Genomic DNA, 50738 nt, shown 5'->3' with positions numbered 1-50738 from the left:
TTACCCGGCCTACAAAACCCTCGAACGTAGGCCGGGTAAGCGTTAGCGCCACTCGGCGAACATACGTTACACCGTCACAACCGGCACCCTCGGTGCCAGGGCACACATCAGTTCATATCCCACCGTGCCCGCCGCGGCCGCCACGTCATCAATTTTGATTTCGTTACCCCACAGCTCGACCGGGGAACCGATACCCGCCTGCGGGCAGGGCGTCAGGTCAACGGCCAGCATATCCATTGATACGGTGCCTACCGTTCCCGTGCGGACTCCATCTACCCACACAGGCGTACCGGTCGGCGCAATGCGCGGGTAGCCGTCGGCATAGCCGCCCGCCACGATACCAATCCGCTGCTCGCCCTTTGCCCGATAGCGGCTACCGTAGCCCACCGTGTCGCCAGCTTTCAGGGTCTGCACGCCAATGATTTCGCTGCGCAGGGTCATAACCGGCTTCAGGCCGCTGTTGGCGATATCCTGCCACTGGCCCGAGGGCGACGCGCCGTACAGAACGATCCCCGGACGCACCCAGTTGTAATGCGCCTCGGGATGCCACAGCGTGGCCGCCGAGTTGGACAGCGAGCGCGGGCAGTCCAGCCCTTCTGCCGCCTGCTCAATGCGGACCATGGCATCGGCGATACCGTCCGGTTTTTCCGCGTCGGCAAAGTGCGCCATCAGCGTCATTTCACCCACGTTCTTCAGGGCGCGTAGCTGCTGCCAGACCGTATGCACCCGCTCAGGCTGGAAGCCCAGGCGGTTCATGCCGCTGTTGACCTTGAGATAGATATCCAGCGGCGCGTGGAGCTTCGCATCCTGAATCGCTTTGATCTGCCAGTTGCTATGAACGCTGGTGGTCAGCCGGTACTTATCCAGCAGCGGCAGATCGTCGGCGTGGAAGAAGCCCTCCAGCAGCAGTATGGGCCCTTTCCAGCCGCGCTCGCGCAGCAGAATGGCCTCTTCAAGATTGAGTAACGCAAAGCCATCGGTGGCGCTCAGCGCGCTCCAGATACGGTCAATGCCGTGGCCGTAGGCATTCGCTTTCACCACCGACCACACGCGTGCGCCAGGTGCTGCCCGACGAACAATCTGCAGGTTATCCTTCAGGGCCTGCAGGTTCAGCTGAGCGAGAACAGGACGGGACATGACAGCTCCTTAGTTATGCGCGCCGTGCAGGTGCTGTGGACGCGACGGCGTAAACCCCGATTGATAGCGCGCGACACTGAGATCGTCAAACGGAATGGCCGGCGTGCGTCCGGAAATCAGGTCGCTCAGCAGCTGTCCGGAGCCGCAGGCCATCGTCCAGCCAAGCGTACCGTGTCCGGTATTGGTCCACAGGTTTTTGAACGGCGTGCGCCCCACAATCGGCGTGCCGTCCGGCGTCATCGGACGCAGGCCGGTCCAGAAGGTCGCCTGCTCGACAAAACCACCGCGCGGGAAGAGGTCCCCCACCACCATCTCCAGCGTTTCACGACGCGGTTTCAGCAGTTCGGTGTTGAAGCCGACGATCTCCGCCATGCCGCCTACGCGGATGCGGTTATCGAAGCGGGTAATGGCGATTTTGTAGGTTTCATCCAGAATGGTAGAAACCGGTGCGCCGCTCTCCTCTTTTACCGGAATGGTCAGCGAGTAGCCTTTTAGCGGGTAGACCGGAATGTCGAGAATGCCTTTCAGCATGGCGGTGGAGTACGAACCAAACGCCATGACGTAGGCATCCGCTTTGATCACCTCTTCGCCACACTTCACGCCGTAAATTTTTTCCCCTTCCGACAGCAGCTTGTCGACAGAGGTGTTGTACCGGAATTTCACCCCTGCCTGCTCGCACATCTGCGCCAGACGCTGCGTAAAGAGCTGGCAGTCACCGGTTTCGTCATTCGGCAGGCGCAGGCCGCCCGTCAGCTTATGCGCCACTTCCGCCAGCGCAGGTTCAACCTGACCAAGCTGGCTGGCTTCCAGCAGCTGATACGGTACGCCAGCATCTTCCAGCACAGCGATATCGCGGGTGGCGTTTTCATACTGTTGTTCGGTGCGGAACAGTTGGAGCGTTCCGCCCTGACGGCCTTCGTACTCAATCCCGGTTGAGGCGCGCAGCGCTTTCAGGCAGTCGCGGCTGTATTCCGCCAGGCGCACCATGCGCCCTTTGTTCTCCATGTAGTGGCGTGTATCGCAGTTGCGCAGCATCTGCCACATCCACTTCAGCTGGAACTGCGTGCCGTCAAGGCTGATGGCCAGCGGCGCGTGGCGCTGGAACATCCATTTAATCGCTTTCAGCGGAACGCCCGGTGCTGCCCACGGTGCCGCATAGCCCGGAGAGATTTGCCCGGCGTTCGCCGCGCTGGTTTCCAGCGCGGGGCCTGACTCACGATCGATAACGGTGACGTCATGTCCCGCCTGACTTAAATACCAGGCGCTGGTTACCCCAACGACACCACTTCCCAGTATGACAACACGCATAGCCACTCCATTATGTGCAAAAGAACAATCTTCTAATTACAGATTGATAACCTAGTTGAAAATATTATTCAACATACGACTTTTTTATGGTGACTTATCTCACACATCCCCCAGCATCAGGGGATAGTGCTAATTTGGGATCTCCTGCTGCGCGTTATTTTTAACCAGCATAAAATGCTGAGAGACACCGTTTATTTGCCGTATCAAAAACGCGAAATCGCAAAGAAAAAATTTCTGCCCCAGCACGCTTTTTAACACGTTGATCTATGCTTGAAAGGAGGCTCTCCAGACAGAGAGAGCACCCACAACGAGGGCGCGCTAATGGCTACTATTGATTCCCTGAACAAGGACAACACACGTCTGAGCGATGGACCCGACTGGACCTTCGAGCTGCTGGATGTTTACCTCGCCGAGATCGACCGGGTCGCAAAACTGTATCGCCTGGATACCTATCCCCATCAGATTGAAGTCATTACGTCCGAACAGATGATGGACGCCTACTCCAGCGTCGGGATGCCGATTAACTATCCGCACTGGTCGTTTGGTAAGAAATTTATCGAAACGGAGCGGCTGTATAAGCACGGGCAGCAGGGTCTGGCGTATGAGATCGTCATTAACTCCAATCCGTGTATCGCCTATTTAATGGAAGAGAACACCATTACCATGCAGGCGCTGGTGATGGCGCACGCCTGCTACGGGCATAACTCCTTTTTCAAGAATAACTACCTGTTCCGCAGCTGGACGGATGCCAGCTCGATCGTCGATTACCTGATCTTCGCCCGTAAATACATTACCGACTGCGAAGAACGCTACGGCGTGGACGAAGTGGAAAAACTGCTCGACTCCTGTCACGCGCTGATGAACTACGGCGTTGACCGCTACAAACGTCCGCAGAAAATCTCCCTGCAGGAGGAGAAGGCCCGGCAGAAAAGCCGCGAAGAGTATCTGCAAAGCCAGGTGAACATGCTGTGGCGCACCCTGCCGAAGCGTGAGGAAGAAAAAACGATCGCCGAAGCGCGGCGCTATCCGTCCGAGCCACAGGAAAACCTGCTCTATTTTATGGAGAAGAACGCCCCGCTGCTGGAGCCGTGGCAGCGTGAGATCCTGCGCATCGTGCGCAAGGTGAGCCAGTATTTCTACCCGCAAAAACAGACGCAGGTGATGAACGAAGGCTGGGCGACCTTCTGGCACTACACCATCCTCAACCACCTGTACGACGAGGGGAAAGTCACCGAGCGGTTCATGATGGAGTTCCTCCACAGCCATACCAACGTGGTGTTCCAGCCGCCCTATAACAGCCCGTGGTACAGTGGGATTAACCCGTATGCCCTTGGCTTCGCCATGTTACAGGACATTAAGCGTATCTGTCAGTCGCCGACGGAAGAAGACAAGTACTGGTTCCCGGATATCGCCGGATCTGACTGGCTGGAAACGCTGCACTTTGCGATGCGCGACTTTAAGGATGAGAGCTTCATCAGCCAGTTTATGTCGCCGAAGATCATGCGTGATTTCCGCTTCTTCACCGTGCTGGACGACGACCGCAACAACTATCTGGAGATCTCCGCAATCCACAACGAGGAGGGATACCGTGAGATCCGCTCTCGCCTCTCTTCCCAGTACAACCTGAGCAACCTTGAACCAAATATCCAGGTCTGGAACGTGGATTTACGCGGTGACCGCTCCCTGACGCTGCGCTATATCCCGCACAATCGCGCGCCGCTGGATAAAGGGCGTAAAGAGGTGCTGAAGCACGTGCATCGCCTGTGGGGCTTTGACGTGCAGCTGGAGCAGCAGAATGAAGACGGGAGCGTCGAGCTGCTTGAACGCTGCCCGGCGCGGTTGAATACGCTTTAGTTTTTTGCCGGGTGGCGGCTACGCCTTACCCGGCCTACGGGTTTTGTAGGCCCGGTAAGCGAAGCGCCACCGGGCGAAAAAAAACCTCTCACACGAGAGGTTTTTTATTTCAGCGGCTCTGAATCGCCAAATCACCCGGCAGCGTTTTCTGCATACGGTGCCAGATTTCACCGGAATCGTGACCGTAGCGGCGCACCGTCTCATACACCTGATCGTGCAGACCTTCGGAGCACAGCTTGCTCAGCTTATGGTAAAAGCCCAGCGCCAGGCTGCGGGCTTCGGGATTGGCAAAGTAGTGACGGCCAATGCGGGTGTAGAGTCCCTTCATACCGTTGAGGATCAGACCGTACACCGGGTTGCCGGAGGCAAACGCCAGGCCACGGAAGACGTTGTAATCGAGGGTGGCGAACGCGTCGGCGTGATCTTCCACCTCGTTGGCACTGGCCAGCACCGCAAGCGCATCTTCCGGATGCTGGCGGAAAGCCGTACGAATAAAGATCGTCGCGATGTTGGTGCGAACGGAGAGCAGATTATCAATGAGCTGCGGCACGCTTTCATGATCGAGACGCGCCAGCGTTTCAAGAATGTTCAGCCCGGAGGTTTCCCAGAAGTTGTTCACTTTTGTTGGCTTGCCGTGCTGGATCGTCAACCAGCCATCGCGCGCCAGTCGCTGAAGCACTTCACGCAGCGTGGTGCGAGTGACGCCAATCAGTTCAGAGAGTTCGCGTTCAGCCGGAAGAATGGACCCCGCAGGGAAACGATTATTCCAGATGCTTTCAATGATGTACTCTTCCGCGAAACCCGCCGGGCTCTGCGCCTTAATGACCATAGTGAGATTTCCATTACACAGCTTTAGCAAATTGGACTCATCATACCAGAGGCGTGCAGTGGCAGGTAGCGCGGCAAAGAGAGAAAAGAGGGATCGCCGTTTCATTTTTATGAAATTTACAATGCAGTCTTATCCGCGTCTGGACCGTGAATTTTGCGTATACTGATGTTTTGTCTTACTTGACGGGGAAGGACGTCTGTCGTGGAAATTTCTTTTGGGCGCGCTCTGTGGCGCAATTTTTTAGGCCAGTCTCCTGACTGGTACAAACTGATACTGCTGGTGTTCCTGGTCGTTAACCCTCTCCTCTTTTACGTGAACCCGTTCGTTGCCGGGTGGCTGCTGGTCGCGGAGTTTATCTTCACCCTGGCGATGGCGCTGAAATGCTATCCCCTGTTGCCGGGCGGATTGCTGGCGTTTGAAGCGGTAGTGATTGGGATGACCTCTGCCGAGCATGTCAAAGCAGAGCTGGCATCCAATCTTGAAGTGCTTCTGCTGTTGATGTTTATGGTGGCGGGCATCTTCTTTATGAAACAGTTGCTGCTGTTTATCTTTACGCGCCTGCTGCTCAGCATTCCGTCGAAAATGGTTCTCTCGCTAGCGTTTTGCCTTGCGGCGGCCTTCCTGTCAGCCTTCCTGGACGCGCTGACGGTCGTCGCGGTGGTGATAAGCGTCGCGGTGGGGTTTTACGGTATTTATCACCGCGTGGCCTCCTCTCGTCCGGGTGAGGATCTGCAGGATGACAGCCATGTCGATGCGCATAACCGTGAGGTACTTGAGCAGTTTCGCGCCTTCCTGCGCAGCCTGATGATGCATGCCGGCGTCGGTACCGCACTGGGGGGCGTGATGACGATGGTGGGCGAGCCGCAAAACCTGATCATTGCGAAAGCGGCGGGCTGGCACTTCGGTGATTTTTTCCTGAGAATGGCCCCGGTGAGCGTGCCGGTGCTGATCTGCGGTCTGGCGACCTGTTTGCTGGTGGAGAAGTTTCGCCTCTTTGGTTACGGGGCACAACTCCCGGAGCCGGTACGTCAGGAGCTGCATAAATTCGATCTGCAGAGCCGACGCCAGCGGACGCGCCAGGAGACGCTGCGCCTGATTGCACAGGGGATCATCGGCGTCTGGCTTATCGCCGCGCTGGCGTTCCATCTGGCTGAAGTGGGGCTGATTGGTCTGTCCGTGATTATTCTCGCCACCACCTTTACCGGCGTGACGGATGAGCATGCCATCGGCAAAGCATTTACCGAAGCGCTGCCGTTTACCGCCCTGCTGGCGGTGTTCTTTGCGGTCGTGGCGGTGATAATCGACCAGCACCTGTTCGCGCCGATTATTGCCTTTGTCTTACGGGCATCGCCGGATGCTCAGCTGTCGCTGTTTTACCTGTTTAACGGCCTGCTCTCGTCAATCTCAGATAACGTCTTTGTCGGGACGGTTTACATTAACGAGGCTAAGACCGCGATGGAGCAAGGCGTGATCAGCGCCGGACAGTTTGAACTGCTGGCCGTGGCGATCAACACCGGTACCAACCTGCCGTCGGTGGCGACACCCAATGGCCAGGCCGCCTTCCTGTTCCTGCTGACCTCCGCTCTTGCGCCACTCATACGTCTTTCTTATGGAAGAATGGTCTGGATGGCCCTGCCCTATACGCTGGTGCTTACGATCGTGGGATTGCTTTGCGTCAAAATTACCCTTATTCCCTGTACGCAATGGTTGATACAAGCGGGTATACTTGCGGCGCAGTAAACACTGCAACTCGGGCAGTTCGCTGCCCGTTTGCCTTTTCGCACGATAAACATCCAATTACGTTTTATTTCGCCAGGTACAGGTGGCGCGAAAAACGAATTCGTTTACACTGCGCTTTCTAAGCATGTTCCAGGGAAATGATTATGTTGAGATTTTTAAACCAGTGCTCCCGCGGTCGCGGAGCATGGTTGTTAATGGCCCTGACCGCCTTTGCGCTGGAAATGGTCGCGCTGTGGTTCCAGCACGTAATGGGACTCAAACCTTGCGTGCTCTGTATTTACGAACGCTGCGCGCTGTTCGGCATTATGGGGGCTGGCCTGGTCGGCGCGATTGCGCCGAAGTCGCCGCTTCGCTATGCCGGGATCGCGATCTGGCTGTACAGCGCCTGGAAAGGCATTGAACTCTCATGGCAGCACACGATGATGCAGCTGCATCCGTCACCTTTTATGACCTGCGATTTTGCCGCCCGCTTCCCGAGCTGGCTGCCGCTGGACAAATGGCTGCCGCAGGTGTTCGTTGCCTCCGGTGACTGCTCCGTTCGCCAGTGGGAATTCCTGACGCTGGAGATGCCGCAGTGGCTGGTGGGCATTTTTGCCGCCTACTTCGTCGTGGCGCTGCTGGTGTTGATCGCTCAGCCGTTCAAACCGAAGAAGCGCGATTTGTTCGGACGCTAATTCGCCCGGCGGCGCTTCGCTTGCGCGGGCCTACGGTGTTGTAAGTCGGGTAAGCGCAGCGCCACCCGACACAACAGCGCACAATAAAAAACCCGCTTTGGCGGGTTTTTTAATCTCAACGGGTCGGGTGGTTCATGATGTGATCTTCCCAGTCCCGCACCTCGGACTCTTTTACCGCAATGTGGCGCACGGAGATACGTTCGCCGTGCATCGCCGCTTTTGAACCGGTCAGCAGGGGGTGCCAGTCAGGCAGACCTTTCCCCTCCGCCAGCAGGCGATACGCGCAGGTATGCGGCAGCCATTCAAAGGTGGGCAGATTCTCACGGGTTAATTTAATGCAGTCTGGCTCGAACTCGAAGCGGCGCTCGTAGTTGCGGCACTGGCAGGTTTTGATGTTCAGCTGCTTGCAGGCCACGTTGGTGAAGTAGATTTCGTCCGTGTCTTCATCCATCAGCTTGTGCAGGCAGCACTGACCACAGCCGTCGCATAAGGATTCCCATTCCGCGTCGGTCATGTCGTCGAGAGTTTTGCTTTGCCAGAAAGGGATGTCGTTCATCAGGATGTCCACACGTCAAAAGAAAGCGCACCTTATAACGAGTCTGGCACGTCGTTGCAAGTTTTGCCGCCCTTTTCAGGCGGCAAGAGGAGGTTACAGCACGCGGGTTTTAAGCGACAGGCCGTTAAAACCAACTTCAAGTTCATCACCGCTCGCGAGCGGACCAACGCCTTCCGGCGTGCCGGTCAGGATCACATCACCCGGCTTGAGGGTAAAGAAGCGGCTCATGTAGGCGATCAGCGGCACAATCTTATGGATCATGTCTGCCGTGGTGCCCTGCTGGCGGATTTCACCGTTAACCTTCAGGCTGAGCGGCGTGTCCTGCGGATTACCGGTAAATTCGCTCACCGGCACAAACGCCGAAATTGGGCAGGAATTATCAAACCCTTTGGCTTTTTCCCACGGCTGCCCCGCTTTCTTCATTTTACCCTGCACGTCGCGTAGCGTCAGATCCAGCGCCACGCCGTATCCGGCGATCGCTTTCTGCACATGCTCTTCGGAGGCCTGACGCAGCGTTGCGCCGATCAGCACGGCGAGTTCCACTTCGTGGTGCACCGAGCCGAGCCCCTGCGGCAGGGCCAGCGGCTGGCGAATATCGCAAAGCGCCGTTTCAGGCTTAATGAACAGAACCGGCTCTTCTGGCGTCGCACTGCCCATCTCCTGAATATGTTTTGCATAGTTGCTGCCCACGCAAACCACTTTGCTGACGGGATAATCCAGTAATGCACCTTGCCAGTTATGATGTTGATACATGGTCGACCCCTAAACGGTTGATGTGTTGTGCTCAAAAACAGTTGAGACTATTTTTTACCGTTCGCCTCAAGATGCTGTTTTAATAAATTCTCGGGTGGCGGCGGAAGCTGTAAATAATAGCCCTGCTCGGCTAATGCCGTTTTCACTTTCTCCAGATCGGCATTCACCAGTTTCTTGCGACCATCCAGCGGCAGCAGCATCGCCATCTGCGGTCGGCCAAAGCTCTTCATTAATTCTTCAGGCACGCGTGAAAAATCGTCTTTCTTTTCGACATAAAGATAGGTCTGGTCACGGGTTGTACTTCTGTAGATCACACAAAACATGTTTTTACTCTGAATTAATGGGTGGTTGCTTGCCTCAATATACTCCTGACTATAACATGCCTGATACTCTTCGGAATATCGCAGCGAATGGTTGCGGTTAATAGCAAATTGAGTAAGGCCAGGATGTCAAACACGCCCATCGAGCTTAAAGGCAGTAGCTTCACCTTATCAGTGGTACATTTGCATGATGCAAAACCCGAGGTTATTCGTCAGGCGTTAGAAGACAAAATCGCCCAGGCTCCCGCCTTCCTGAAGCACGCCCCTGTTGTTATCAACGTCAGCGGTCTTGAAGCGCCGGTTAACTGGAAACGTCTCCAGCAGGCCGTCTCCTCGACCGGACTGCGTATTGTCGGCATCAGCGGCTGCAAAGATACTGAACTGAAAGCGGAAATTGACCGTGCGGGGCTGCCGCTTCTGAATGAAGGCAAAGAAAAAGCCCCGCGTGCGGCACCCGTTGCCGTCGAAACGCCCCCTCCTGCGGCGCAAAACGTTACAAACATCACAAAAACGCGAATGATTGATGTGCCGGTTCGTTCCGGTCAGCGCATTTATGCACCAAACTGTGATCTGATTGTTACAAGCCACGTCAGTGCTGGCGCTGAGCTGATTGCAGATGGCAATATTCACGTTTACGGTATGATGCGTGGACGTGCGCTCGCAGGTGCAAGTGGCGATCGGGACGCGCAAATATTTTGTACTCACCTGACGGCGGAACTGGTGTCCATCGCAGGTGAATATTGGCTGAGCGACAAGATCCCAGCCGAATTTTATGGCAAAGCGGCTCGCCTGCTTCTGGCAGACGACGCGTTGACCGTTCAACCGTTGAATTGATCCCTTTTTAACAAGGAATTTCTATGGCACGCATTATTGTTGTTACTTCGGGTAAAGGAGGCGTTGGCAAGACCACCTCCAGCGCGGCCATCGCTACTGGTTTGGCCCAGAAGGGAAAGAAAACCGTCGTTATCGACTTCGATATCGGCCTGCGTAACCTCGACCTCATCATGGGATGTGAGCGTCGCGTCGTGTATGACTTTGTGAACGTCATTCAGGGCGATGCCACGCTGAACCAGGCGCTGATTAAAGACAAGCGCACCGAGAACCTCTACATTCTCCCGGCTTCTCAGACGCGTGACAAAGACGCCCTGACCCGTGAAGGGGTAGAAAAGGTGCTCGACGAGCTGAAAAAAATGGAGTTCGACTTCATCGTCTGTGACTCCCCTGCCGGTATCGAAACCGGTGCCCTGATGGCGCTCTACTTCGCTGATGAAGCAATCATCACCACCAACCCTGAAGTTTCATCCGTGCGTGACTCAGACCGCATTCTCGGGATCCTCGCCTCTAAATCCCGTCGTGCGGAAAATGGCGAAGACCCGATTAAAGAACACCTGCTGCTCACCCGCTACAACCCGGGCCGCGTGAACAAAGGTGACATGCTGAGCATGGAAGACGTGCTGGAGATCCTGCGCATTAAGCTGGTGGGCGTTATCCCGGAAGATCAGTCCGTGTTACGCGCCTCTAACCAGGGCGAGCCAGTGATCCTTGATACAATGGCAGATGCAGGTAAAGCTTACGCCGATACCGTTGACCGTCTGCTGGGAGAAGAACGTCCTTTCCGCTTCATAGAAGAAGAGAAGAAAGGTTTCCTCAAACGCCTGTTCGGAGGATAAGTTATGGCATTACTGGACTTTTTTCTCTCGCGGAAAAAGAACACCGCCAACATCGCAAAAGAACGTCTGCAAATTATCGTTGCGGAGCGTCGTCGTAGCGACGCCGAGCCTCACTACCTGCCGCAGCTGCGCAAGGACATCCTGGAAGTGATCTGTAAGTACGTGCAGATTGACCCGGAGATGGTGACGGTGCAGCTGGAACAAAAAGACGGGGATATTTCGATTCTGGAGCTGAACGTGACGCTCCCGGAAGCGGAAGAGTCGCGTCCGTAGGTTTGTGATTTCGTCGCCCCGGTAAGCGCAGCGCCACCGGGGGAATATGCCGGGTTAACGCCCGGCATATTTTTATCGCGGATAACCTTCCAGCAGCGTATTCAGGCGATCGGCCATCAATTCCCCGCGCCATCCCGCCATCATTTCCGGCAAGCCATTCTGCGGCTTCAGCTTCCAGTGCCAGTTAAGCAGCTGGTTAATCTGACGGCGTGAAGCGAGCAGCTCCGCGCTCAGCTTGCTTTCCGTAGCCACCGTCTGCACCAGCGCTTTGATGTCCTTAAACGCTTTGCGATAGCCCGGCATATCCATCAGGTTCAGCAGCGGTTCCGGCAGCGCCTCTTCCGGCAACGCCTGCGCTTTTACGACCAGCGCCAGCAGGGTTTTGCCGTGGAAACGGATTTCGCTGCCCGAAAGCCCAATGCTGTCCAGCTCGCCGAGGCTGCCCGGCATATAGCGCGCAACCGCCCAGAGATGCTCTTCGCGAACCACAAAGTTAACGGCCAGATCGCGCTCGCGCGCTTTACGCAAGCGCCAGTCTGCCAGCAGCTGCAGGCACGCCAGCTGACGCGTACGCAGCTGCCAGGCGTTGCTGATGTCGCGCCAGGCCTCTTTCGGATCCACCACTTCCTGACGACGCAGCTGGGTCATACGGCACTCGTCCAGCGCGGCGGACAGCCAGCCGGATGCCTCGGCTTCTTTCATCAGCTGTCCGGCGATCGGCAGCAGGTAAAACACGTCAGCCGCCGCATACTCCAGCTGGCGCGCGGTAAGCGGACGGGCCAGCCAGTCGGTACGGGATTCGCTTTTATCCAGCGTCAGGCCCGTATACTCCTCCACCATGGCGGCAAAGCCCCAGGAGAGCGGTCGCCCGCTGAACGCCGCAAGGATCTGCGTATCAATCAGCGGCTGAGGCATGATGCCAAAGGTGTTCAGAAAGACTTCCAGATCTTCACTGCCTGCGTGCAGGTATTTCGTGACGGCGGTATCGAGCAGCAGATCGCGCATCGGCATCCAGTCGGTAATGCCGAGAGGGTCGATCAGCGACACGTGTTTACCGTCGTACATCTGAATCAACCCCAGCTGCGGATAGTACGTCCGGGTACGGACAAACTCGGTATCCAGGGCAATGGCAGGAAAGTCGCGCGTCACTTCGCACAGCGAAGCCAGCTCGTCGTTGGTCGTGATCATCTGGTAATTCAAATCGGATTCTCTTTTGTTTGCGCCCATAAAAAACGCCGGCTTAACCGGCGTTTGGACGATTAACGTGAAGCTCAGGCCTTATTGTCTACTTTGGCACGGGCTTCGTCACGTAATTCTCGTCGTAATATCTTCCCGACGTTGGATTTCGGCAGCTCGTCGCGGAATTCCACAAGCTTCGGCACTTTATAGCCCGTCAGCTGACGACGACAAAACGTTATCAGCGCTTCCTCGGTGAGAGAAGGATCCTTCTTGACCACAAATATCTTCACTGCTTCACCGCTGCTGCCGGAAGGCACGCCGACCGCTGCCACTTCGAGTACGCCGCTGTGCTGCATGACCACGTCTTCGATCTCATTCGGATAGACGTTGAAGCCGGAGACCAGGATCATATCTTTCTTGCGATCGACAATGCGCAGGAAGCCCTCGTCATCCATCACCGCGATGTCACCGGTATGCAGCCAGCCGTCTTTGATGATTTCGTCGGTCGCGTCGGGACGCTGCCAGTAACCCAGCATGACCTGTGGACCTTTGACGCACAGCTCCCCCGGCTCACCCGGCGCGACTTCGTTATCGTTATCATCGACCAGTTTCGCTTCAGTGGAAGGAACGGGCAGTCCAATGCTTCCGCTGTGGTAGTCGATGTCATGCGGGTTAACGCTGACCAGCGGCGCGCATTCCGTCAGGCCATAGCCCTCCAGCAGATACTGGCCGGTGAGCTTCACCCAGCGCTCGGCCACAGCCTGCTGAACCGGCATACCGCCGCCCGCAGAGAGGTGCAGCGTGGAGAAGTCCAGCTGCTGGAACTCTTTGTTATTAAGCAGCGCGTTAAACAGGGTATTTACCCCGGTCATGGCGGTGAACGGGTATTTTGCCAGCTCTTTCACCAGCCCCGGTATATCACGCGGGTTAGTAATCAGCACGTTTTGACCGCCCAGCTCAATAAACAGCAGGCAGTTCATGGTCAGTGCGAAAATGTGGTACAGCGGCAGCGCCGTAATGACCAGCTCTTTGCCGGGATGCAGCAGCGGCCCGTAGGTTGCATTGACCTGCTCAAGGTTCGCCAGCATGTTGCGGTGGGTCAGCATTGCGCCTTTCGCCACGCCGGTGGTCCCACCGGTATACTGCAGGAACGCGAGATCTTCTGACACCACTTCCGGCTTAACGTACTGCATACGATAGCCCGCATGCAGCGCGCGGCGGAAGGAGATAGCGTCCGGCAGATGGTATTTTGGCACCAGACGTTTGACGTATTTGACGACAAAGTTAACCAGCGTGCCTTTGGCGGTGGAGAGCTGGTCCCCCATGCGCGTCAGGATGACGTGTTTCACCTGGGTTTTGTCGACCACTTTTTCCAGCGTATGGGCAAAGTTGGACACAATGACAATCGCGACTGCGCCGCTGTCGTTAAGCTGATGCTCCAGCTCGCGCGGGGTGTACAGCGGGTTGACGTTAACGACAATCATCCCGGCACGCAGGATACCGAACAGCGCCACCGGGTATTGCAGCAGGTTCGGCATCATCAGCGCGACGCGGTCCCCTTTTTGCAGTCCCAGCCCTTCCTGCAGGTACGCCGCAAACGCCCGGCTGCGCTCCTCCAGCTTACGGAACGTCATCACCTCGCCCATATTCACAAATGCGGGCTGGTCCGCGTAGCGCCTTACCGAGTGTTCAAATAATTCCACCAGGGATTGATAACGGTCAGGATTGATCTCAGCAGGAACATCTGCGGGATAACGGTTAAGCCAAACCTTCTTCAATGCATCACCTCTGAAATGAGTGTTCGTCGTCATCACAACCCCGATAATAAACAGTTTGTTAACATTATATTAACTCAGCGTACCAGTTTATTAATTGTTCAGATTTAAGGTTGCGAAGCGCGTCACTCTTTTTTTTCGTTTTATCCGTAAAAAAACAGAGACAGCGGCTGAGCCGCTGTCTCTTTTCTAACAATAACAGTAAGTTACTCAGTAACGATCGTCTGTACCTGTGCAGGCCCCGGGTTATACCAGCCCCAGCCCGGGTAGCCGTAACGATAAGGATGTGGACCCCACATCCACGGATCGATCGGCTGAGGCGGCATGATCACCTGCTGTGCCAGCCGCCAGCGCTTGTAGCCGTTCACCTGCATGGTCATAAATTTATACGGCGTGCTGCCGATTTTGCCCTGCATGGCGCCGGTAATCGGCCCGACGACGGTCACCAGCTGTCCGCGAAAATCAACCGGATCGAGGAACCCGCTGACGTCCGCATAGATGCGCCCGCGGGAGGCCTCGCCCAGCACAGGCCGCGCGCCGCTGTCCAGCGGAACGGTGGCGATCTCCAGACGGGTTTTCCCCTGCTGGTTTTGTACATCGATGACCTTACCGCCGAAGCGCGCTTCCTGGCCGACGTACAGCTCAGGTGCATTCATCACCCGAACCAGATCCTGCTGTGGCGTCGGGCTGCTGCCCTTAATCGCATCAGGAACGGAAACGCATCCGCTCAGTGCTATGGCAACCGCGCCTGCCATAATAAGGCGTACTACTTTAGTCTGAACCGCCATGATGCGACTCCTTTTTCTCAGTTCCTGTTACTGAGATTCACTCGCGGCCCGGAAGTTTCTTCCACGCGACGGTGTTTCGCAAATAAACCGGTTCCGCGTGTTCAACGGCCACGGTTTTGCCTGCTGCGAGCAGCTGGCTGGCAATCGGAAGCATATCTTCCGCAGCCGGCAGAAGCATGTTGCCGTCCACCAGCGTCAGCCCGGTGCCGTTCGCCATCTCAGGCCACGCCTGCCAGCCCGTACCGACGGTCGCCCACTCGCCGGACAGCTGCTTCAGCCGTTCCGTCACCGCTTCCGGCTTAAGCACGGCTTCCGTCTCTTCACCGTGCCACACGCCCTGCTCGTCGCGGGTGTATTCGGCCCAGTAGACTTCGCCCATGCGGGCATCAATCGCTGCCAGGACGCGCGTTGCCCCGGTCATGCGCCATGCGCCCTGTGCCATGGTGGCGAGGGTAGAGACGCCGATCATCGGCAGTTCGGCGCCCAGCGCCAGCCCCTGCGCAATGCCAATCCCGATGCGTACGCCCGTAAAGCTGCCGGGGCCGCGGCCAAAGGCCAGCGCGTCGAGGTCGGTTAAGGAGGTGTTGCCCTGGGTTAAAATGGCTTTTACCAGGGGCAGAATGCGTTGGGTGTGTTCCCGTGGGCACTCTTCGAAATGGGCAGAAACAGCACCGTCGTTCAACAGAGCAACAGAGCAAGCCTCTGTCGCGGTATCAATAGCCAGAATTCGCATCAGTCGTCGCGCTCTCGCAAGGGTCAGTCACAAAATGGCGCGCATCTTAGCACACTCCGGGGTAAATTACTCCGCCGTTGGGTTTGCCAGGAAACGCACCGCGCGTTTTATGTCCCGCGTCCGCGGTGCGGGCGGCAGGCTTGCAAGGAAGGTTGCCCCGTAAGGACGCATCACCAGCCGGTTATCGCAGATGACCAGCACGCCGCGATCGGTGACGTCACGGATTAAGCGCCCTACCCCTTGCTTAAGCGTAATGACCGCATCCGGCAGCTGAACCTCGTCAAACGGATCGCCGCCGCGCAGGCGGCAGTCTTCCATCCGCGCCTTCAGCAGCGGATCGTCCGGGGAGGTAAACGGCAGCTTATCAATGATCACCAGTGAAAGCGTGTCGCCGCGCACGTCCACCCCTTCCCAGAAGCTGCTGGTTGCGACCAGCAGGGCGTTACCGGCGCTAACGAACTGCTGCAGCAGCTGGCCTTTGCTGGTTTCGCCCTGCAGCAGCACCGGTAGCGTCATGGTGGCGCGAAACTGCTCGGCGAGGTCGCGCATCATGGCGTGGGAGGTGCAGAGCATAAAGCAGCGGCCGTTATTGGCCTCGATCATCGGCTTCAGCATCGCCGCGAGATGCCGCGCCGCCCCCGGCTGGTTCGGCAGCGGCAGATTGCGCGGCACGCAGAGCAGCGCCTGCTTTTCGTAATCGAACGGGCTGGGCAGAAGCAGCGATTCCGCCTGCTCGATGCCGAGGCGCTCGGTGAAGTGGTGCAGGTCGGCATTCACCGACAGGGTTGCCGACGTGAAGATCCAGCTTCCCGGCTTTTGCGCCATCACCTCTTTAAATTTATCCGCCACCGTCAGCGGCGTGAGCGCCAGGGTAAAGTGGCGCGAGGTGCATTCGTACCAGTAGCTGTAACCCGGCTGGTTAATCTCTTTCAGCCGTTTCAGCCGCCCGCGATAGAGCGTGGCGCGTTCGAAGGCCGCGTCGAGCAGCGCGGAACGGCCGAGCGACAGTTTCGCCACGTCGTAGCAGAGCTCAAGCGCATCATCGAGCAGCAGCAGCGCGCGCTGGATGTTTTTGTCCGCCAGCAGCTCGCGCAGGTTACCGCGATAGCCAGGCTCGCCAAGCTGTAAACGAAAATCCTGCGCGCTCTGCGCCAGACGATCGGCGCACTTCTGCAGCTGCTGGGTATCTTTGAGTTCGGTCCGGTACGCAATGGTGAAATCTTTCGCCAGATCCTGCAGCTGGCGGCTGGAGAGCGACTGGCCGAAATACTGGCTGGCGATATCCGGCAGCTGGTGGGCTTCGTCGAAGATCATCACGTCCGCCTCCGGGATCAGCTCACCAAAGCCGCTGTCCTTAACCACCATATCCGCGAGGAACAGATGGTGGTTCACCACCACCACATCCGCATCCATCGCCGTTTTGCGCGCTTTCACCACGAAGCAGTCTTTATACAGCGGGCAGTCGCTGCCGAGGCAGTTGTCGTTAGTGCTGGTCACCAGCGGCCAGGCGGGAGAGTCTTCCGGCACGCTCGCGCAGGTGCTGATATCGCCCTCTTCGGTCTGGTTCGCCCAGGCGCGAAGGATAATGACGTCGCTCAGGGTTTGCACCGGCAGGTCGCCGCCCGCCAGCGCCTGCTGCTCAAGGCGTTCCAGGCAGAGATAGTTGGAGCGCCCCTTCAGCAGGGCCAGACGGCCTTTGTATTTCAGCGCCTTTGCCACCGTGGGCAAATCGCGGCTGTAGAGCTGGTCCTGCAGCGCTTTCGAACCGGTCGAGATAATCACCTTTTTTTTCGCCCGCAGCGCTGGCGCAAGGTAAGCATAGGTTTTACCCGTGCCGGTACCCGCTTCGACCACCAGCGGCTGAGCCTTATCGATGGCGCGTGCAACGGCATGCGCCATCTGTCGCTGTGGCTCACGGGGTTTGAAGCCGGGGATAGCCTGCGCTAATTGACCTTCAGGGGAAAAATCGTCTGCCACGGTGCTCTCTCACTGTATTTTTGCACAGGGATTATGTCAGCCCATCCTCTCCTGTGCCACCCCAAATAGTGACGACACGAGAACAATATGGCAGTCTTGCCGCCTGACGACGAAAAATAACGAGGAAACGTTTATGACAATTGTGCGCATTGATGCCGAAGCCCGCTGGTCTGATGTGGTGATCCACAACCAGACGCTCTACTACACCGGCGTCCCGGCGAACCTTGACGCGGATGCGTTCGAGCAGACGGCCAATACCCTGGCGCAGATTGACGCGGTGCTGGAAAAACAGGGCAGCGACAAATCCCGCATTCTGGATGCGACGATTTTCCTGGCGAACAAAGATGACTTCGCGGCAATGAACAAAGCCTGGGATGCGTGGGTGGTGGCGGGTCACGCGCCTGTACGCTGCACCGTACAGGCCACGCTGATGAAGCCGGAATACAAGGTTGAGATTAAGATTATCGCGGCGGTTTAAGCCCGATCACTCTTCATCTTCATCCTCGAAACGCGCCACGATCCGCTCGCCGGTATGCGTGGCGCGCAGTTCTTCCGCCACCTGGGAAATCGCCTGTCCGCTGCTCATCCCCTGGGACATCAGTTCCTGAATTCGCTCAACCGCTTTCTGCTGCTGTTCATGGCTCAGAGAAGGTAAACCTGCAAACATCGTCAACTCCTGCTAAATTATTCGCGCTAATTATTTCACGCTGCCCGGTAGTATGCCACACATGAACATGCGCTTCCCCACTGTTATTACCCTGCCCTGGCGGACAGACGCCGCTGAATACTGGTTTGCCCGCCTGAGCCATCTTCCGTTTGCGATGCTGCTGCACTCCGGCCATGCGGACCATCCCTACAGCCGCTTTGATATTCTGGTCGCCGATCCGCTGAAGACGCTGACAACCGATGACCTGTCGCTGACGGACGATCCGCTGGCGCAGCTTCAGCACGATATTAACGCGCTGGGCTTATCCGCTACGCCAAACCCGGACCTTCCCTTTCAGGGAGGCGCGCTGGGCCTGTTTGGCTATGATTTGGGCCGCCGTTTTGAAACGCTGCCCGAGCGTGCGCAGGCTGATATTTCCCTGCCAGATATGGCCGTGGGGCTGTATGACTGGGCGTTAATCGTCGATCACCTCAAAAAAACGGTTTCCCTGCTGAGCCATCGTGACGTCCAGGCGCGTCTGGACTGGCTTGAGGCGCAACAGGCTGCACCCGCAGAGACGTTCACGCTGACCTCCGGCTGGCGCTCCAACATGAGCGCTGCGGAATATGCCGAAAAATTCGCGCGCGTTCAGGCGTATCTGCAAAGCGGCGACTGCTACCAGGTTAACCTCGCTCAGCGCTTCCAGGCGACCTATCGGGGAGATGAATGGCAGGCGTTTACCCGCCTAAATGCCAGCAACAAGGCACCGTTTAGCGCGTTTGTTCGTCTGGACCAGGGGGCGATCCTCAGCCTGTCGCCCGAACGCTTTATTCATCTGGCGGAGGGGACCATTCAAACCCGCCCGATTAAAGGCACCTTGCCGCGTCTTGCCGATCCCGACGCCGACCGTCAGCAGGCGGAAAAGCTGGCCGCCTCGCCAAAAGACCGCGCCGAAAACCTGATGATTGTCGATCTGATGCGTAACGACATTGGCCGGGTGGCCGTGCCGGGCAGCGTCCGCGTGCCGGAACTATTTGTCGTTGAGCCTTTCCCTGCGGTGCATCATCTGGTCAGCACCATTACCGCACAGTTGCCAGACTCGCGCACGGCCTGCGACCTGCTGCGCGCCGCGTTCCCGGGCGGCTCCATCACCGGTGCGCCGAAGGTGCGGGCAATGGAGATCATTGATGAACTGGAGCCCCACCGGCGCAATGCCTGGTGCGGCAGCATCGGCTATATCAGCCTGTGCGGCACGCTGGATACCAGCATTACCATCCGCACGCTGACCGCCTGCAACGGAAACCTTTACTGTTCGGCCGGGGGCGGGATTGTTGCCGATAGTGAGGTCGATGCGGAATATCAGGAAACCTTTGATAAAGTTAACCGTATCCTGAAACTACTGGAGTAATCACGGGTGGAAAAAGAGAACCTGACGCTGGATGACTTTTTATCGCGTTTTCAGCTACTAAGACCGCAGGTCAATCGCGAAGCGCTGAATCAGCGTCAGGCGGCCGTGCTGATCCCGGTCGTGCGTCGCGCGAAGCCGGGCCTGCTGCTCACCCAGCGTTCCGCCCATTTACGTAAGCATGCCGGTCAGGTCGCTTTTCCGGGGGGCGCTGTAGACAGCTCCGACGCCTCGCTGATTGCCGCCGCGCTGCGCGAAGCGCAGGAAGAGGTGGCCATTCCGCCGGAGGCCGTTGAGATCATCGGCGTGCTGCCGCCCGTCGACAGCGTTACCGGTTTCCAGGTCACGCCGGTGGTGGGCATTATCCCGCCGGGTCTGCAGTATCACGCCAGCGTTGATGAAGTCTCTGCGGTGTTTGAAATGCCGCTGGATGAAGCCCTTCGACTGAGTCGTTACCACCCGCTGGATATTCAGCGTCGTGGGCATGACCATCGGGTCTGGTTGTCCTGGTATCAGCATTATTTTGTCTGGGGCATGACGGCGGGCATCATTCGTGAACTGGCGCTGCAGATCGGCCTGAAACCTTGACTATACTTTACATTCCGCCCTCTTCTGCCAGGTTTGCGATCTGCGTCGCGCTATTAGCAAAACCCATCGTTAACCATTAGTTTAATTCATGTGAATAGTTAAGCCGAGGTCGGTGTTCCCTCTTACACTATGCGCAGTTATAACATCGTTACTGGAACCCCGGTAACCCTGTCAGGAGTGTGAAAGTGATTAGTATATTCGACATGTTCAAAGTGGGAATTGGCCCTTCGTCTTCCCATACTGTTGGCCCGATGAAGGCCGGTAAACAGTTCGTCGATGATCTGGTCGAAAAAGGATTACTGGAAAGCGTTACCCGTGTCGCCGTGGATGTTTACGGCTCGCTGTCATTAACGGGTAAAGGCCACCACACCGATATCGCCATTATTATGGGTCTGGCAGGCAATATGCCGGATACCGTTGATATTGATGCCATTCCGGCATTCATCCGCGACGTGGAAACACGCGGCCGCCTGCTGCTGGCAAACGGCCAGCAGGAAGTCGATTTCCCGCAGGATGACGGCATGCGTTTTCGCAGCGACAACCTGCCGCTGCATGAAAACGGCATGACCATTCACGCTTACAGCGGTGAAAAAGAGATCTACAGCAAAACGTACTACTCCATCGGCGGTGGTTTCATCGTGGATGAAGAGCATTTTGGCAAAGACAGCGTCGGCGACGTCAGCGTGCCGTACCCGTTCAAATCGGCGACCGAGATGCTGGGCTACTGCAAACAGACCGGTCTTTCCCTCTCCGGCATGGTGATGCAGAACGAACTGGCCCTGCACAGCAAACAAGAGATTGAAGACTATTTTGCCAACGTCTGGCAAACCATGCGCGCCTGTATCGATCGCGGGATGAACACCGAAGGCGTTCTGCCGGGTCCACTGCGCGTGCCGCGTCGTGCCTCTGCTCTGCGCCGTATGCTGGTAACCACGGACAAATTCTCCAACGACCCGATGAACGTGGTCGACTGGGTGAATATGTTTGCGCTTGCGGTTAACGAAGAGAACGCCGCCGGGGGCCGCGTCGTGACGGCGCCAACCAACGGCGCGTGCGGCATTGTTCCTGCGGTGCTGGCGTATTACGACCACTTTATTGAGCCCGTGACGCCGGACATCTATATCCGTTACTTCCTGGCGGCAGGTGCCATCGGCGCGCTGTACAAGATGAATGCCTCTATCTCCGGTGCGGAAGTGGGCTGTCAGGGTGAAGTCGGCGTGGCCTGCTCCATGGCGGCGGCGGGTCTGGCAGAGCTGTTGGGTGCAAGCCCTGAGCAGGTCTGCGTGGCGGCTGAAATCGGTATGGAACATAACCTCGGTCTGACCTGCGATCCGGTCGCGGGCCAGGTGCAGGTGCCGTGCATTGAGCGTAACGCGATTGCCTCGGTGAAAGCCATCAACGCCTCTCGTATGGCGATGCGCCGTACCAGCGAACCTCGCGTATCGCTGGATAAGGTGATTGAAACCATGTACGAAACGGGCAAAGACATGAACGCGAAATACCGCGAGACGTCCCGTGGTGGCCTGGCCATTAAGGTGCAGTGCGACTAATACTGCCTTTCGCCCATCTGCAACGGATGGGCGAATTTCCCTCTTCTTCCTCGTCTCCTTCTGCTTTCCCCACTACACTTTCACTGTTGCGTCCGGCTTTTGTGGCTGGTGGCTTACCAGGCGACCGTTCATGCAAACTGCACAAACGATCATTAAAAATTATCGCCGAAAACGCGTTATCGTCTGCGTGACGGTTGCGCTCCTCACGCTCATCCTGACGCTAGGCATTCGCTTTATCTCCCAGCGCAACGTTAACCAACAGCGGATCCTCGATTTTACCAGCCATACCGTTCGCGCCCTTGATAACGTTCTGCTTTCCCTGGAAAACCACCGCAACGTGCTGCAGCCGCTGGTGGGGCAGCCCTGCCTGCAGGTGCAACTGGCACTGCGGCAGCAGGCAGCCATTTTGCAGACGGTACGCTCCATTGCTCTGATCGAAGACGGTATCCTGTACTGTTCGAGTATTTTCGGTAGCCGCAGCGAGCCTGTGCGTGACGTCCTTCAGGAGCTCCCTGCCAGCACGGCGAAGCTGGTTTTATCGACCGACCAGTGGCTGCTTAAGGGCAGCCCTGTTTTGATCCAGTGGTATCCCGTCTCTCAGGACGGTGAAAATGGCGTCGTCGAGATTATCAATATCGACCTGATCGCCAGAATGATCCTTGAGCCCCAGCGTCCGCTCATCAATGACGTGGTGCTGACAGTCGGCAATCGCTTTTTACGCTACGGTCAACGCGTCACCGACAGCCTGACGTTTGATGAGGAGAGTACCCTTTTCCAGCAGTCTTCAACCCAAAATCCTTTCACGATTACGGTCGGCGGACCTGGCCCCGGAGAGTTAGCCTTAAAAAGCCTGCCCGCCCAGCTGCCGCTGGGACTGATGCTCAGCCTGCTGCTGGGCTATCTCGCCTGGCTGGCGACGGCAAACCGGATGAGCTTTACGTGGGAGATCGATATGGGCATTGCGGCGCGGGAATTTGAGCTTTTCTGCCAGCCGCTGGTGAATGCCCGCACCCAGGCGTGCACTGGCGTGGAGATCCTGCTGCGCTGGAATAACCCCCGTCAGGGTTGGATCACCCCGGAGGTGTTTATCCCTCTGGCAGAAGAACATAACCAGATTGTCCCCCTGACCCGCTACGTCATCGCCGAAACGGTGCGCCAGATAGGCTACCTCCCGTCCAGCCCCGGTTTTCACATCGGCATTAACGTCGCCGCCAGCCATTTCCGCCACGCAGTATTGATACAGGATCTGAACCGTCTCTGGTTCAGCGCCTGTCCGCGCCAACAGCTGGTAATTGAACTCACGGAACGGGATGCGCTGCTGGACGCGGATTATCGCATCGTGCGCGAACTGCATCGCAAAGGCGTGAAGCTTGCTATCGACGATTTCGGCACCGGGAACAGCTCCCTCTCCTGGCTTGAAAAGCTGCACCCGGACGTCCTGAAGATTGACCAGTCTTTTACGACCGCCATCGGCACCGATGCCGTGAATTCAACGGTGACGGACATGATCATTGCGCTGGGCCAGCGGCTGAATATCGAACTGGTGGCGGAAGGGGTTGAGACAGAGGAGCAGGCGCGCTATTTACGCCGTCACGGCGTACCTGTGCTGCAGGGATTTTTCTATGCGCGGCCGATGCCGCTGCGGGACTTTCCAGACTGGCTGGCGGGAAGTGCTCCCCCGCCAGCGCGTCATAACGGGCACATCGTGCCCTTAATGCCGCTGCGTTAAGCAGACTTACTCATCTTCATCGTGGGCAGATTGTTCTTTAACAATGCGGACCATATCAACGCGATAGTCGTTGGCTTCGACAATGGTAATGTGCAGCGGCGGCAGCTCAATCACATCGCCGACGCGCGGGATCTGCCCGTTCACGGCGATAACCAGACCGGCAACGGTCGCGATGTCTTCTTCATCGTTGACCACGTTTTCCAGCCCCAGCGTGTGCGAGAGCGCGTGCAGGTCGGTCGTACCTTTAACCAGCCAGCCTTCGCCGTCGGCAACAATTTCCGGCGTTTCGTCTTCATCCGGGAATTCACCGGCAATCGCTTCCAGCACGTCCAGCGGCGTCACCAGCCCCTGCACCACGCCAAACTCGTTGGTGACGATAACAAAGCTACCGCGCGCGCGGCGCAGCACACCGAGCAGGTTGATCGGATCCAGCGTTTCCGGCACCACAATCGCAGGCGATGCGGCAGCAACGGCTTCGACGTTAACGCCTTCTTCCAGAGCGACCAGCATCTCTTTTGCCCTGACCACGCCGATGATCTCATCCAGCTCGCCGCGACACACCGGGAACAGGCTGTGCGGTGAAGAGAGCAGCTGCTGGCGAATTTCATCCACGCTCAGGTTAGCATCGACCCAGCTGATCTCCCCGCGCGGCGTCATGATGCCGCGCAGCGAACGGGAGGCCAGAGAGAGCACGCCGTTAATCATGTAGCGTTCCTGTTCCACAAACGCCCCTTCCGGCACCGGAACCGGGTTGTGGTTTTCGGAATCAGACTGAACGTTCACCTGACGACGACCGCCCATCAAACGCAGAATGGCATCCGCGGTACGGGCGCGCAGCGGCTGATTTGACTGCTGCTTAATAAAGTTACGACGCGCAATCTGGTTGAACAGCTCGATCAGGATCGAGAAGCCAATCGCAGCGTACAGGTAGCCTTTCGGAATATGGAAGCCAAAGCCTTCCGCCACCAGGCTCAGACCAATCATCAGCAGGAAGCTCAGACACAGCACCACCACCGTCGGATGCTGGTTCACGAAACGCGTCAGCGGTTTCGACGCCAGCAGCATGACCGCCATCGCAATAACCACCGCCGCCATCATGACCGGCAGGTGGTTCACCATGCCGACCGCCGTGATCACCGCATCCAGCGAGAAGACCGCATCCAGCACCACGATCTGCAGCACCACCACCCAGAAGCTGGCATAGCCTTTACCGTGACCATCATCGTGCTGCCGGTTTTCCAGCCGCTCATGGAGCTCTGTCGTCGCTTTGAAGAGCAGGAATATCCCCCCGATCAGCATGATCAAATCACGGCCGGAAAAGGTGTAATCCATGACGGAGAATAACGGTTTGGTCAGCGTGACCATCCACGAGATAACGGAGAGCAGACCCAGTCGCATGACCAGCGCCAGCGAGAGACCAATCAGACGCGCTTTATCACGCTGTTTTGGCGGCAGCTTATCCGCAAGGATGGCGATAAACACCAGGTTATCGATGCCGAGAACAATCTCCAGCACCACCAGCGTGAGCAATCCTACCCAGATTGACGGGTCCATTAAGAATTCCATGACAAGCTCCTGCTAAAGGAATGACGAAACGGTGCCCCACTCAACGTGGGCAAAACAGAGGCAGACAGAGTCGATACGTGGCGAGGATCGCCGGTGAAAAAGGCGCGAAATGGCCTGAAAGATGACTGACGTCGGTGACGGTCCATATAGTGGGCTGTAGCCCTATACTCCTGAACAATTAAACGGAGGCTAAACATATCAGACACAATGCATTTTTAGCAAAGATTTACGTTCCTTTGCAAAGATCTGTAACACAGTGGCTGTACCCTTAAGATAAATCTGTCGCGCGTGGCTAAATTACGGATCTTCATCACATAAATTATTTTTTCACTATCTAAAATAATTCGCGGAAGTCTTAGTTTTTGAACTCTAACCCTTATCTGAATCGATTCGGTTCGCCAATACGATTCTCAGTACGACTGCCCGGCAGGCGTATTAATGATAATAAAAGGAGGTAGCAAGTGACCATTGCTATTGTCATAGGCACACATGGTTGGGCTGCTGAGCAGCTACTCAAAACGGCAGAGATGCTGTTGGGCGAGCAGGAAAACGTCGGCTGGATCGATTTCGTTCCCGGTGAAAACGCCGAGACGCTGATTGAGAAGTACAACGCTCAACTCGCGAAGCTGGATACCAGCAAGGGCGTGCTGTTTCTCGTTGATACATGGGGCGGCAGCCCGTTCAATGCTGCCAGCCGCATTGTCGTCGATAAAGAGCACTATGAAGTTGTCGCCGGGGTCAATATCCCCATGCTGGTGGAAACCTTCATGGCGCGCGACGACAATCCGTCTTTCGACGAGCTGGTGGCCCTGGCCGTTGAAACGGGCCGTGAAGGGGTGAAAGCCCTGAAAGCACAGCCGGTGGAAAAACCTGCCCCTGCGCCCGCAGCGGCACCGAAAGCGGCAGCGCCTGCAAAACCGATGGGTCCGAATGATTACATGGTGATTGGCCTTGCGCGTATTGATGACCGCCTCATCCACGGTCAGGTTGCCACGCGCTGGACCAAAGAGACCAACGTTCAACGCATTATCGTGGTCAGCGACGAAGTGGCCGCCGACACCGTTCGTAAAACCCTTCTGACTCAGGTTGCTCCGCCTGGCGTTACCGCGCACGTCGTGGATGTCGCCAAGATGATCCGCGTTTACAACAACCCGAAATATGCGGGCGAACGCGTAATGCTCCTGTTCACTAACCCGACAGACGTTGAGCGCATTGTTGAAGGCGGCGTGAAAATCACCTCCGTTAACATTGGTGGTATGGCCTTCCGTCAGGGCAAAACGCAGGTCAACAACGCCATTTCAGTTGATGCGAAAGATATCGAGGCATTCAACAAGCTGAATGCGCGCGGTATTGAGCTGGAAGCCCGTAAGGTTTCCACGGATCAAAAACTGAAAATGATGGATTTGATCGGCAAAGTTGGGAAATAAGCCCGCGCCGGTTCTCACATAAAGTTTATGTAATAGGAGAAGTGCAATGGAGATTACCACTCTTCAGATTGTACTGGTGTTCGTCGTCGCATGTATTGCGGGTATGGAATCCGTACTTGATGAATTTCAGTTCCACCGCCCTCTGGTGGCCTGTACGCTGATTGGGGCCGTTCTGGGTGACATGAAAACCGGTATCATCATCGGTGGTACCCTGGAAATGATCGCCCTGGGCTGGATGAACATCGGTGCGGCAGTTGCGCCTGATGCCGCGCTGGCCTCTATCATTTCGACCGTTCTGGTTATTGCCGGTCACCAGAGTATTGGTGCAGGTATCGCCCTGGCGATCCCGCTGGCAGCCGCAGGCCAGGTTCTGACCATCATTGTTCGTACTATCACCGTAGCCTTCCAGCACGCAGCGGATAAGGCCGCCGAAAACGGCAACCTCACGGCACTGTCGTGGATCCACGTTTCTTCCCTGTTCCTGCAGGCGATGCGTATCGCGATCCCGGCGGTTATCGTTGCGATCTCCGTCGGTACCAGTGAAGTCCAGAGCATGCTGAACGCCATTCCTGAAGTGGTCACCGGCGGTCTGAACATCGCGGGCGGCATGATCGTGGTCGTTGGTTATGCGATGGTCATCAACATGATGCGCGCAGGCTACCTGATGCCGTTCTTCTACCTCGGCTTCGTGACCGCGGCATTCACCAACTTCAACCTGGTTGCGCTGGGTGTGATTGGTGCGGTAATGGCGATTCTCTACATCCAGCTCAGCCCGAAATATAACCGCGTCGCGGGTGCCCCAGCGCAGGCTGCTGGTAACAACGATCTCGATAACGAACTGGACTAACAGGTGAGCGACATGGTTGATATGACAAAAACTACCACCGAGAAAAAACTCACTCCGGGTGATATTCGTGGCGTGTTCATCCGTTCTAACCTGTTTCAGGGTTCATGGAACTTCGAACGTATGCAGGCGCTGGGTTTCTGCTTCTCCATGGTACCGGCGATCAAACGCCTGTATCCGGAAAATAACGAAGCGCGCCGTCAGGCCATCAAGCGTCACCTGGAATTCTTTAACACCCATCCTTACGTTGCGGCCCCCGTTCTGGGCGTAACGCTGGCGATGGAAGAGCAGCGTGCGAACGGTGCAGAGATTGACGACGGTGCCATCAACGGTATCAAAGTCGGCCTGATGGGCCCGTTGGCCGGCGTCGGTGACCCGATCTTCTGGGGTACCGTTCGTCCGGTCTTCGCGGCGCTGGGTGCCGGTATCGCGATGAGCGGCAGCCTGCTTGGCCCTCTGCTGTTCTTCATCCTGTTCAACGCCGTGCGTCTGCTGACCCGTTACTACGGTGTGGCCTACGGCTACCGTAAAGGGGTGGACATCGTTAAGGACATGGGAGGCGGCTTCCTGCAGAAGCTGACTGAGGGGGCGTCAATCCTCGGCCTGTTTGTCATGGGGGCACTGGTTAACAAGTGGACGCACGTGAACATCCCGCTGGTGGTATCGACCATCACCGGACAGGATGGTCAGACTCGCGTCACCACCGTGCAGACGATTCTGGACCAGCTGATGCCGGGCCTGGTCCCGCTGCTGTTGACCTTCGCCTGTATGTGGCTGCTGCGTAAGAAAGTGAACCCGCTGTGGATTATCGTTGGCTTCTTCGTCATCGGTATCGCGGGTTACGCCGTCGGCCTGCTGGGTCTGTAATGCAATAACGTTAGACGCCGGGGGCTTGCCCCCGGTTTTTTATTGGTTATCTGGAGGAAGAATGACTGTCACGGACATCGTACTGGTTTTATTTATTATTGCCCTTCTGGCTTATGCGATCTATGACGAGTTAATCATGCCGCGCCGTCACGGCGAGACGCTGCTCTCCCTTCCCCTGCTACGACGCGGGCGCGTGGATGCCTTTATCTTCGTGGGCCTCATCGCCATTCTTATTTACAATAACGTCACCAGCCATGGTGCATTATTAACCACATGGTTATTATGTGCGCTGGCATTAATGGCGATTTATCTGTTCTGGATTCGCACGCCGAAAATCATTTTTAAATCCCACGGATTCTTCTTCGCCAATGTATGGATAGAATATAACCGTATTAAAGAAATGAATTTATCCGAGGACGGCGTACTGGTGATGCAATTAGAACAACGCCGCCTGCTTATTCGGGTGAAGAATATTGATGACCTGGAAAAGATATACAAGTTACTTGTTAAAACTCAATGAGTTAGCAATATAGCAATGGCTATAACTTGTCTTTATTTTGCGCAAGCAACATAGCCAAAGCTATATCCCCACCGCTAATTTGAATGCTATTTGTTAACGATATTTTCACGCTTAAAGACAAATGAAAATCGTTATCAACAAACGATTTAAATAATGCCTCTTCATTGTTGTTTTATATTCTCAAAATATGTTAAGGTTGCGCCCGTCGTTGGGGAGTAGCCGATTTCCTGTTCGCAGGAAATGTACGTGTCAACATACTCGTTGAAAAACGTGGCACGTACGGATCGCTTACCGCATGTCTTATGTGCGTTGCGATCAGGCGAGACCATAGATACATCAACTGCTTTTTACTGGGGGCAGTGATGTGTCATATGGATATCCCCGGTCTGGACGCTGTTATGAATATCTCCGCTACGATCCTTCTCGCTTTTGGCATGTCCATGGACGCATTCGCTGCTTCCATCGGAAAAGGCGCCACGCTCCACAAACCTAAATTCTCAGAAGCTCTGCGTACCGGCCTGATTTTTGGCGCTATCGAAACGCTGACCCCGCTTCTCGGCTGGGGACTTGGCATGCTCGCCAGCCAGTTCGTGCTGGAGTGGAACCACTGGATTGCCTTCGTCCTGCTGGTGTTTCTCGGTGGCCGAATGGTCATTGAAGGTTTTCGCGGCGGCGATGATGAAGACGAGGAGCCGCAGCACCGCCACGGCTTCTGGCTGCTGGTCACCACGGCCATTGCCACCAGCCTTGATGCGATGGCCGTCGGCGTCGGTCTGGCATTTTTGCAGGTCAATATTATCGCCACCGCGCTGGCTATTGGCTGTGCAACCCTGATTATGTCCACGCTGGGCATAATGGTCGGACGGTTTATCGGCCCGCTGCTGGGTAAACGCGCCGAGATCCTCGGGGGGATTGTGCTGATTGGCATTGGTGCCCAGATCCTCTGGGCACACTTTGCCGGTTAATCTTCGCGCTGCCAGACGTGGATGCTAAAGTCCGTCTGGCAGCGAAATGTTGAGTGTGCCGCTAACGTTTCCCATACCTCAGGTTTTGCCCGCCACGCGAACGGCGTCATCTGCAATAACGCGACGGCCTCTTCCCCTTTCAGCTTCATTTCGTACGCCACCGATTCCGCCTGCTTCAGGGTAAAACCGGCCAGCTGTTCAGAATGAGGGGCATGGAGACGCACTTCGTCGTAGATCAGCCCTTTCAGCTCCATCAGATGACGCGGGCCAGGCGTTACGGTGACCACCCATCCGCCCGGTTTCACGACGCGCGCCAGCTCCTCCGCCTTACACGGCGCGTAGATGCGGATAACCGCGTCCATGCTGGCATCGTCAAACGGCAGCCGGTGGCTGGACGCCACGCAGAACGTCACGTCGGTATAACGTTTTGCCGCCGCGCGAATGGCCACTTTCGACACGTCCAGACCGAATGTCTGTGCGCCCTTCTCACGAGCAACCTCCGCAAACCGTGCGGTGTAGTACCCTTCCCCACAGCCGATATCGAGCATGGCGGTGGCGGAAGCAGGCAGAATGTCATTCAGCCTCTGCGCGACGGTCTCCCGCAGCGGCAGATAGTGCCCGGCATCGAGAAACGCGCGGCGCGCCCGCATCATCTCTGCACTGTCGCCAGGATCGCGCGAGCGCTTATGCTGCACCGGCAGAAGATTCACGTAGCCTTCTTTTGCCCGGTCAAACTGATGCCCCTGCGGACAGGTATAACGTTTATCTGAGTGCGTCAGGGGGGCGTGGCAAAGGGGACAGCTGAAGGACATGGCAACTCCGGAGCATAATCAAAGGGCGAAGTGTACCGCTATTCGCCCCTGTTATAAACGCCCGGTTAGCGCATGACGATAAGGTGATCGGACCCCGCTGGTAATCCGTCAGGTTTGATATTCTCCAGACGCAGCACGTTACCCATAATCTCGCTGAAGACAGGCGCAGAGACGGCACCGCCGTAGTAGGCCCCGTTTTGCGGATCGTTAATCACCACCACCAGAGCAAAACGCGGATTGCTGGCAGGCGCAACGCCCGCGGTGTAGGCGACGTATTTATCGACATACTTCCCGCTATCGTCAATTTTCTTCGCCGTGCCGGTTTTCACCGCCACCCGGTAATCACGCACGGCAGCCTTAACGCCACCGCCGCCCGGCAGCGCAACGCTCTCCATCATGTGCTCCACTTCGTGCGCAATCTCTTCCGGCATGACGCGGTGCCCGATAACGGGGGGATCGATGCGGGTGATGGAGAGAGGACGCTCAAGCCCGAACCCACCAATCGTGGCGTAGACGTGGGCCAGCTGGAGCGGCGTGACCATCAGCCCGTAGCCGAAGGCAAAGGTCGCGCGATCGAGCTGGCTCCAGTATTTACGCTGTGGCAACAGCCCTGAACTTTCCCCCGTTAAGCCAAGCCCCGTATTGGTGCCAAAACCAAAGTTTCGATAGGTGTCAATAAGGTGCTGAACGGGCATCGCCAGAGAAAGCCGGGAAACGCCGGTGTCGCTCGATTTTTGCAGGATCCCGGTCATCGTCAGCTCAGGGTAATAGCCCACGTCGCGAATGCGATGCCCGTCAAGGGTATACGGATGGGTGTCAATCACGCTATCCGGCTGGACCAGGCCCTGCTGCAGGGCCGTCATCAGCACCAGCGGCTTGACGGTCGAACCGGGTTCGAACGTATCGCTGATCGCGCGGTTGCGGAAATCGTTTATCGTCGCGCCTTCCCGATTATTGGGATTGAAATCCGGATAGCTCGCCATCGCGAGTATTTCCCCGGTTGGGATATTAATTAATACCGATGCCCCCGACTCGGCCTTGTTCCAGGCCACGGCATTGTCGAGCGCATCTTCGGTGATGGTTTGCAGCCGCTCGTCAATACTTAACTGAATGTTATGCGCCGGTGAGGGCGCGATTTCAGTCAGGTTTTCAACCACGCGCCCGTAGCGATCTTCCCTCACCTGACGCACGCCCGGCTTGCCGGTGAGTTGGGCGTTGAAGCTCTTTTCCACACCTTCAATGCCCTGCCCGTCAATATTGGTGAAACCAATCAGGTTCGCTGCCACATGGCCAGCAGGATAAAAACGGCGGGACTCGTCGCGTAAATTGATGCCGGGCAGATTCAGTTTATCGATCCACTTTGCCTGTGCCGGATCGACCTGGCGGGCAAGGTAAATAAAACGCCCCTGCGGGTTGGCGTTGATGCGTGCCGAGAGCGTGCCGAGGGAGAGATGCAGCGCGCTGGCCAGCGCCTGCCAGCGCTCATCAAGGCTGACGCCCCCTTTTGCCAGCACCGTCTTAGGATCGGCCCAGACGGCCTGGACAGGCACGCTCACCGCCAGAGGGCGGGCCTGGCGATCCATTATCATGCCGCGCGGCGCATCAATCGCCAGCTGGCGGAGGGATCGCATATCTTCCTGCTTCACCAGATTGTCAGGCTTAATGATTTGCAGCCAGGCAACGCGGCCCAGCAGAAAAGCCAGACTACAAAAAATAGCTAAACAGAGCAGCACAAAACGCGCCGGCGTGAAATTTCCGACGGTCGCTATCGATTTCTTCTTCACCTGAACCCCAGGGCTGTAAAACAACGCACTGATTTAACGGGAAAAGATGGGTTTAGGGTGGCAAAACAGTGCTACTAACCTCGCAGCTTTGCAACAAGTTACTAACAAGACCGTGGATGGTAATATTTTGAAAGATAAGGGACATAAAAAAGCCCCGCGACAGGCGAGGCTTTATGTCTGAGAGTGAAGTGCAGGGCACTTCAGTCAGCAGCGGTTCGATCAGATAGCAGTTACGTTAACTGCAGCTGGGCCTTTCTGGCCGTCCTGAATTTCGAACTCAACGTTCTGGCCTTCAGCCAGAGTTTTGAAGCCGTTACCCTGGATTGCAGAGAAGTGTACGAACACGTCTTTGCTGCCGTCAGCAGGAGTAATGAAACCAAAACCTTTAGACTCGTTGAACCACTTAACTTGACCTTTAATCTTTGCCATTTTGCAAAATTCCTTAGAGTGTTTTCTTAGCCCGCAGGCATTAACTGAGATAAAACTGAGACATTACTGCATGAGGCACTAATATAAGGTTCGGCAGAGAAGCGGTATTCAACGACAACGTGTTTACTCAGGACTTCTTTACTGAAAATGCCACACATAAACAGAACTGTACCTCGTTTGACCCAAAACGTGTTATCACACACTATGTTTAATATGGCAAGCCATTTTTAAACATGTCTCGATCCGCCGCACAAATTCGAACAGTGCCTGTCAGGTTTTGCACAATTATGCGCATCGCGTACAGACAGCCCTGCTGCGTAACAAAGACCCAGCATTGCTTGCACAACCGCTGTAATCTAAGACTTTTTTAACATAGCTCATTCATTACGAACCGTCCAGCAACCAGGAAAAGAAATCTTTCGTCCTGATTGAGTTAGAACAATTTGTGAAAAGTTATGCTTAAATCATTGTAACGCGACCAAATTGTTTCAGAGAAAAAACACTGTTAAAAACCCGCTTCCATCTGTATTAAAATGCACCAGCGAATAAACAGCGTTATGCACCAAAATAATGAAATTTTTATGACTCTGCATCAAAAGAAGGCAAGCAAAACGTTTCGATAAAAATAAAACATTCCCAGGCGCGTTTACATCAAGAATATATGCAATAATTTATCGCTTCGTTTAGAAGGATAAATATTCACCAATTTTCAGTATCCTGAAAGAATGATTAACTGGTGCTAAATTATCGAGCGCGTCAGTTAACTCCTGCACAGGTTCATCTAAAGCTTCATCTGCCAGTTCAAACACGCCCCAGTGAATTGGAAACGCCAGAGGGCAACCCAACTGCTGCCACAATGCCACCGCTGATTGCGGATCCATATGATGAACAGCCATGAACCATCGTGGGGCATAGGCACCAATCGGCAACGCGGCGGCATCTATCTGACCCAGGCGTTCAGGAATCAACAACAGCTCAGGCGAATAGCCGGTATCACCGCTGAACCAGAAACGGTGATGCCGTCCTTCCATCACCCAGCCGCACCATAAGGAACGATTGCGGTTCCATGGCGTGCGCATGCTCCAGTGCTGTGCCGGCACGGCGGTCAGCGTCATCCCCTGCCAGGTGAAACTCTGCCACCAGTCGAGTTCGACCACGCGTTTCGCTCCCCGGCGACGAAACCAGTCGGCCAGGCCCAACGGAACGAAACAACAGACGTCGGGAAAGCGCTTGAGGATTCTGCGAATGGTTGCGTCATCAAGATGATCGTAATGATTATGGGAGATGACAACCGCATCAAGCTGATGAAGTTGCTCGACAGACAGTACGGGAGGCGTTTTGCGCTGGGGTCCCAGGAAAGGCAGCGGAGAAGCACGTCGTGAAAACACCGGATCGGTAAGGATGATATTGCCGTCCAGCTGCAGCAACACGCTCGCGTGTCCGAGCCACCACACCCCATCTTCATGAGATTGCGCCAGCTCAACGGGTTTCCACCACTGGCGGATGAAATCGTCATAACCCAGCGCGGGCGGCTTCGGTAAACCGGCCTCTTTGCGCGCTTTACGCCAACGGTCAAGGTCACCGGGTTGATGTCCGACAGGAAGGGTATTACGAAAACCGTTCGGGGTATGATGTTTCAGGGAGGGGTCATACCAGGGATTTTTCCAGACCACAGCCACCTCCCAGGACAAAAAAGATTAACGCTCAGCCACCAGGCGGATAAAGTCGTCTTCGTCTTTGTTATCTTCAGCGACCGCGTCTTTCGGCGCGTCTTTCTCTTCCGGTTCGTTAGCCTCGCAAAGACGGCGTAGCAATGCATTCTGGCGTTTTTGCTGATCGAGCAGCGCTTCCAGCAGTTCGATCTGCTCATTTGTACGCGAACTGGCCCGATTCACGAAAAACCAGATGACCAGCCCCACAAGCAGAACCACCAAAGAAATCATCAGGGATGCCATATTCAGCAGCCCTGAATTCAGTAACTCACCCATTTCACCACCTCAATAAAAACGTCTATTTTACCACTGGCGTGAAGGAAGGAAATCACGTTGAGAAAAAATGTGTATTACCACGGAATAAATTTGTTGATTGCGCAAACGCCGCTAAAAAACTGTACATCCTGATCGCACATCACATTGATCGTCTGCGTCCATAACACCACGCACGCTATCAGTACGATAATCAGAATTACCCAGCGTATTTTTTTCACTCCACACTCCGTCTAAGGACCTGATGTAACGAGATTATCACGCTTATCTTAAACAAGGGCTAACTGCGCCTCCATCGCGGTTTTTAAGAATGCTGCACTTGTTTCATTGCGTAAACACGTTACGCTAGCATTACGATAACAACGATAAAAGAGGTAATAATGCGATTCATCATTCGAACAATTATTGCACTGGCCCTTGTCTGGATTGGCCTCCTGTTAACGGGCTATGGTGTGCTTGTGGGGAGCACCGAAAACGCAGCCGGGTTAGGCATTCAGTGTAAATACCTAACCGCACAAGGAATGAGCACCGCCCAGTATCTGCATACTGACAGCGGGATCATTGGCTTAACCCAATGTCCTGTACTGCGTAAAACCTCCGTCGTGATTGATAACGGCTAATCAGCCTGGTTCATGAGGCATAAAAAACGCCGCATCAGATGCGGCGTTTTTTCATTTCAGCAGGGATTAAAACGGGTAGTCGTGATAGCCCATCTGTTCAGAAATTTTACGTGCGGCAGTGTGCAGAATAGTCACATACTCATGCAGACGCTCTTCGGAGAAGCGTAAGGTTGGGAAAGAGATACTTAAGCCCGCAATCACCACCCCAAAGCGGTCAAATACCGGGACGCCGATACAGCGCAGCCCCTCTTCCTGCTCTTCGTTATCTTCGCCATACCCTTGCTCGCGCACGCGGTCGAGCACCGTCAGCAGCGCTTCCGTACTGGTAATGGTTCGTTCCGTGCTGCGCTTGTATTCCACGCCTTCGAGGATCTGCTCCACTTCCTCGCGATCGCGCCACGCCAGCAGAACCTTACCAATCGCGGTACTGTAGAGCGGGTTGCGGCGCCCAATGCGCGAATACATGCGCAGATTGTACATGGAGTCGATTTTATGGATGTAAACGATGCTGTCTTCATCCAGCGCACCGAGATGAATGGTCTCTTTGGTCAGGCGAGAGATTTCACGCATCTGAATGTCCGCGCTGCGGATCAGGTCAACATTTTGTAGCGCACGCGCACCTAATTCAAACAGCTTCAGCGTCAGAGAATATTTTTCAGATTCGCCTTCCTGCGCAACGTAACCCAATGATTTCATGGTTTGCAAAAAGCGATAAACGGTGCTTTTTGACATCATCACGCGCTGTGACAGCTCTGTAATACCTATTTCACGCTCTTCTCCAAGCGCCTGTAAGATGCCAAACACCTTCAGCACGGAAGAAACAGAATCTGGTTGTTTATCCAAATCCGCAATAGCCATTTACCACCTCATAGCGAGTGTTTTATAAAAATCAGAACTGGTTTTTATTATAAGTTCCCGTCATGTCAGCTGCAATCAATCCGCGTTTACTTCGTTACAAATCTGCGACATATCGCGGCTGTAACAATGCTAAAATAGTTACCCTGAAAATAATTTCACGCTGAGCTTTTTACTCCTGATGGAAAAGAATCTTTCCGATGGCCTGCCATTACCCCAGCGGTATGGCGCAATAGCGACCATCATTATCGGTATCTCCATGGCCGTCCTTGACGGCGCGATTGCCAACGTTGCCCTGCCAACCATCGCCAGCGACCTGCATGCCTCACCCGCCAGTTCGATTTGGATTGTTAACGCCTACCAGATTGCGATTGTGGTTTCACTGCTCTCGTTCTCTTTCCTGGGCGATATGTTCGGTTACCGCCGGGTGTATCAGTGTGGCCTGGTGGTTTTCACGTTTACCTCCCTGTTCTGCGCCCTTTCAGATTCACTGCATACCCTGACGCTGGCGCGCATCGCCCAGGGTTTTGGCGGCGCGGCGTTGATGAGCGTAAACACGGCGCTGATCCGCTTGATTTATCCCCAGCGCCATCTGGGGCGCGGCATGGGGATAAACTCGTTTATTGTGGCCGTCTCTTCTGCCGCCGGGCCAACCATTGCGGCGGCGATCCTTTCCGTCGCGTCATGGCAATGGCTGTTCGCCATTAACGTGCCGCTGGGTATCCTCGCCATCTTCTTTGCCCTGCGCTTTCTTCCCGCTAACTGTCCCAAAATCAGCATGCCGCGCTTCGACGTGACGAGTGCGGTGATGAATGCCCTGACCTTCGGCCTGCTGATTACGGCGCTGAGCGGCTTTGCGCAAGGACAATCGCTGATGCTTACCGGCGCGGAGCTCATCGCCCTGCTGGCGATCGGCTTCTTCTTTGTTCGCCGCCAGCTCACCCTCCCCGCGCCTTTGCTGCCCGTTGATCTGCTGCGTATTCCCCTCTTTTCGCTCTCCATTTGCACGTCCGTCTGCTCTTTTTGCGCCCAGATGCTGGCTCTGGTTTCTCTGCCCTTCTTTCTGCAGAGCGTGGTAGGCCGGTCAGAAGTGGAGACCGGACTGCTGCTCACCCCCTGGCCGCTGGCGACCATGGTGATGGCCCCGCTGGCAGGTTACTTAATTGAACGCGTTCATGCCGGTTTACTCGGGGCGCTGGGGCTGGCGGTGATGGCGACAGGCCTTTTCGCACTGGCATTGCTGCCCTCGTCGCCTTCCGATCTGGACATTATCTGGCGCATGATCCTCTGCGGCGCGGGGTTTGGGCTGTTCCAGTCCCCCAATAACCACACCATTATCACCTCAGCGCCGCGACATCGTAGCGGAGGGGCCAGCGGCATGTTGGGAACCGCGCGTCTCCTTGGGCAAAGCACCGGTGCGGCGCTGGTCGCCCTGATGTTTAACCTCGCAGGCCAGAACGGCAACCATGTTGCCCTCCTCACCGCCGGTGTGCTTGCCGCCCTCGCGGCCATCGTCAGCGGCCTTCGGGTGACCCAGCCCAGGGTTCAGGCATAAAAAAAGCCGGGCGGAGTGTTCTCCTGCCCGGCTTATTGTGTTTTGTTGCGTTACTTCAGGTATTCCCCACTGCGCAGCGCTTCAATACGTTTATCCAGCGGCGGGTGAGACATAAACAGCTCGCTCAGCGATTTGGATTTACCGTTAATGCAGAAGGCCATCATGCTGTTCGCTTCCTGCGGCTCGTAGGAGGTTTTCAGACGCTGCAGCGCGGCAATCATCTTCTCGCGACCAACCAGCTTCGCAGAACCGGCATCCGCGTGGAATTCACGGTGGCGGGAGAACCACATCGTGATGATGCTCGCCAGAATACCGAATACCAGTTCCAGCACCATCGACACGGCAAAATAGATCAGCGGGTTGCCGTTGCTCTCTTCGCCTTCGTCACGGTTGCCGCCCATGAAGCCAGCGGCAATCTGCGCCAGAATGCGGGAGATAAAGATCACGAAGGTGTTTACCACGCCCTGAATCAGGGTCATGGTCACCATGTCACCGTTTGCGATATGGCTGATTTCGTGGGCGATAACCGCTTCGGCTTCGTCACGGCTCATGTTCTGCAGCAGTCCGGTGCTAACAGCGACCAGTGACGCATCGCGGCGGGCACCCGTGGCGAACGCGTTGATGTCCGGAGCATGGTAAATGGCCACCTGCGGCATGGCGATCCCGACCTGACGGGACTGCTGAGCCACCGTATTCATCAGCCACTGTTCCATATCGTTACGCGGCTGTTCAATAACCTCTCCCCCTACCGATTTCAATGCCATCCACTTCGACATCAGCAGGGAGATGAACGAGCCACCAAAACCAAACAGCAGCGCCATAATCAACAGACCCTGAACGCTGCTCGACTGAATTCCTGTCAGGCTTAGCACGAGCCCGAAAACCACCATCACCGCCAGGTTGGTGAGCAGGAAGAGCGCGATTCGCATCATAATTTTCTTTTTACCTCAGTTTAACAAAACGCACTATGCGATTACCCACATCGTATGGGTATTGCGGCTATTTTCAAGCATCCGGCGGGCGTAAGTCACCAGAAAGACACAACTTTACACAATTGAAAATCTGGCTGACGGAAGGATGAAGAACAAAAAGAAACAGGCACAATCTCTTGTGCCTGTTGGGAGGTTATTTTGCCGGAGCGGGCTGTACGGCAGGTTTCTCTTTTTCCTGATTCGCCAGGTCGAGCGCGATATGCACCGTCTCGTCGAGATACGGATCCGGCTCCTGGTAATCTTTTGGCAGATCGTCCAGTTTTTTGAGCAGAGGTTTACCTTCACGCTTGAAGCGATCGTTGATACGCGCCAGGCGGGTTGCATCATCTTCGTTGTTCTCTTTTTCACGCTGAGCGTAGTTCAGAGAAACGATATTCCGCTTATCTTTCAGGGCATTGAATCGGGCAATATCCTTCAGGATGTACTGGAACTCCGGATCTTTCGCGATGCGGTCGTTATGCGCCTTCAGCAGCTCAGGGCCAAATTGCGTCATATCACCCGCTTTCACGTAGGTCGCGGCATTGATGCTGTCCCACGGCAACGCGTTATCTTCAAACTTCTCGCCGGTTTCCGTCTCCTGAGTGCCTGTCGGCATGATGATATCCGGCGTGACACCCTTACGCTGCGTACTGCCGCCGTTTACGCGGTAGAATTTCTGAATGGTGTACTGAACCGAGCCCAGTGCAGGCCATTCCGGACGCAGCATTTGATCGTAAATCCGATTCAGAGAGCGGTACTGCTGAACGGTGCCTTTACCGAAGGTTGGCTCACCGACGATCAGCGCGCGGCCGTAGTCCTGCATGGCAGCGGCGAAGATCTCAGATGCAGATGCACTGAAGCGGTCAACCAGAACCACCAGCGGGCCTTTGTAGTAGACCACACCGTCATTGTCCGCATCTTCTCGCACTTTACCGTTGTTATCGCGCACCTGAACCACCGGGCCAGATGGGATGAACAGGCCAGAGAGTGAAACCGCTTCCGTCAGCGCCCCGCCGCCGTTACTGCGCAGGTCGATGATGATGCTGCTGACGTTCTGCTTTTCAAGTTTCTGCAGCTGAACTTTCACATCGTCAGTCAACCCGACGTAGAAGCCAGGAATATCCAGGACGCCCACCTTCTCTTTACCCACGGTTTTCACCGACATTTTCACCGCGCGATCTTCCAGACGGATACGCTCACGGGTCAGGGTAACGATACGGGTTTTGGTGCCTTTTCCGGCTGGCAGAATTTCCAGACGAACCTTGCTGCCCTTCGGACCTTTGATCAGCGCAACCACGTCATCAAGACGCCAGCCGATCACATCGACCATGTTCTGGCCGGTTTGTCCCACACCCACAATGCGATCGCCTACGCTAATGGCTTTGCTTTTGGATGCCGGGCCACCCGCGACCATCGAATTGATCACCGTATAATCATCGTCCATCTGCAGCACCGCGCCGATACCTTCCAGAGACAGGCTCATTTCGGTATTAAACTGCTCGGTGTTGCGAGGTGAGAGATAGTTGGTGTGCGGATCGATTTCGTGCGCAAAGGCCGTCATGGCCAGTGAGAAAACATCCTCACTGTTGGTCTGTGCCAGGCGACGAATGGCAAATTTGTAACGACGCGTCAGCGTGTCACGGATCTCTTTTTCGTCTTTGCCGGTGAGCTTAAGGCTCAGCTCGTCGTATTTCACTTTGCCGTCCCACAGCGCATTCAGCTCGGCTTCATCTTTTGGCCAGGGCGCTTTGCTGCGGTCCAGATTGAAGGTGTCGTTGCCGGTGAAGTCCATCGGACGTTCCAGCACTTTCAGCGCGTACTGATAGCGTTCGAAGCGGCGCTTTTGCGACAGGTTGTAGAGATCGTAGAAGAGATCCAGCTTACCTGACCGCAACTCGTCACCCACCTCGGATTTCCGCTTAGCGAACTGCTCGACATCGCTGGCGAGCAAAACGTTATGGCTGTAATCCAGCAAGTTCAGATAGCGGTCAAAGATTTTGGCCGAAAAGGCCTGATCGAGATCGAACTGACGATAGTGCGAACGGGTGAAACGTGAGGTCACGCGCTCGCTCACCGTCGCGTGCTGCGTCTCTTCCTTGAGTACCGGAATTTGATCAACACGCGTGATATCGTCCACTGCAAAGGCGTGACCTGTTATAGCAAACAGGCCCGCCAGCGCGGTGAGCTTAAAAAAAGTGTTCATGCCAGGCTTGGCCTCCGTTTCAGAACAACAAGTGTTCTGCGCGTACAATCATTGACATACCAGAAGTCAGCTGTACACGAACGCCATCTTTGGTGATTTCCAGTACGGTGGCGTCCATAGCATTGTTACCCGCTTTTACCTTCAGCGCCTGACCCACGCTCAGGGCGTTAATGTCAGAAACCGGCGTATGGCGCGGCTCTTCACGAGGCGCACGCGGGGCTTTTGCTGCTGGTTTGTCTGCACGCGGTTTGCGATCGTTATTATCGTGACGACGCGGCGCAGAGCGTGGTTTACGCTCACGACGAGGCGCTTCTTCCTGGCCGTTTGCCGCGGCGGCTTCGCGTTTTTTCGCTTGCTGTTCCGCACGTTGTGCCTGAACGCGTGCTTTGGCTTCTTCCAGCTGCTTGCGCGCGTGCTCAACGTGCTGCTCGTCCAGCTCACCGCAAGGGTTGCCGTCGAGATCCACGCGGGTCGCGCCAGGTTTGATACCGTACAGGTAACGCCAGCTCGAAGTATAAAGACGTAAGGCGGAACGCAGCTGAGTTTTGCTGAGGTTCATTTCCCCTTCAACACGCGCCACCAGATCCTGAAAAATACCGACTTTCAGGGGACGAGCTTCGCCTTCCGCGCTGAAGCACTGCGGGAAACGCTCGGCCAGAAATGCGATAACTTCTTTACTGCTATTCAACTTAGGTTGATTTTCCATGAAATTTCCTGATTACAACGGACGTTGCCAACAAGCGCAGGCATGAACAGGCGTCATTATAATGACGCTATCAGTAAATGCTACGTTATCCGTTGATTATCCTGCGACGCTCGCAAAGAATTTTTGATAATCGGTTGCTGCGAGTACGTTTTCCAGATTCGCCACCAACTCGCGCAGCCCCTGTTCGTCCTCGGTTGTAAAGCGACTGAAGACCGTACTGTCGATGTCCAGAACGCCAATAATCTGATTTTTGACCACCAGCGGCAGAACGATTTCAGAATTACTGGCGGCATCACAGGCGATGTGCCCGTCAAACGCATGAACGTCTTCCACACGCTGGACCTGATTCTCGGCCACCGCCGTGCCGCATACGCCACGCCCAACCGGGATACGCACGCAGGCCAGTTTGCCCTGGAACGGACCGAGCACCAGCGTTTCACCTTCCAGAAGGTAAAAGCCCGCCCAGTTCACGTCAGAGAGACGTTCAAACAGCAATGCGCTAGTATTTGCCAGAGTGGCTAAGAAGCTGGTCTCACCCGCCATCAATGCCTTAAAATCGCGGTTCAGATCCGCGTAGAATTCTGTTTTGTTCATTATTCAATCACTTAGTTGTCTTACAAAATTACCGCATAGCCTATTAAAATAAGCATTAAATGCGCTCATGCTCAAGATGAATCCGTTCATGAGTTATTATAACTTTCAACAATACTTATTTGTGCGCAGCTGATGGCCTTAAAAACAACCAAAATTACGCCGACAAGAAAGATAACTGTCCATACGGTAAGCGAAGCTTTGCCTCGTGCACATTATCAGCGTTGCCCCCAGTGCGATACGCTTTTTATGTTGCCGAAGATGAAATCGCACCAAAGTGCCTTCTGTCCCCGCTGTGACGCCAAAATTCGCGATGGCCGCGACTGGTCGTTGACCCGCCTCGCCGCCATGGCCGTTACCATGCTGCTGCTGATGCCCTTCGCCTGGAGTGAGCCGCTGCTAAAACTCTACCTGCTCGGCGTGCGCATTGACGCCAACGTGCTGCAGGGCATCTGGCAGATGACCCGTCAGGGCGATCCCATCACCGCCGCGATGGTGCTGTTCTGCACCGTCGGCGCACCGCTGGTGCTGGTTGCCGCCATTGCCTATCTCTGGTTTGGCAATATTCTTGGCATGAACCTTCGCCCGGTGCTGCTGATGCTGGATAAGCTCAAAGAGTGGGTCATGCTGGATATTTATCTGGTGGGCGTGGGGGTTGCGTCAATAAAGGTGCAGGACTACGCCTTTTTGCAGCCCGGCGTCGGACTCTTTGCCTTCATCTGTCTGGTATTGCTGAGCATCCTGACGCTGATCCACCTGAACGTTGAGCAGCTCTGGGAGCGATTCTACCCTCAGCGCCCCGCCACGCGTCCCGATGAAAATCTGCGCGTCTGTCTGGGTTGCCACTATACCGGGTTACCCGACACGCGCGGACGCTGCCCGCGGTGCCACATTCCGTTGAGACTGCGGCGCAATAACAGCCTGCAAAAATGCTGGGCGGCGCTGATCGCCTCCCTGGTGTTCCTGATCCCCGCCAATATGCTGCCGATTTCCATCATTTACGTGAATGGTGGACGTCAGGAGGATACTATCCTATCCGGGATTATCTCCCTTGGGCACAGCAATGTCGGGGTGGCGGCAATCGTCTTTATTGCCAGTATCCTGGTTCCCTTTACCAAAGTGGTGGTGATGATTACCCTGCTCATCAGCATTCACTTAAAGTGTGAACAAGGTTTACGGACCCGCATTTTGCTTCTGCGATTCGTCACCTGGATTGGCCGCTGGTCAATGTTAGATCTGTTCGTGATTTCGCTGATGATGTCGCTCATCAATCGCGATCAGTTACTTGCTTTTACAATGGGACCCGCGGCTTTTTATTTCGGCTCTGCGGTGATATTGACTATTCTTGCTGTGGAATGGCTGGATAGCCGCTTACTTTGGGATGCACATGAGTCAGGAAACCCCCGCTTCGCCGACTGAAGCGAGAATTAAAACAAAACGCCGCATTTCGCCATTCTGGTTGCTGCCCGTCATCGCCCTGATGATTGCAGGCTGGCTTATCTGGACAAGCTATGAGGATCGCGGCAGTACCGTCACCATTGATTTCCAGACCGCCGACGGCATCGTCGCCGGGCGAACCCCCGTTCGCTTCCAGGGGGTTGAAGTGGGTACGGTTCAGGATATCTCCCTTGGAAAAGGGCTGAACAAGATTCAGGTGCGGGTCAGCATTAAATCTGACATGCAGGATGCCCTGCGCAGCGAAACGCAGTTCTGGCTGGTGACGCCAAAAGCCTCGCTGGCCGGTGTTTCCGGTCTGGATGCGCTCGTCGGCGGTAACTATATCGGCATGATGCCCGGCAAAGGCGAACCGCAGGATCACTTTGTGGCTCTGGATACGCAGCCCAAATACCGCCTCAATAACGGCGATTTGATGATTCATCTCCAGGCGCCGGACCTCGGTTCCCTGAACAGCGGCTCCCTGGTCTATTTTCGTAAGATCCCGGTTGGCCGCGTGTACGATTATGCGATTAACCCGAATAAACAGGGCGTCACCATTGATGTGCTGATCGAGCGCCGCTTCACCAATCTGGTGAAAAAGGGCAGCCGCTTCTGGAACGTGTCCGGCGTGGATGCCGACCTCAGCCTGAGCGGTGCAAAAGTGAAGCTGGAGAGTCTGGCCGCACTGGTGAACGGCGCCATCGCCTTTGACTCCCCGGAAAACTCAAGCCCTGCCACGGCTGATGACACGTTCGGATTGTACGCCGATCTGGCGCACAGCCAGCGCGGCGTGATCGTCAAACTCGCCCTTCCCGATGCTAAAGGACTAAAAGCGGGTTCAACGCCGCTGATGTATCAGGGTCTGCAGGTCGGCCAGCTCACCAAAATGACGCTCAACCCGGGCGGATCGGTCACTGGCGAAATGACGGTCGATCCGAGCGTGGTCGATCTCCTGCGCGAGAAAACGCGCATCGAAATGCGCAGTCCAAAGATCTCCCTGAACGATACCAGCCTCAGCACGCTGCTGACCGGCAATACCTTTGAGCTGATCCCCGGGGAAGGTCAGCCCAGCAATAGCTTCGTGATTGCCCCGGCGGATAAAGCCCTGCTGCAAAAGCCGGGCGTCGTGACGGTTACGCTCAATGCGCCAGAAAGCTATGGCATTGAAGCTGGTCAGCCGTTGATTTTACACGGCGTGCAGGTGGGACAGGTGCTGGAGCGCAAGCTCTCCGCGGATGGGGTGCAATTCTCCGTTGCCATCGACCCGCAATACAGAGACCTGGTACATGGCGACAGTAAATTCGTGGTGAACAGTCGCGTCGACGTGAAGGTAGGACTGGACGGCGTGGAGTTTCTCGGCGCCAGCGCCAGCGAATGGGTGAACGGCGGCATCCGTATTTTGCCGGGGGATAAAGGTCCCGTGCGCGACAGCTACCCGCTGTATGCCAACCTTGAGAAAGCGATTGAAAACAGCCTGAGCGATCTTCCTACCACCACGCTGACGTTAAGCGCCGAGACCCTGCCGGACGTTCAGGCGGGCTCCGTGGTGCTGTATCGCAAGTTTGAAGTCGGGGAAGTGATCGCCGTTCGCCCGCGTGCCGACGCCTTTGATATCGAACTGCACATCAAGCCGGAGTACCGTAAGCTGCTGACGCCGAACAGCGTCTTCTGGGCCGAAGGCGGTGCGAAAGTGCAGCTGAACGGTAACGGACTGACCGTACAGGCCTCTCCGCTGTCACGCGCGCTGCGCGGGGCGATTAGCTTCGATAACCTCAGCGGAGCGGGCGCGAACCTGCGTAAAGGCGATAAGCGAATTCTCTTCCCGTCCGAGACCGCCGCACGCGCCGTGGGCGGGCAGATTACCCTGCACGCGTTTGATGCCGGTAAGCTGGCGGAAGGCATGCCGATCCGCTACCTGGGCATTGATATCGGGCAGATCCAGAAGCTGACGCTGATCACCTCGCGCAACGAGGTGCAGGCTACCGCCGTGCTCTACCCGGAATATGTGCAGACCTTTGCGCGCGCGGGTTCGCGCTTCTCGGTGGTGACACCGCAGATCTCGGCCGCAGGCGTTGAGCATCTCGACACCATTTTGCAGCCGTACATCAACGTTGAGCCCGGCCAGGGCAATGCCCGTCGTGATTTCGAGCTGCAGGAAGCCACGATCACCGACTCGCGCTACCTTGGCGGCCTGAGCATCGTGGTGGAAGTGCCGGAAGCCGGCTCGCTGAGCATCGGCACCCCTGTGCTGTTCCGCGGCATTGAGGTCGGTACGGTCACGGGCCTGACGCTCGGGACGCTCTCCGACCGCGTGATGGTGGCGCTACGCATCAGCGAACGCTACCAGCACCTGGTGCGTAATAACTCGGTGTTCTGGCTGGCATCCGGCTACTCGCTGGACTTCGGCCTGACGGGAGGCGTGGTGAAAACCGGGACCTTCAACCAGTTCATTCGCGGCGGTATTGCGTTTGCCACACCGCCGGGGACGCCGCTGGCGCCGAAAGCGCAGCCGGGTAAACATTTCCTGCTGCTCGAAAGCGAACCGAAAGAGTGGCGCGAATGGGGAACCGCCCTGCCGCGTTAATCTGCAAGGCTCCGGTGTCAACGCACCGGAGCCTTTATGTTACACTGCGCACCTGAACTTTTCCCTGTGGTGTGCCCGTGGCTCAAAACTCCGTATTTCTTCCTGAACAATTCCTGGCGCAGATGCGCGAGGCGCTTCCTGCTCACCTGTCGTTAGACGATTTTATCGCCGCCTGCCAGCGTCCGTTACGCCGCAGTATTCGCGTCAACACGCTGAAAATCAGCGTCGAGGATTTTCTGGCGCTGGTCGCGCCCTACAGCTGGCAGCTTACGCCGGTACCGTGGTGCGCTGAGGGGTTATGGATCGAGCGCGATGACGAAGACGCCGTGCCGCTGGGAAGCACCGCTGAACATCTGAGCGGCCTGTTCTATATCCAGGAAGCCAGCTCGATGCTGCCGGTGGCAGCCCTGTTCGCCGATGGCAATGCGCCCGAGCGCGTGATGGATGTGGCCGCGGCGCCCGGCTCAAAAACCACGCAGATTGCCGCCCGTATGGGTAACCGGGGCGCGATCCTCGCCAACGAGTTTTCCGCCAGCCGCGTGAAGGTATTGCATGCCAACATCAGCCGCTGCGGTATTCATAACGTTGCCCTGACGCACTTCGACGGCCGCGTGTTTGGCGCTGCCCTGCCGGAAGCCTTCGACGCCATTCTGCTGGACGCTCCCTGCTCCGGCGAAGGGGTGGTGCGTAAAGATCCCGATGCGTTAAAGAACTGGTCCGTGGAAAGCAACCTTGAGATCGCCGCCACGCAGCGGGAGCTGATCGAGAGCGCATTCCATGCCCTTCGCCCAGGCGGCACGCTGGTCTATTCAACGTGCACCTTAAACCGCGATGAAAACGAAGGCGTCTGCCTGTGGCTGAAAGCCCAATACCCGGATGCGGTCGAATTCCTGCCGCTTAACGATCTGTTTGTCTCAGCACAGGAGGCGATTACGCCGGAGGGTTTCCTCCACGTATTCCCGCAGATTTACGACTGCGAAGGCTTCTTTGTGGCACGTCTGCGTAAAACGCAGGCGGTTGCTCCCCTGCCCGCCCCCAAATTCAAGGTCGGCACCTTCCCGTTTGCCCCCCTCAAAGGTCGCGATGCAGCACAGCTTGTCGCCGCCGCCGAAAAAATTGGCCTGGTCTGGGATGAGAGCCTGCACCTCTGGATGCGTGATAAAGAGGTATGGCTGTTCCCGGCTGAGATCGAGCCGCTCATCGGAAAGGTCCGTTTTTCCCGAATCGGGATCCGCCTGGCGGAAGTGCATAATAAAGGCTATCGCTGGCAGCATGAGGCCGTCATCGCCCTTGCCGGGCACGAGAATGCCTTTGCCCTGACGCATCAGGAAGCCGAAGAGTGGTACCGTGGTCGCGATGTCTATCCTGACAGCACGCCATCAGGCGATGAAGTGATCGTGACGTATCAGGGATACCCGCTCGGGCTGGCAAAAAAAGTCGGTTCACGACTGAAAAACAGCTATCCGCGCGAGCTGGTCCGGGATGGACGACTGTTTACCGGTAACGATCGCACGGCCTGAAAAAAAGCGCATTTTTTTACTGGCGATTTTGCTCTCCTTGTCTACGATCAAAAATGGGTGGCCGTACTGGTCATACCAGATTTTGACAACCGACCCGGAGAGCACTATGACGAAAACCAGCGTGCGTATTGGCGCTTTTGAGATCGACGACGCAGAACTGCGCGGCGAAGCGCAAGGCGATCGAACGTTAAGTATTCCCTGCAAATCCGACCCGGATTTGTGCATGCAGCTCGATGCATGGGATGCAGACACCAGCGTCCCGGCAATACTTGATGGCGAACATTCTGTTCTTTACCGTGAGCATTACGATAGTAAAACCGATGCCTGGGTCATGCGTCTTGCCTGACCTAAAGAGAACCCGCCCGAAGGCGGGTTATTTATTACTGCAGCTGCGCCAGCGTAAAGTAACCGTCAAATACGGCGCCCGTATCAATGTAGTGGAGATTGTCAAAATCATACCTTCTGTCGACGGGCGTATGTCCGAACCAGAAATGATCCGCACCGCTAATGCCCTGCCCTTTACCCACCATAAACCCCATCAACCGATCGCGATCCCATAAAACGCGCTGGGCGCTCACCGGTTTTTGCCAGCGGTATTCCGCTGCCGGATAATCCGCATGGGCAATCACGTTCAGACCGTTCGCACAGGTTATCTCGATGATATGCGGTAAATCGCGACAGGCTTCAAGCCACGATAGCGCAAGCTGTTGCTGGTCCCGTTCAAGTTGCCTGAACCATATTCCGCCATTCATTGTCCAGAGTGAAAAATCGTTATTATCCAGACTGTCGAGCGCCATTTGCTCATGGTTGCCCCGGACGGCACGAAACCATTTCTCATTGATAAGCTGTAATGATTTAACGCTGTCCGGACCGCGATCGATCATATCCCCAACGGAAATAAGCAAATCCTCATACGGATTAAAATGACGGCGTTTAAGCTCATCCATAAGCCGCTGATAACAGCCATGTATATCGCTGACAACCCAGACGTGACGCCACATTCCACCTTCAATTCGCTGATACATAGCCCCTCCTTTTTAACAGTATAGCCGCCACAGAAAGGGCAACAGCCGGGCGTGGTCCTCACGAAGTGAAACAAACGGTAAACCAAACAGAAATAAAGATCCGCGCGCTATTAATCCCTTTTTCCTGGCTCTTTAGAATAAGGGTATAAAAAAAGAGGGGTCTTCACGTGTCTAATACGCACCTGCATAACGATGTTTTCTATCCGCATCGCACAAATATTATTTCTGAGCTGGTGAACGGCAAACGCGTGCCGGGGCCGATCTGGCGCAAGCGCGAATATCGCCTGAAGTTCCTGTTACGTTCGCTGGTGTTCTGGTCTTCTACCCATCGCATGCTGGAGGCGCTTTCTGGTCGCGACGATTTCGACAGACTTCTGGCCTCTCAAATTACATTGCCGAGCAAGACCCACCGACAGTACCTGATGCGCGGTTTGACGGCTAACGATCGCGCCGACGCGATCGTTAGCCATTATTACTGGATTGATAGCCTGAAAGAGAGCGGCCTCGCCCTGGCACTGACCAGCCCACAGGAGGAGCCCGTTGCGCAGTTCCATGCAAAAGACGGAGTTATCTATACGGTTAATGCGTCCTCTGCGGGGAAAGCCGAGCGTGAAGGCGAAAGCACGCTTTGGCTTCGCGACAACGAGGATACGCTGCTGGCCAGCCTGACCTTTAGCGTCGCGCGCAGCAATGGGCAACAGGTCATGGTCATCGGTGGGCTTCAGGGCCCCCGCCGCAGCGTAACGCGTGACGTGATTAAACAGGCCACCCGCGCCTGCCACGGTTTGTTCCCTAAGCGCGTGTTGATGGAGGTGCTTTTCCAGCTGGCTGCACAGTCCTCCGTCCGGGCGATTTTTGCCGTCAGCGATGAGGGCCACGTATTCCGTGCGCTGCGCTATCGCCTCAGCAAAGGCCGCCATTTCCACGCCAGCTATGATGAATTTTGGGCCTCTCTGGACGGTAAAAAGCTCTCAGCCTTCTGCTGGCAGCTGCCGCTACAGATGGCGCGTAAATCGCTTGAAGAGATTGCCAGTAAAAAACGCGCTGAATACCGCCGTCGTTTTGAGCTGCTTGATGAAATCGAATTGAGCATTAAAACCAAACATTTCTGCTGAAATTATCCACTCCCGACATACAATTGGAGTGAAAAATTGAATTTCATGCATTATTTAATATTTTAGACGCATCAAATTTCTACGATGCGTCTAAAAAATCAAACCTTTGAATAAAAATATTTAAGTATAGCCAAGAAATAAACCTAGTAAACAGGCGTTTAAGCCTGTCTAATTTCTACAACATCGCTTTCAAGAGGCAGATATTCTTCAATACTAGCATACAGAGCATCAATATATTCTTGATTTCGTTCACACCATTGGGTTAGAAATGCTTCTTTAACGCGTACTTCTGAGACAAAACCTATGGCACGCCCGAGTTGGCTGAAGAGAAGATGATAATCGCGATTAGTATTCCTCACGCTAGTCATTTTCCCCCTCAGTTGAGTATGATACTCGAAAGGTTTGAGCAGTTGAACTGCTAATTCACCAGCTATGTCATCAATATTATCTAATGCATAATTATAAACAGTTGACTCAGGTCCCTCACCAGGCAGACGATAGATTAAGGCACTGGAAGATTCATCCTGAAGCGAATCGCCATCAATAATACATAAAGATGGTTGCTGTACACTAGGATCTTGATTATGATTTTGGTGTACTCTTAATGCAGTACCGTCGCCTTTCATCGCATGAATTGAAATTGCATCCATTGCAACATTTGGCATAAAACTTAAAATAGTACGTACCCACATCGCGGCAAACTCATCCTCAACAAAAATTATTAATCGAGAATTGATTTGACCACTTATCGCCCGTAACGATTTAACATCAAGCTTGCCTTGATACAATTCTCCATTTACAGATGCCCAAATCGCTTCGCTTGGAAGAGGGATAAGTGCATCATTAGAGTGTGTCGTAAATATGGTCTGGATT

General features: G+C 55.5%; 50 protein-coding genes, 1 pseudogene and 1 riboswitch (1 of these 52 cut by a window edge). Of the genes and pseudogenes, 23 read left to right on the top strand and 28 right to left on the bottom strand.

Features of this window, described 5'->3' with window-relative positions:
- Positions 1-66: 66 nt before the first annotated feature.
- Complete coding sequence (gene dadX / locus B498_RS15240; protein ID WP_008500515.1) at positions 67-1137, bottom strand: catabolic alanine racemase DadX; 1071 nt, start codon at positions 1135-1137, stop codon at positions 67-69.
- 9 nt (positions 1138-1146) lie between these two features.
- Entirely contained in the window at positions 1147-2445 is a 1299-nt protein-coding gene (locus B498_RS15245) for a D-amino acid dehydrogenase (RefSeq protein WP_008500514.1), read from the bottom strand.
- Positions 2446-2766: 321 nt separating this feature from the next.
- Here B498_RS15245 and B498_RS15250 point away from each other — a divergent pair, with 321 nt between their 5' ends.
- Entirely contained in the window at positions 2767-4299 is a 1533-nt protein-coding gene (locus B498_RS15250) for a SpoVR family protein (RefSeq protein WP_008500513.1), read from the top strand.
- A gap of 109 nt (positions 4300-4408) precedes the next feature.
- Here the strand turns inward: B498_RS15250 and fadR are convergent, their stop codons facing one another.
- The gene (fadR, locus tag B498_RS15255; protein WP_008500512.1) at positions 4409-5128 is read right to left on the bottom strand and encodes a fatty acid metabolism transcriptional regulator FadR; all 720 of its coding nucleotides are present in this window, start codon (positions 5126-5128) and stop codon (positions 4409-4411) included.
- A 201-nt stretch (positions 5129-5329) separates the two neighbouring features.
- Here fadR and nhaB point away from each other — a divergent pair, with 201 nt between their 5' ends.
- On the top strand, positions 5330-6868 hold the full coding sequence (gene nhaB, locus B498_RS15260; RefSeq protein WP_008500511.1) for a Na(+)/H(+) antiporter NhaB: 1539 nt from the start codon (positions 5330-5332) through the stop codon (positions 6866-6868).
- Positions 6869-7011: 143 nt separating this feature from the next.
- Positions 7012-7542 carry a disulfide bond formation protein DsbB gene (gene dsbB, locus B498_RS15265; protein WP_028015880.1) on the top strand — a complete coding sequence of 177 codons (531 nt, stop codon included), beginning with the start codon at positions 7012-7014 and terminating at the stop codon, positions 7540-7542.
- A 115-nt stretch (positions 7543-7657) separates the two neighbouring features.
- Here dsbB and B498_RS15270 read toward each other — a convergent pair whose 3' ends face one another.
- The 3 genes from B498_RS15270 to B498_RS15280 form a co-directional block, all read right to left on the bottom strand.
- Positions 7658-8098 (bottom strand): YcgN family cysteine cluster protein, encoded by a 441-nt coding sequence (locus B498_RS15270; RefSeq protein ID WP_008500509.1) that lies wholly within the window; start codon positions 8096-8098, stop codon positions 7658-7660.
- 93 nt (positions 8099-8191) lie between these two features.
- Complete coding sequence (locus B498_RS15275; RefSeq protein ID WP_008500508.1) at positions 8192-8851, bottom strand: fumarylacetoacetate hydrolase family protein; 660 nt, start codon at positions 8849-8851, stop codon at positions 8192-8194.
- Positions 8852-8898: 47 nt separating this feature from the next.
- On the bottom strand, positions 8899-9174 hold the full coding sequence (locus tag B498_RS15280) for a YcgL domain-containing protein (protein WP_008500507.1): 276 nt from the start codon (positions 9172-9174) through the stop codon (positions 8899-8901).
- Positions 9175-9297: 123 nt separating this feature from the next.
- Here B498_RS15280 and minC point away from each other — a divergent pair, with 123 nt between their 5' ends.
- From minC to minE, 3 genes are read left to right on the top strand one after another with little or no spacing between them, the layout of a single operon-like run.
- Positions 9298-10005, top strand: coding sequence for a septum site-determining protein MinC (gene minC, locus B498_RS15285; RefSeq protein ID WP_008500506.1), 708 nt, complete (start codon positions 9298-9300; stop codon positions 10003-10005).
- A 23-nt stretch (positions 10006-10028) separates the two neighbouring features.
- Complete coding sequence (gene minD, locus B498_RS15290; protein WP_008500505.1) at positions 10029-10841, top strand: septum site-determining protein MinD; 813 nt, start codon at positions 10029-10031, stop codon at positions 10839-10841.
- 3 nt (positions 10842-10844) lie between these two features.
- Positions 10845-11114: a cell division topological specificity factor MinE gene (gene minE, locus B498_RS15295; RefSeq protein WP_008500504.1), complete on the top strand. Its 270-nt coding sequence runs from the start codon at positions 10845-10847 to the stop codon at positions 11112-11114.
- Positions 11115-11186: 72 nt separating this feature from the next.
- Here minE and rnd read toward each other — a convergent pair whose 3' ends face one another.
- The 5 genes from rnd to B498_RS15320 form a co-directional block, all read right to left on the bottom strand.
- On the bottom strand, positions 11187-12302 hold the full coding sequence (gene rnd, locus B498_RS15300) for a ribonuclease D (RefSeq protein ID WP_157179048.1): 1116 nt from the start codon (positions 12300-12302) through the stop codon (positions 11187-11189).
- An 83-nt stretch (positions 12303-12385) separates the two neighbouring features.
- On the bottom strand, positions 12386-14071 hold the full coding sequence (gene fadD, locus B498_RS15305) for a long-chain-fatty-acid--CoA ligase FadD (RefSeq protein ID WP_014884268.1): 1686 nt from the start codon (positions 14069-14071) through the stop codon (positions 12386-12388).
- A gap of 203 nt (positions 14072-14274) precedes the next feature.
- On the bottom strand, positions 14275-14856 hold the full coding sequence (locus B498_RS15310; protein WP_008500501.1) for a Slp family lipoprotein: 582 nt from the start codon (positions 14854-14856) through the stop codon (positions 14275-14277).
- Positions 14857-14893: 37 nt separating this feature from the next.
- Entirely contained in the window at positions 14894-15589 is a 696-nt protein-coding gene (gene tsaB, locus B498_RS15315) for a tRNA (adenosine(37)-N6)-threonylcarbamoyltransferase complex dimerization subunit type 1 TsaB (protein WP_008500500.1), read from the bottom strand.
- A gap of 66 nt (positions 15590-15655) precedes the next feature.
- Positions 15656-17566 (bottom strand): ATP-dependent DNA helicase, encoded by a 1911-nt coding sequence (locus tag B498_RS15320; protein ID WP_008500499.1) that lies wholly within the window; start codon positions 17564-17566, stop codon positions 15656-15658.
- Between the two features lie 133 nt (positions 17567-17699).
- On the opposite strand from B498_RS15320, the gene B498_RS15325 reads away from it, so the two are divergent.
- Complete coding sequence (locus tag B498_RS15325; RefSeq protein ID WP_008500498.1) at positions 17700-18044, top strand: RidA family protein; 345 nt, start codon at positions 17700-17702, stop codon at positions 18042-18044.
- A gap of 6 nt (positions 18045-18050) precedes the next feature.
- Here B498_RS15325 and B498_RS15330 read toward each other — a convergent pair whose 3' ends face one another.
- Positions 18051-18233: a YoaH family protein gene (locus B498_RS15330; RefSeq protein WP_008500497.1), complete on the bottom strand. Its 183-nt coding sequence runs from the start codon at positions 18231-18233 to the stop codon at positions 18051-18053.
- 61 nt (positions 18234-18294) lie between these two features.
- On the opposite strand from B498_RS15330, the gene pabB reads away from it, so the two are divergent.
- The 4 genes from pabB to B498_RS15350 all read left to right on the top strand — a co-directional run bounded on the left by pabB (position 18295) and on the right by B498_RS15350 (position 23484).
- Positions 18295-19620, top strand: coding sequence for an aminodeoxychorismate synthase component 1 (gene pabB / locus B498_RS15335; protein WP_032622792.1), 1326 nt, complete (start codon positions 18295-18297; stop codon positions 19618-19620).
- Positions 19621-19626: 6 nt separating this feature from the next.
- Complete coding sequence (locus B498_RS15340) at positions 19627-20205, top strand: CoA pyrophosphatase (protein ID WP_008500495.1); 579 nt, start codon at positions 19627-19629, stop codon at positions 20203-20205.
- Between the two features lie 185 nt (positions 20206-20390).
- The gene (gene sdaA, locus B498_RS15345; RefSeq protein WP_008500494.1) at positions 20391-21755 is read left to right on the top strand and encodes an L-serine ammonia-lyase; all 1365 of its coding nucleotides are present in this window, start codon (positions 20391-20393) and stop codon (positions 21753-21755) included.
- A 130-nt stretch (positions 21756-21885) separates the two neighbouring features.
- Positions 21886-23484: a cyclic diguanylate phosphodiesterase gene (locus tag B498_RS15350; protein WP_008500493.1), complete on the top strand. Its 1599-nt coding sequence runs from the start codon at positions 21886-21888 to the stop codon at positions 23482-23484.
- Positions 23485-23490: 6 nt separating this feature from the next.
- Here the strand turns inward: B498_RS15350 and yoaE are convergent, their stop codons facing one another.
- Both yoaE and B498_RS23500 read right to left on the bottom strand, forming a co-directional pair.
- Positions 23491-25050, bottom strand: a complete 1560-nt coding sequence (gene yoaE / locus B498_RS15355; RefSeq protein ID WP_008500492.1) for a CNNM family cation transport protein YoaE — start codon at positions 25048-25050, stop codon at positions 23491-23493.
- Positions 25038-25196, bottom strand: a complete 159-nt coding sequence (locus B498_RS23500) for a protein YoaL (protein ID WP_371258203.1) — start codon at positions 25194-25196, stop codon at positions 25038-25040. Before B498_RS23500 ends, yoaE begins: the two co-directional genes overlap by 13 nt.
- 315 nt (positions 25197-25511) lie before the next feature.
- Here B498_RS23500 and manX point away from each other — a divergent pair, with 315 nt between their 5' ends.
- The 5 genes from manX (at position 25512) to mntP (ending at position 29673) form a co-directional block, all read left to right on the top strand.
- Complete coding sequence (manX, locus tag B498_RS15360) at positions 25512-26477, top strand: PTS mannose transporter subunit IIAB (protein WP_008500491.1); 966 nt, start codon at positions 25512-25514, stop codon at positions 26475-26477.
- Positions 26478-26523: 46 nt separating this feature from the next.
- A complete protein-coding gene (gene manY, locus B498_RS15365) occupies positions 26524-27324 on the top strand; it encodes a PTS mannose transporter subunit IIC (protein ID WP_008500490.1) in 801 nt (266 codons plus the stop codon).
- 12 nt (positions 27325-27336) lie between these two features.
- Positions 27337-28188 carry a PTS mannose transporter subunit IID gene (locus B498_RS15370; protein WP_006810994.1) on the top strand — a complete coding sequence of 284 codons (852 nt, stop codon included), beginning with the start codon at positions 27337-27339 and terminating at the stop codon, positions 28186-28188.
- Positions 28189-28249: 61 nt separating this feature from the next.
- A complete protein-coding gene (locus B498_RS15375) occupies positions 28250-28708 on the top strand; it encodes a DUF986 family protein (RefSeq protein ID WP_008500489.1) in 459 nt (152 codons plus the stop codon).
- A 198-nt stretch (positions 28709-28906) separates the two neighbouring features.
- Positions 28907-29096, top strand: a riboswitch (yybP-ykoY riboswitch).
- A gap of 10 nt (positions 29097-29106) precedes the next feature.
- The gene (mntP, locus tag B498_RS15380; RefSeq protein ID WP_008500488.1) at positions 29107-29673 is read left to right on the top strand and encodes a manganese efflux pump MntP; all 567 of its coding nucleotides are present in this window, start codon (positions 29107-29109) and stop codon (positions 29671-29673) included.
- On the opposite strand, the gene rlmA is transcribed toward mntP, so the two are convergent.
- The 7 genes and pseudogenes from rlmA to mgrB form a co-directional block, all read right to left on the bottom strand.
- On the bottom strand, positions 29670-30485 hold the full coding sequence (gene rlmA / locus B498_RS15385; protein ID WP_008500487.1) for a 23S rRNA (guanine(745)-N(1))-methyltransferase: 816 nt from the start codon (positions 30483-30485) through the stop codon (positions 29670-29672). The two genes, mntP and rlmA, sit on opposite strands and share 4 nt — an antisense overlap.
- Before the next feature lie 65 nt (positions 30486-30550).
- Positions 30551-32269: a peptidoglycan glycosyltransferase FtsI gene (ftsI, locus tag B498_RS15390; RefSeq protein WP_008500486.1), complete on the bottom strand. Its 1719-nt coding sequence runs from the start codon at positions 32267-32269 to the stop codon at positions 30551-30553.
- A 219-nt stretch (positions 32270-32488) separates the two neighbouring features.
- Positions 32489-32698, bottom strand: a complete 210-nt coding sequence (cspE, locus tag B498_RS15395) for a transcription antiterminator/RNA stability regulator CspE (RefSeq protein WP_001062678.1) — start codon at positions 32696-32698, stop codon at positions 32489-32491.
- 13 nt (positions 32699-32711) lie between these two features.
- Positions 32712-32856: pseudogene (locus B498_RS0121290) on the bottom strand (DUF2627 domain-containing protein).
- Positions 32857-33381: 525 nt separating this feature from the next.
- Positions 33382-34371 carry an MBL fold metallo-hydrolase gene (locus B498_RS15400; protein ID WP_008500485.1) on the bottom strand — a complete coding sequence of 330 codons (990 nt, stop codon included), beginning with the start codon at positions 34369-34371 and terminating at the stop codon, positions 33382-33384.
- A 24-nt stretch (positions 34372-34395) separates the two neighbouring features.
- Positions 34396-34686 carry a YebO family protein gene (locus tag B498_RS15405; RefSeq protein ID WP_008500484.1) on the bottom strand — a complete coding sequence of 97 codons (291 nt, stop codon included), beginning with the start codon at positions 34684-34686 and terminating at the stop codon, positions 34396-34398.
- Positions 34687-34760: 74 nt separating this feature from the next.
- Complete coding sequence (gene mgrB, locus B498_RS0121285) at positions 34761-34904, bottom strand: PhoP/PhoQ regulator MgrB (RefSeq protein WP_006175995.1); 144 nt, start codon at positions 34902-34904, stop codon at positions 34761-34763.
- 159 nt (positions 34905-35063) lie between these two features.
- Here mgrB and B498_RS15410 point away from each other — a divergent pair, with 159 nt between their 5' ends.
- Complete coding sequence (locus B498_RS15410; RefSeq protein ID WP_008500483.1) at positions 35064-35303, top strand: YobH family protein; 240 nt, start codon at positions 35064-35066, stop codon at positions 35301-35303.
- A 66-nt stretch (positions 35304-35369) separates the two neighbouring features.
- Here the strand turns inward: B498_RS15410 and kdgR are convergent, their stop codons facing one another.
- Positions 35370-36161 (bottom strand): DNA-binding transcriptional regulator KdgR, encoded by a 792-nt coding sequence (gene kdgR / locus B498_RS15415; RefSeq protein ID WP_008500482.1) that lies wholly within the window; start codon positions 36159-36161, stop codon positions 35370-35372.
- A gap of 178 nt (positions 36162-36339) precedes the next feature.
- Between kdgR and B498_RS15420 the strand changes: the two genes are divergently transcribed.
- Positions 36340-37713, top strand: a complete 1374-nt coding sequence (locus tag B498_RS15420; RefSeq protein WP_008500481.1) for an MFS transporter — start codon at positions 36340-36342, stop codon at positions 37711-37713.
- Positions 37714-37763: 50 nt separating this feature from the next.
- Here the strand turns inward: B498_RS15420 and htpX are convergent, their stop codons facing one another.
- From htpX to B498_RS15440, 4 genes are all read right to left on the bottom strand, one after another.
- Positions 37764-38645 carry a protease HtpX gene (htpX, locus tag B498_RS15425; protein WP_008500480.1) on the bottom strand — a complete coding sequence of 294 codons (882 nt, stop codon included), beginning with the start codon at positions 38643-38645 and terminating at the stop codon, positions 37764-37766.
- A 193-nt stretch (positions 38646-38838) separates the two neighbouring features.
- Positions 38839-40887, bottom strand: coding sequence for a carboxy terminal-processing peptidase (prc, locus tag B498_RS15430; RefSeq protein ID WP_008500478.1), 2049 nt, complete (start codon positions 40885-40887; stop codon positions 38839-38841).
- Between the two features lie 19 nt (positions 40888-40906).
- Positions 40907-41593, bottom strand: coding sequence for an RNA chaperone ProQ (gene proQ / locus B498_RS15435; RefSeq protein WP_008500477.1), 687 nt, complete (start codon positions 41591-41593; stop codon positions 40907-40909).
- A 96-nt stretch (positions 41594-41689) separates the two neighbouring features.
- Positions 41690-42187 (bottom strand): GAF domain-containing protein, encoded by a 498-nt coding sequence (locus B498_RS15440; RefSeq protein ID WP_008500476.1) that lies wholly within the window; start codon positions 42185-42187, stop codon positions 41690-41692.
- Positions 42188-42319: 132 nt separating this feature from the next.
- Between B498_RS15440 and yebS the strand changes: the two genes are divergently transcribed.
- The 4 genes from yebS (at position 42320) to B498_RS15460 (ending at position 48071) form a co-directional block, all read left to right on the top strand.
- Positions 42320-43603, top strand: a complete 1284-nt coding sequence (gene yebS, locus B498_RS15445; RefSeq protein WP_008500475.1) for a membrane integrity lipid transport subunit YebS — start codon at positions 42320-42322, stop codon at positions 43601-43603.
- Positions 43572-46205, top strand: coding sequence for a PqiB family protein (locus B498_RS15450; RefSeq protein WP_008500474.1), 2634 nt, complete (start codon positions 43572-43574; stop codon positions 46203-46205). Before yebS ends, B498_RS15450 begins: the two co-directional genes overlap by 32 nt.
- A 77-nt stretch (positions 46206-46282) precedes the next feature.
- Positions 46283-47725 (top strand): 16S rRNA (cytosine(1407)-C(5))-methyltransferase RsmF, encoded by a 1443-nt coding sequence (rsmF, locus tag B498_RS15455; protein WP_032622790.1) that lies wholly within the window; start codon positions 46283-46285, stop codon positions 47723-47725.
- A 106-nt stretch (positions 47726-47831) separates the two neighbouring features.
- The gene (locus B498_RS15460) at positions 47832-48071 is read left to right on the top strand and encodes a YebV family protein (protein ID WP_008500472.1); all 240 of its coding nucleotides are present in this window, start codon (positions 47832-47834) and stop codon (positions 48069-48071) included.
- Between the two features lie 34 nt (positions 48072-48105).
- Here the strand turns inward: B498_RS15460 and pphA are convergent, their stop codons facing one another.
- On the bottom strand, positions 48106-48750 hold the full coding sequence (pphA, locus tag B498_RS15465; protein ID WP_008500471.1) for a protein-serine/threonine phosphatase: 645 nt from the start codon (positions 48748-48750) through the stop codon (positions 48106-48108).
- Positions 48751-48917: 167 nt separating this feature from the next.
- Between pphA and B498_RS15470 the strand changes: the two genes are divergently transcribed.
- Positions 48918-49865: a VirK/YbjX family protein gene (locus B498_RS15470; RefSeq protein ID WP_008500470.1), complete on the top strand. Its 948-nt coding sequence runs from the start codon at positions 48918-48920 to the stop codon at positions 49863-49865.
- 158 nt (positions 49866-50023) lie between these two features.
- Here B498_RS15470 and B498_RS15475 read toward each other — a convergent pair whose 3' ends face one another.
- On the bottom strand, positions 50024-50738 hold the 3' portion of the coding sequence (locus B498_RS15475; RefSeq protein ID WP_008500469.1) for an ATP-dependent nuclease. Its footprint extends 794 nt past the window's final position; the window shows 715 of its 1509 coding nt (coding positions 795-1509); the start codon falls outside the window, past its right edge; its stop codon occupies positions 50024-50026.

Origin of the sequence: Enterobacter sp. SST3, assembly GCF_000286655.1 — a bacterium.
Taxonomy (GTDB): Bacteria; Pseudomonadota; Gammaproteobacteria; order Enterobacterales; family Enterobacteriaceae; genus Enterobacter; species Enterobacter roggenkampii.
The sequence above is the reverse complement of the archived record's forward strand: the minus strand, read 5'-3'. Positions and strand labels throughout refer to the sequence as shown.

Coding starts and splice junctions, on each gene's coding strand:
- dadX (WP_008500515.1), bottom strand. CDS start 1,137: ATGTCCCGTCCTGTTCTCGCTCAGCTGAACCTGCAGGCCCTGAAGGAT.
- B498_RS15245 (WP_008500514.1), bottom strand. CDS start 2,445: ATGCGTGTTGTCATACTGGGAAGTGGTGTCGTTGGGGTAACCAGCGCC.
- B498_RS15250 (WP_008500513.1), top strand. CDS start 2,767: ATGGCTACTATTGATTCCCTGAACAAGGACAACACACGTCTGAGCGAT.
- fadR (WP_008500512.1), bottom strand. CDS start 5,128: ATGGTCATTAAGGCGCAGAGCCCGGCGGGTTTCGCGGAAGAGTACATC.
- dsbB (WP_028015880.1), top strand. CDS start 7,012: ATGTTGAGATTTTTAAACCAGTGCTCCCGCGGTCGCGGAGCATGGTTG.
- B498_RS15270 (WP_008500509.1), bottom strand. CDS start 8,098: ATGAACGACATCCCTTTCTGGCAAAGCAAAACTCTCGACGACATGACC.
- B498_RS15275 (WP_008500508.1), bottom strand. CDS start 8,851: ATGTATCAACATCATAACTGGCAAGGTGCATTACTGGATTATCCCGTC.
- B498_RS15280 (WP_008500507.1), bottom strand. CDS start 9,174: ATGTTTTGTGTGATCTACAGAAGTACAACCCGTGACCAGACCTATCTT.
- minC (WP_008500506.1), top strand. CDS start 9,298: ATGTCAAACACGCCCATCGAGCTTAAAGGCAGTAGCTTCACCTTATCA.
- minD (WP_008500505.1), top strand. CDS start 10,029: ATGGCACGCATTATTGTTGTTACTTCGGGTAAAGGAGGCGTTGGCAAG.
- minE (WP_008500504.1), top strand. CDS start 10,845: ATGGCATTACTGGACTTTTTTCTCTCGCGGAAAAAGAACACCGCCAAC.
- rnd (WP_157179048.1), bottom strand. CDS start 12,302: ATGATCACGACCAACGACGAGCTGGCTTCGCTGTGCGAAGTGACGCGC.
- B498_RS15310 (WP_008500501.1), bottom strand. CDS start 14,856: ATGGCGGTTCAGACTAAAGTAGTACGCCTTATTATGGCAGGCGCGGTT.
- tsaB (WP_008500500.1), bottom strand. CDS start 15,589: ATGCGAATTCTGGCTATTGATACCGCGACAGAGGCTTGCTCTGTTGCT.
- B498_RS15325 (WP_008500498.1), top strand. CDS start 17,700: ATGACAATTGTGCGCATTGATGCCGAAGCCCGCTGGTCTGATGTGGTG.
- B498_RS15330 (WP_008500497.1), bottom strand. CDS start 18,233: ATGTTTGCAGGTTTACCTTCTCTGAGCCATGAACAGCAGCAGAAAGCG.
- pabB (WP_032622792.1), top strand. CDS start 18,295: ATGAACATGCGCTTCCCCACTGTTATTACCCTGCCCTGGCGGACAGAC.
- B498_RS15350 (WP_008500493.1), top strand. CDS start 21,886: ATGCAAACTGCACAAACGATCATTAAAAATTATCGCCGAAAACGCGTT.
- yoaE (WP_008500492.1), bottom strand. CDS start 25,050: ATGGAATTCTTAATGGACCCGTCAATCTGGGTAGGATTGCTCACGCTG.
- B498_RS23500 (WP_371258203.1), bottom strand. CDS start 25,196: ATGGACCGTCACCGACGTCAGTCATCTTTCAGGCCATTTCGCGCCTTT.
- manY (WP_008500490.1), top strand. CDS start 26,524: ATGGAGATTACCACTCTTCAGATTGTACTGGTGTTCGTCGTCGCATGT.
- B498_RS15370 (WP_006810994.1), top strand. CDS start 27,337: ATGGTTGATATGACAAAAACTACCACCGAGAAAAAACTCACTCCGGGT.
- B498_RS15375 (WP_008500489.1), top strand. CDS start 28,250: ATGACTGTCACGGACATCGTACTGGTTTTATTTATTATTGCCCTTCTG.
- mntP (WP_008500488.1), top strand. CDS start 29,107: ATGAATATCTCCGCTACGATCCTTCTCGCTTTTGGCATGTCCATGGAC.
- rlmA (WP_008500487.1), bottom strand. CDS start 30,485: ATGTCCTTCAGCTGTCCCCTTTGCCACGCCCCCCTGACGCACTCAGAT.
- cspE (WP_001062678.1), bottom strand. CDS start 32,698: ATGGCAAAGATTAAAGGTCAAGTTAAGTGGTTCAACGAGTCTAAAGGT.
- B498_RS15405 (WP_008500484.1), bottom strand. CDS start 34,686: ATGGGTGAGTTACTGAATTCAGGGCTGCTGAATATGGCATCCCTGATG.
- B498_RS15410 (WP_008500483.1), top strand. CDS start 35,064: ATGCGATTCATCATTCGAACAATTATTGCACTGGCCCTTGTCTGGATT.
- kdgR (WP_008500482.1), bottom strand. CDS start 36,161: ATGGCTATTGCGGATTTGGATAAACAACCAGATTCTGTTTCTTCCGTG.
- B498_RS15420 (WP_008500481.1), top strand. CDS start 36,340: ATGGAAAAGAATCTTTCCGATGGCCTGCCATTACCCCAGCGGTATGGC.
- htpX (WP_008500480.1), bottom strand. CDS start 38,645: ATGATGCGAATCGCGCTCTTCCTGCTCACCAACCTGGCGGTGATGGTG.
- prc (WP_008500478.1), bottom strand. CDS start 40,887: ATGAACACTTTTTTTAAGCTCACCGCGCTGGCGGGCCTGTTTGCTATA.
- proQ (WP_008500477.1), bottom strand. CDS start 41,593: ATGGAAAATCAACCTAAGTTGAATAGCAGTAAAGAAGTTATCGCATTT.
- B498_RS15440 (WP_008500476.1), bottom strand. CDS start 42,187: ATGAACAAAACAGAATTCTACGCGGATCTGAACCGCGATTTTAAGGCA.
- yebS (WP_008500475.1), top strand. CDS start 42,320: ATGGCCTTAAAAACAACCAAAATTACGCCGACAAGAAAGATAACTGTC.
- B498_RS15450 (WP_008500474.1), top strand. CDS start 43,572: ATGAGTCAGGAAACCCCCGCTTCGCCGACTGAAGCGAGAATTAAAACA.
- B498_RS15460 (WP_008500472.1), top strand. CDS start 47,832: ATGACGAAAACCAGCGTGCGTATTGGCGCTTTTGAGATCGACGACGCA.
- pphA (WP_008500471.1), bottom strand. CDS start 48,750: ATGTATCAGCGAATTGAAGGTGGAATGTGGCGTCACGTCTGGGTTGTC.